Below are 56775 nucleotides of genomic sequence, written 5' to 3'. Positions count from 1 at the left end.
AACGGCACAGGTGCGGAACATTGCCGAAGTTACTACGGCGGTTGCAACAGGCGATCTATCAAAGAAAATCACTGTTGATGTTAAGGGCGAAATTCTGGAACTTAAAAACACCATCAACACGATGGTAGATCAACTTAGTTCCTTTGCAAGTGAAGTAACAAGAGTTGCGCGTGAGGTGGGAACTGAAGGTAAATTGGGCGTACAAGCGGAAGTCAAAGACGTTGCTGGTACTTGGAAAGATTTAACCGATAGTGTAAACTTCATGGCGGGAAGCTTGACGGCACAGGTGCGGAACATTGCCGAAGTGACAACTGCGATCGCCAATGGTGACTTATCTAAGAAAATTACTGTTGCTGTCAAAGGCGAAATTCTGGAACTCAAGAATACCATCAATATAATGGTGGATCAACTCAATTCCTTTGCAAGTGAAGTCACAAGAGTTGCCCGTGAGGTGGGAAGTGAGGGTAAATTAGGCGTGCAAGCAGATGTGCGCGGTGTGGCTGGCACTTGGAAAGATTTAACTGATAGCGTAAACTTCATGGCGGGAAGCTTAACGGCACAGGTGCGAAACATTGCCGCCGTCACCACAGCTGTAGCTAATGGCGACTTATCTAAGAAAATCTCCGTTGATGTCAAAGGTGAAATTTTAGAGTTGAAAAACACCGTTAACACGATGGTAGATCAACTCAATTCCTTTGCAAGTGAAGTAACGCGGGTGGCGCGTGAGGTGGGAACTGAAGGTAAGCTGGGCGTACAAGCGGAAGTTAAAGGTGTAGCCGGCACTTGGAAAGATTTAACCGACAGCGTAAACTTCATGGCGGGAAGTTTGACGGCGCAAGTGCGGAATATTGCCGAAGTTACCACAGCCGTCGCTAACGGCGACTTATCTAAAAAAATCACCGTCGATGTCAAAGGCGAAATTCAGGAACTCAAAAACACCATTAATACAATGGTGGATCAGCTAAATTCCTTTGCATCAGAAGTTACCAGGGTTGCCCGTGAAGTGGGAACGGAAGGTAAATTAGGCGTGCAAGCTTACGTCAGAGGAGTTGCTGGAACTTGGAAAGATTTAACAGACAACGTGAACTCAATGGCGGAGAACCTCACCGGACAAGTTCGCAACATCGCCGAAGTTACCAAGGCGGTAGCTAATGGCGACTTATCTAAGAAAATTACCGTCGATGCCAGAGGCGAAATTTTGGACTTGAAAAACACCACCAACACGATGGTAGATCAACTCAGTTCCTTTGCCAGTGAAGTAACGCGGGTGGCGCGGGAAGTGGGAACTGAAGGGAAGTTGGGCGGACAAGCGCAAGTCCAAGGTGTTGCGGGGACTTGGAAAGATTTAACTGATAACGTGAACTCGATGGCGGGGAACTTAACGGCACAAGTGCGCGGTATTGCCAGAGTTGTAACCGCAGTTGCTAACGGTGACTTGAAACGGAAACTGATGCTAGATGCCAAGGGAGAAATTGAAACTTTGGCAGAGACAATCAATGAGATGATTGATACTCTAGCGACATTTGCCAATCAAGTAACTACAGTGGCGCGGGAAGTGGGAATTGAAGGGAAGTTAGGCGGACAAGCTAGAGTACCTGGTGCGGCTGGGACTTGGAAAGATTTGACCGATAATGTGAACGAACTTGCTGCTACACTGACAACTCAGTTGCGAGCGATCGCAGAAGTTGCTACAGCTGTAACTAAGGGTGATTTAACTCGTTCAATTGCCGTCGAAGCACTAGGAGAAGTAGCGATACTCAAAGACAACATCAACCAGATGATTGCCAACCTGCGAGAAACAACGCAGAAAAACACCGAACAAGACTGGTTGAAAACAAACTTAGCCAAGTTTACCCGAATGCTCCAAGGGCAGCGAGACTTGGAAACCGTATCTAAACTAATTCTCTCAGAACTCGCACCCTTGGTAGGAGCGCAACACGGCGTATTCTTCCTCATGGAGTATGGGGAACATACACCGTATTTGAAACTAATTAGTAGCTACGCTTACCGCGAACGCAGACATCTAGCTAACCGCTTCCACTTGGGTGAAGGTTTGGTGGGACAATGCGCTTTAGAAAAAGAGCGAATTCTGCTGACGGAAGTACCCAGCGATTATGTCAGAATTTCCTCTGGTTTAGGAGAAGCCACGCCTCTGAATGCTGTGGTATTACCTGTACTTTTTGAAGGACAGGTGACAGCAGTCATAGAATTAGCATCCTTCCGCCGCTTTAGCGAAATTCATCTGACATTCTTCGACCAGCTTACCGAAAGTATCGCGATCGTCCTCAACACGATCGCAGCATCGATGCGAACTGAAGAATTACTCAAGCAATCGCAATCTTTAGCTGAAGAACTCCAAACCCAGCAAAGCGAACTCCGCGAAACCAACAAGCGTTTAGAACAACAAGCCCAATCACTCAAAACCTCTGAGGATTTACTCAAAGGACAGCAAGAGGAACTGCAACAAACCAACGCCGAATTAGAAGAAAAGGCAGAGTTGTTGGCGATGCAGAAGAAAGAAGTCGAGCGCAAAAATCAAGAAATTGAACAAGCGAGACTATCTTTAGAAGATAAAGCCGAACAACTGGCCCTTTCCTCAAAATACAAATCAGAATTTCTCGCCAATATGTCCCATGAACTGCGGACACCGTTGAATAGCTTGTTAATTTTGGCGAAATTATTAACAGATAATATCGATCGCAACCTCACCGCCAAGCAAGTCGAATACAGCCAGACAATTTATTCAGCGGGTACTGACTTGTTGGCGTTAATCAATGACATTCTGGATCTCGCTAAAATTGAATCTGGAACCATGTCCATTGACATGACCCAAATGCCATTGACAGACTTGGGCGCGCAGATTGAGCGCACCTTTCGCCAAATCGCTCACAGTAAAGGACTTGGTTTCGCAATTGAATTTACTTCCGAATTGCCGAACAGCATTTATACAGATGTCAAACGCATACAACAAGTGTTGAAAAATCTCCTCTCCAACGCTTTTAAATTTACAGAGCAAGGGGAAGTACGCTTACGGATTGCAGTGGCCAAGCTAGGGTGGAGCAACGACCACGAAACCTTAAATAGTGCCGAGATTGTGATTGCTTTCTCAGTCAGCGATACAGGCATTGGCATTGCTCCCGAAAAACAGAAAGTGATTTTTGAAGCATTCCAGCAAGCCGATGGCTCTACCAGTCGCAGATATGGCGGTACCGGATTGGGCTTATCAATTAGCCGCGAAATCGCCCGTCTCTTCGGCGGTGAAATAAAACTAATCAGTCAACCTGGTGAAGGTAGCACCTTTACATTCTACTTACCACAATCGAGTCCTGAGTCTAGATCGACACTCCCCACTTCTCACTCCCCACTCCTCACTCCTCACTCAGCACTCAGCACTCAGCACTCAGCACTTATAAATGACGATCGCACTACCATTGAAAGAGGCGATCGCGTGTTACTAATTGTCGAAGATGACGTTAATTTTGCGCGTATCCTGCTAGATATGGCGCAAGAACAAGGATTCAAGGTGATAGCTGCCCAAACCGGTAGTACGGGTTTGATGTTAGCGCAGCAATTCCTACCTTCAGCCATTTTGCTAGATATCCGGTTGCCAGAAATGGATGGTTGGACGGTATTGGATCGTCTCAAACATGACCCCAATACCCGTCACATTCCTGTACACATCATGAGTGTTGAGGAAGGGCAACAGCGCGGTTTACAACTAGGTGCGATCGCATATCTGCAAAAGCCCTTAACCAGCGAAACAATATCCGAGGCGTTGACCAAAATTAAAGGTTTTGTTGAGCGCCAGGTGAAAAATTTATTGGTAGTCGAAGATGATGATACTCAACGGCTGAGTATTGTTGAGTTGATTGGTAACAACGATGTTTTGACCACTGCTGTGGCTAACGGTGCAGCAGCTCTAGAAGCTATTCGCACCCAGCATTTTGATTGCCTGGTTCTCGATTTAGGGCTACCCGACATGACCGGATTTGAACTGATCGAGCAGATAAAGCTTCTACCTAACGGCAAAACTTTACCAGTTATTGTCTACACAGGTAGAGAAATTAGCAAAGCTCAAGAAACAGAACTCAGACGAATTGCCGAGACAATCATCATTAAAGATGTGCGATCGCCCGAACGTCTTCTTGATGAAACAGCATTATTTTTACACCGAGTCCAAGCAAATTTACCTGCACCCAAACGCCAAATACTCGAACAACTGCATTCACAAGACTACTTACTCACTGGCAAAAAAGCGCTAATTGTAGACGACGATATGCGGAATATCTTCGCCCTGACCAGTATGCTGGAGCGTTATCAAATAGAGGTTATATATGCTGAAAATGGCAGAGAGGGAATTACCTTGTTAGAAAATACACCAGATATTGATGTCGTTTTGATGGACGTAATGATGCCAGAAATGGATGGTTACGAAACAACACGCGTAATCCGTCAAAACGATCGATTTAAGTCTTTGCCGATTATTGCACTGACTGCTAAAGCCATGCTAGGCGATCGCGAGAAATGTATTGAAGCCGGCGCATCAGACTACATCACCAAACCTGTAGATACTGAGCAATTGCTGTCGCTGTTGCGTGTTTGGCTATATCGTTAATGACACTATAGCCTTCACCAATTCTTCTGGATCTACAGGCTTAGAAATATGCTGTTGAAATCCCACAGCGATCGCTTGTTGACGATCCATCTCACCAGCATAAGCAGTCAAAGCGATCGCCGGAATTGTCCCTCCTTGTTCTGGTTTCAAACTCCTCACTTGTCGCATCAGCATATAGCCATCCATTTCTGGCATCCCGATATCGCTGACGATCAAATTTGGCTGGGATTGAGTTAATACTGTTAAAGCTTCAATGGCTGAGGCGACAACGGTAACAGTTGCACCATACTGCTCCAGCATGAAGGGCAAAAATTCTCGCATATCTGCATCATTATCCACCACCAGAATCTCTAAGCCAGACAAGGGCGAAGCTTGAGCCGCCTCAAGTGAGGAGTTCTCTTTTGCATCCTTGATTTCTTTGCTTTCATGCTGTAAGTATGGAAGTTTCACAGTGAAAGTTGCTCCTTGTCCTTCACCGAGACTTTCTGCTTGCACAGTTCCGCCGTGAAGTTCTACGAGATGGCGAACGATCGCTAATCCTAAACCTAAACCGCCAAATTTTCGAGTTGTCGCACCATCTGCTTGACGGAAATAATCAAAGACATAAGGTAAAAACTCAGGTGCAATTCCCTTTCCTGTATCAGTTATACGGATTTGTATCTGTGAGCCAACTTGCCCTAATTTAATTTTTATTTGTCCGCCAATGGGAGTAAACTTAATGGCATTAGAAAGAATATTCCAAATAACTTGTTGTAATCGATTGGCATCGCCTAAAACTTCCCCAACATCAGATTCGAGAATTGTCTGAATCTGGATAGACTTAGCCTGTGCTGATAAACGCACTGTCTCAATCGCAGCTTCAATCACTGATACCAAATTAATCTGGTAAAAGTTGAGGTGAAGTTTACCCTGAAGGATGCGGGAAACATCGAGTAAATCTTCAATCAATTGGGTTTGCAACCTGGCATTGCGCTCAATGGTTTCTAAGGCGCGATCGCTGGTTGGTTGATCAAGCTTACGGCTTTGCATCAGTTTTGCCCAACCTAGAATCGGGTTGAGTGGTGTTCTTAATTCATGAGACAACACAGCTAAAAATTCATCTTTGATCCGGTTTGCTGATTCAGCAGCGCTTCGTGCTGTTCGTTCGGCTTCATAGAGATGGGCGCGAGCGATCGCTTGGGCGCATTGTTGAGCAATGGCTAAGATAAACGCTCGATCTTCTCCACTAAGTTGTTGGAGCTTGGCAAATCCCAAAGTTATACCGCCAACTGCCCAACCTTCCACCATCAATGGAATAGAAATCCAGGCTTCAAAGTTGTATTTGGCGTAAGTTTCAGCCAAATGTGGGTAACGATTTACCCGATTTTGTATTGGTTCAGCCCAAATAGGTTGCCCAGTCCGTACAGCTTCTGCTAGAGGAGAGGGTGAATCGATGGCAAAATGACGCCAAGTATCTATTAAATCTTGGTTATAGCCAACCGCATGTACAATTTCTAGTTCAGTTTTCGCTTCATTTAACAAAGCGACGAGGGCACAACTGGCTCCCAAAGCAGCTGTACTCTGCTCTACAATGACTTCAGATACTTGGACTGGTGTCAGTAATTCTGAAAGGGCAGCTGTGATCGATTGGAGACGAGCAATGCGCTCTAACGCTCTTTCTGCGGTTCTTTGTGCTTGCTGCGCTTCTTGATAAAGGCGGGCATTATCGATCGCGATCGCCGCTCGATGGGCAATATCCTCCGCTAGTGATAAGTCAGCCGTGCCGTAACGACGATCTGATTCTGCAGTAAAAAAGGAAATTGCACCAAAAATTCTTTCACGTGCCATCAAGGGCAAGATCATACAGGATTTTAAACCAAGTTCGCGCACAATTCTTAGATGTTCTGCGTCTGGGATGCTTTCTACTAAAGCTGCATCTGGAATTTCAGTTACCATTTCAGCAAGTCCTGTACGCAGCACTTTCGGCACACCTTCAGGTTCATCCAATTTTCTCGGATAATACTGATGAAGTTCCCAACCGAGTTTTACTTTCTCTGGATCTCGGTGAGCAACTGCTACCCGATTAATTGATTGGTTGTCTTGCAGCAAATCAACGCTGCACCAATCGGCGAAATCAGGCACAACCAACTTGGCCACACTTGCTAGCGTGCTTTCGTAATCAAGGGAAGAGGCGAGGGTTGCACTGACTTGAGCCAAAAACCTGGCTCGTTGTCGCTCAACTTCTGCTTCCTCTCGGGCGGTTTGCTCTTGAATCAGTTGGATACGTGCTGAACGATAAATTTGCAAGGGTTCTGAGATATCTTGCTCTCCCAAAACAAAGGATTGAATTTGTGCAGTTGTCTCTAATTGCTGCAAACACTGTTCTAGATCGAATTGTAAACCTAAAGCGCTCTGATACCTCTGTTCTGGAACCTTCGACAGCAATTTTATGATCATGTCACAAAGCATTTGCGGGATATCAGGGTTCAGCTTTATTGGAGATAGCGGAGATTTTTCAAGATGACAATGCACCCACTCTAAAGAGTCTTTGGCTTGAAACGGTAGCTGACCTGTGAGCATCTCATAAAAGGTGACTCCCAGAGAATACAAATCGCTGCGATAGTCAATTCCTCGATTCATTCGCCCAGTTTGTTCGGGTGACAGATAAGGTAAACTGCATTCAATGCGACTAGAACTGCTAACTATTTCCTGCTGGTATGGAATAAAAGCAGCAATTCCAAAATCGGCAATTTTGACCTGATTAGTTTCGAGGTTAACTAAGAGATTTTGCGGATTAATATCCTTGTGGACAATGTGATGAGTGTGGATTTGGGCAAGTTTGCTAGTGATTTCAATCGCCATCTTCAAAAACGGCACAGGCTGTTGAAATTGGTTTAGAAACTGGTCGAGCGATCGCCCCTCAAAATCCTCCATAATTAAATAAGGGATTCCCCGATCCATCTCTAAGGCGTAGACTTGGAGTGCGGCGGCGGTATTTAACTTTTGAGCGATCGCATACTCATGTTTGAATTGTTCGATATTATTGGGCGTACACTGTTCTGGACGTAGCCCTTTGATAATTACCGGACACCGATCTTTAACTCTAATTCCACGGTATATGACTGCTTTTACCCCTGCTTTTAACAAAGTGACAATTTTAAATCCGGGTAATGCAATCGTCATGCCAAATACTCCAGCCGTGCTTCTTCAGGGATAATCCGAGCTTAATTGTATTTTAGATACATTTCTTTGGGCAGATGAAATTTAGATGATATCAGGTTCGGATAATCATTTTTGCTGACTTAAAAACCAAAAGTAAGCTAAAATTCAAGCAGAGTAAGCATTTCCCGCTCAAAAACTCCCCATGTTTGATAACCTGCAAACCCAAATTTACCAACTAGAACAATTTGCCAACAGCCTCGTTTCTAACCAACTGACACACCTTAGCGTGGTGAGTATTGGTATCATCTTTGCAGCTGGTTTGCTCACCAGTCTCACACCCTGTATGCTTTCCATGCTGCCAATTACCATTGGCTACATCGGTGGTTATGAAGCCAAAAGCCGCCTCCAAGCAGCTGCTCAATCAACTTGGTTTGCTTTAGGTTTAGCAACTACACTAGCAGGGCTAGGTATGTTAGCAGGTTTTGTCGGAAAAGTCTACGGTCAAGTGGGAATTGGTTTGCCGATTATCGTCAGCATTATCGCTATTCTCATGGGGCTGAACTTATTAGAAGCACTGCCTCTGCAATTTCCATCCTTGGGTGAAACCAATTGGATTTCGCCGGATTTGCCAGCCGGGTTGCGTTCTTATTTGCTCGGACTGACTTTCGGCTTAGTGGCATCCCCTTGTAGCACGCCTGTTTTAGCCAGCTTACTGGGTTGGATTGCCAATACACAAGACTTAATTTTAGGTGCTGTTTTGTTACTTTCTTATACAGCAGGTTATGTAGCGCCATTGATTTTGGCAGGTACTTTTACAGCTTCAATTAAAAAATTACTGGAATTGCGTCGCTGGTCTGGTTGGATTAATCCAGTTAGTGGGGCGCTGTTGGTAGGATTCGGTGTATTTTCCTTGATTTCTCGGATTCCCCTCGGCAGTTTTTAATAACAGTACTTTGTTAGATTTTAGACATAATGACTTTAGAAGATTCGGCGTCCAAAGAATTAAAATGGTGGGCGATACCTGGGCAGTTCTTACGCCAAGAGCTTTTGCCTGTATTGACTAACTTACGACTAGCGATCGCACTACTGCTATTGATTGCAATCTTTAGTTCCACAGGTACTGTAATCGAGCAAGGTCAGTCACCCGCATTTTACCAAGCCAATTACCCAGAACATCCAGCTTTATTTGGTTTCTTAACTTGGAAAGTAATTCAAGTAGTTGGGTTAGACCACGTATATCGTACCTGGTGGTTTCTAGCATTACTCATCTTGTTTGGCACTAGCTTAACTGCTTGTTCATTTACCCGTCAGTTACCAGCCTTAAAAGCTGCCCAGCGCTGGAAATATTACGAAGAACCACGGCAATTTCAAAAGTTAGCTTTGAGTACAGAACTAGATAATGGTTCTCTAAATTCCCTCAGCGAAATATTACAGAAACACCGCTATAAAATTTTTCCAGATCCAGAAAAAGAAAATCTCCTCTACGCCCGTAAAGGAATAGTCGGACGCATCGGCCCAATTATCGTTCATATTGGCATCGTCGCTATTCTGCTAGGGGGAATTTGGGGGGCGATGACTGGGTTTCTCGCTCAGGAAATGGTTGCTAGTGGCGATACATTTCAAGTGACAAATATTGTCGATGCTGGCCCAATAGCCGCAAAAATCCCGAAAGATTGGTCTGTGCGCGTCAATCGTTTTTGGATTGACTACACACCATCTGGCGGCATCAATCAATTTTATTCAGATATGTCTGTCTTGAATAATCAGGGAAAGGAAATTGACCACAAGAAGATTTTTGTCAACGAGCCTCTGCGCTATCATGGCATAACTTTCTATCAAACTGATTGGGGAATTGCAGGTGTTCGCGTCCAATTTAACAACAGTCCGATTTTTCAGCTACCGATGGCGCAATTGAACACCAACGGTAACGGACGCATTTGGGGAACCTGGGTACCAACGAAACCGGATTTGAGTCAGGGTGTCTCCCTGTTAGCGAAAGACTTGCAAGGGATGGTATTAATTTATGATGCCACTGGCAAACTTGTTGATACAGTCCGCTCTGGGATGTTCACCGAAGTTAATGGCGTGAAGTTGAAAATTTTGGATGTCATTGGTAGTACTGGCTTACAAATTAAAGCCGATCCAGGCATACCAATTGTTTATACAGGGTTTGGTTTACTAATGCTGGGTGTGGTGATGAGTTACTTTTCTCATTCACAAATCTGGGCATTGCAAAAAGGCGATCGCTTGTATGTGGGTGGCAAAACTAATCGTGCCCAAGTTGCTTTTGAACAAGAAGTTTTAGAGATTTTAGATCGGCTGAGTTCACAGCCAAAAGGTGAGGAGAAAGAGACGGCGATTGAAGTTTAAACGCAGAGGGGCGCAAAGGAAATCGCAGAGGTACGCAGAGGATTACTTTGCGTACCTTTGCGTTAACCTCTGCGTCCCTTTGCGTTTCAAAGTTATTTACAATTAATTACGTCCACACGCCTACAAACATTGAAATTACTAGAGGTATTTATTAAACATTGGAAAAAAAGATTTCTATGTCTGCCAAACTTCAATCTCAGGGACGGGTTTGCCTTCTACCTTTAATCGCTATCTTGTTAAGTATTACTTCTTGCACTGCCGAGCAGAAAAATATAAAGCGTGTTTCCCTTATTGGTACTGGGGCAAGTTTTCCCGCACCTTTGTACGAGCGTTGGCTTTCAGATTACAACCAGCAAAATCCAAATGTAGAAATTAACTATCAAGCTATAGGAAGCAGTGCCGGAGTGCAACAGCTCATCGACGGTACTGTAGACTTTGCAGCTAGTGATGTAGGAATTACAAGCGAACAAGCAGCTAAGATAAAACGGGGAGTAATCGCTTTGCCAATAACTGCTGGTTCTATTGTCTTAGCTTATAATCTCAAACCAGTTGCACAACAGTTGCCTCAAGTAAATGTGCCAACTGCTCTAAGGCTACCACGCCAAGTTTACGTAGATATCTTTCTCGGAAAAATTACGAATTGGAATCATCCTAGAATAGCCGCAGCTAATCCAGGAGTAAGTTTGCCCGATTTACCAATTCAGGTTGTACACCGAACTGATGGTAGTGGAACTACAAGCGTGTTAACGCAACACCTAAGCACTATAAGTCCAGAATGGAAAAGCAAAATTGGGGCTGGTAAATCTGTAGCATGGCGAGTGGGAATTGGTGGAAAGGGTAACGAAGGTGTTACAGCCTTGATTCAGCAGATACCAGGAGCTATTGGCTATGTAGAATACATTTATGCCAAACAAAACAAACTTCCTGTAGCTGCTTTAGAAAATAAATCTGGTAATTATATTACACCGACACCAAAATCAGTAGCACAAACTTTAGAAGCAGTAAAATTACCTGCTGATAACTTGATTGCTTTTATCACCGATCCTACAGATGCCCAGTCTTATCCGATCGTCACTTACAGCTGGCTTTTAACTTATCACCAATATCCCAACCGAGTCAAAGCTCAAGCGCTGAAAAATTTTATCAATTGGGCTGTGATTGAGGGGCAAAAATCCAGTTTGGAACTTGGATATATTCCTTTGTCTAAAAAAGTTGTGCTTCAAGTGCAATCTGCCGTTAAGAAAATTGCTGAATGAAGCTGATTAATATCCATCTGCATCCATCAATGATAATGTTACTTTTGATGATGCACTTCAACCACTGTATGTACATTCCCGCGAGGCGTGAAGTCTGCTTTCACCGTGACTTCCAACGGATCGCAAGCAGCCACAAAATCATCTAAAATTTGATTGGCAGATTCTTCGTGGGAAATGTAGCGATCGCGGTAACTATTAATATAAAGTTTGAGCGCCTTCAATTCCACTACCCGTTCATCGGGCACATAGCTAACATAAATTGTCGCAAAGTCAGGATAACCGGAAAACGGACATTTACAAGTAAATTCCGGCAAAGTAATGTTAATGTCATATCGCCTCCCCACACGCGGATTCGGAAAGGTAATTAGTTTACCTTCTGCAATGTCGCGTTCGCCATACTTCATTTCTTGGCTGGTTTGGGATGTACTTTCAGATAATTTATCAGTTGTCATTTGTCAGTTGTTAGTTTTTAGTTGTAATTTGTCATTTGTCATTTACTCTCCCTGCCCCTGCCCCTCTGCCTATTAATACTCTTCCTTCTCCCAGTCTGGACAATTCTCATCTTCACAACCGTGGGGATGCATCGCACAAACTAACAAATTACCACCATAAACTTGGCCGTGGTAGTGACTACAACCGATACAGGCAGGATTTTTTTCAGATGTAGGTTCAACTGAATAAGGAAAACCCGGATCGACATCTGCTACAATGTCTTCCAGTTCCCAGTAAGCTTCCAACATCGGTTCAGCCAAATCCTGTAGATACTGATCGACTTCAGTAATAATATTATTGTGTACTTGCTCGCTGACTTCTTCCGTTAGCTCCAAAAATGCGTCTACCACTTCACTCATTCCCAGAAAGAAGCGCTCTACTTCATCAGCTACTGTTTCGACGATTTCTACTAAATCTTTTTGCCACTGTTCCATAAACTTGACACCTTTGCAGGCTATAAACAGGACGCTTTGTATTATCTGGCTTAAAGCACTAAAATACACACTAAGCAATGTATCTTATCAAGTTTTATCCGAAGTGTCATGTCAAAATGCCACTTATTAATCATATTCCGCTCAAACAATACTTTTTATTGATCGCGTTGCAATCGTTTTAACTCGTCTTGCAGGTTTAGCACTTCTTGGCGCAATTTATCTACATTTTCATCATTTGACGCCTCTTTGACCGTTGGCTCTTCATCTTCCTCTAAAATTTCAATGCGGCGAGGTTGAGAAGGGGGCGTTTCTGGTGAGGCTACACCAGATGGTTGGGCTTGTTGGGCTTGCTTCATCATATCTTCAACGAAGCGGCGGGCTTCTTCTGTATTCATTTCGCCCTTTGCCACCATTTCATCTGCCAGTTTTTGGACTTGCGATCGCACTTCGGCTAATTTTCCCCCTGCTTTCTCACCTGCGTAAGAAGCTAATCCAACACCGAGGTAAAAAGCTTTTTGAACAATATCTCCAAAACCAGGCATTATTGCTAACCGCTCCTAAAAATAGGGCGACCCGGAGACTACGCCTACCACAAGCCTCCCGTGTTGCTGCTACCTTCCGGTTCTGACAAGATTTGGGTGTTGCGATCGCATAGATCCAGGTCTTCTATAAGCATAACATTAAAATTCACTAAGTGTGTGTTATTCCATTACAATTCGCCATTCATAAAGCTGATAGTTGACGCAGCCGTGTTTCACCAAGGGATCATCAGCCACAATCACTTCTGCTTCCTCCTTTGAGGCTGCTTCAAACAGCAACATCCCGCCTCTTTGCTCTGCCCAATAGCCTGTTCGCGCTTTGTGTCCTTTAGCAATCAAATTCTGAATGTAGGCTTTGTGGGCAGGTACATATTGGTCAAAGCTAGGTTTATCGACTTTGCCTTCTTCAATTTTTACAAACCACGGCATTAGCTTCTTAACTCCAGTTACAACAGACAGTCTGCTTTAGTTATGACTATTTTTGGGTAGCATTTGAGTAGCAATTTACACGAACTACAGCGATTCACAAATTAATATAGATAGAGATATGAGCCGTTTTTTTATTGCCCTCTTACCACCGCAAGATATTCAAGACTACGCCAACGAGATTAAGCAGTACTTTGCCGACCGATATGCTAGTAGCGGGGCGCTAAAGTCTCCGCCTCATATTACCCTGCAACCGCCCTTTGAATGGGCAGATGCTAACTTGCCACTGTTAGAAGCATCTTTGCAGGAGTTTGCCAGTGGACAACAGCCAGTGGCAATTACACTTAAAGGATTTGATGCCTTTGCGCCTCGTGTAATATACATTAATGTTGTCATAAGTCAAGAGCTTTTAACTTTGCAAGCTGATTTAATGGCTCATACAGAAAGCAACTTGGGAATTGTTGATCGGGTTTCTAAAACCCGCCCTTTTGCACCCCATTTAACGATTGCATTTCGGGATTTAACGAAGCAGAACTTTAAAGCTGCTTGGTCAGAATTTGAAAATCGTCAGTTGCATTTTGAGTTTACTGCTGACAAATCAACCTTGCTGCTTCACGACGGGAAGCGCTGGAATATTAAACGAGAGTTTGCTTTTTTGTCTAGTAGTAATTGAGGGATGTTTTTGTGATGGACGCTGACGCTGTTTGATATTGTAGCTAATTTGTTTTTGGATTAATTGGTGATTTATATATTCTCTAGTCATGAGTGTTATAGAGAAAAGATTAGCATTATTATCTACTAGAGAGCGTTCTTGCAAAGATTCCAAAGCATCTAGTAATTGTGGTGTTGGTATAGTATGTGATATTTGCGATCGCAGTTCTGAAAGTGAGGCAGGCTGAGAATTAACTGCTAACCACTCAATAATCATCTTTTCTGTAACCGACACGCGTTTAAAATGCTCTTTTAAAAGCTGGTTAATCTCTCCAAAAACTAATGTTTTTTGGTTTAAAAATTCTGAAATATTACCATCAAATAATTTATCAATTTTATTAAAAGCTATATTTAATACCAATGGATTACCGCCATAGCTCTCAACGAGTTGATGCAAATCACCAGTTGAATCCCAAAAAGCACCTTTAGTTTGAAAGATTTCTTCTACTTCTGTGATTTGTAGGCCTTTTAGTTGCAATGCCCTAACAGGTAAGTTTTCTCCTAGCAGTCGTCTAATTACTCTCGGCGTTTCCTGACTTGTAAGCACTAAGCAACTTTGATGAAGTGTTTGTGCCACTCGTCTGATAAGTTCGCTATAACCTTCATAATTTTGTCGATAGTATTCAATATCATATTTATTTAAAACATCTTGTAAAAATGTCTCTATATTATCTAATACTAATAAACAACGAGCATTTTTTAGATAATGAAGAAACTGGGAAATTCTATCGTCTAAAGTTTTTGATAAATTAGTTTCCTGCCCTTTGGATAAAAGTTGAATTAGATCGGCTAGCATATCTTTGACTGGTGGAGCATTGCGGAGACTGCGCCAAATTACAAACTCAAACTTATCTTGAATTTGCTCTGCTAGCTTTACTGATAAGCTAGTTTTGCCCATCCCATCCATACCTAACAAAGTCACTAGTCGGCAGTGTTCTTCGATAATCCAGTGTTTTAGTGTTGTTAGTTCTGTTGTGCGTCCTAAAAATACAGAGATATCAGGTGCTTCGCCCCAATCAGTTAAATTTTGGATTGAATGCTGATTACTGATTACTTCATCAGTCCGAGGTAGTTGATAATCACTTGATTCAAGTAATAAATTAAAAACCCTGAAACAGATGTTTAGAGTTTGCTTGTCAACTCCTACTTGGCAATGAAATACCTTCATCAGTGTATCTGGATCTAAGCCAGTGCGATCGCTTAAATCTTCCAAAGTGTAACGTTTATCTAAATTTTCCCAACTTTGTGCCTGACATTTCGCCGTTTGAAGTTTCTGAAATCCTTCAGGTGTAAGAATAACACCCCGTTTGCGCCTGCGTTGTAGTGGATTCATTAATGTCCTTTAAGTTTTGTACATACACTCATAAAGTAATAGTCAGTAGTTAGCGCCTATAATATGCCACCAAAATATCTACTTCACTTAAGAGGGTGCTACAAAGATGAGACGTGCTTTCCCTGAAATCAGGTTTGTTAAATATTATGAATATTAGAAATATGAATATAGAGACATACCAGTGTTACGTTTATACAAAGGTTCTGGATAACGCAGATTTAATTTCACCAGATATCTATTGTGACTGACGATGCATTTTTTGCAGAACTGCCAGAGATAAATCAGAAGTTTTGCTGAGGTTGTTGCTAAGTGAAATCCTTACTGAGCAAAGCTTTGGAAAATTGCCGATCAAAAAGTTTTAATTTTATTTCTTAAGTTCCTTAACTTCGGTTGTTAGCGCAGAGTTACACGTGCAAAATACAAAAAGTTTTCCAATTCGCCCTGAACACGTAGTATCATTAATAGTTGAGAATAAGCGATCGCATCTCTTTCTTTTTCACTCTCTGTATTCGCCTACGTCGAACGTCTCAAAGAGTTGCAGCTTTTCGTCACACATCGCTTAACTTTCGGAACGCCTTGCAAACAAGAAATGTTAGATTTATTTATTTCTACTTACCTAATTTTTGTAAAACAAGATACATTAAATGGTAGTTTAGTTGTAAAGGAACCAAAAAGCATGGCCGTTAGTAGCCCTGAAGTCATCCGTCATATATTGATCGGATTGGGATATTTAGCTCCTGAGATCGATCCTAAGCCCGATCTCACTAAATTTGCTCCCTGGAAGCGGAATAACAACTCTTTGACAGACAATCCTACTGAAGAAGCAATTAAAAAGTTTCAGAAACAGTACTCACAAAAACTTACGGTTAATGGTAATGCTGATGCAGAGACTCGAACTGTAATGGAAGATACAGTCAAAGGGCTTCAGAATAGATTGAAGTTTCATGGTTTTGCAACCAATGCTGAAATTCCAAAAGACTTGCCTTTTTATGGGCCAGCTACTTATACAGCAGTCAAAAAATTTCAGAAATCTCAAGGTTTAACTGAAAATGGTATTGCTACTTTTGAACAGCGTCAAATTCTACAGCAATCTAGTCTAACAGATAAGCCCCAGCCCCAGTCACAAGTCAAGCTGAGAGATTTGTGTTTCCAATTCCAAAAGAATCCTCAAAATCCTTCTTACATCGCAGCGTTAAATAACTTACAACAAAATTTACCCAAGGACGTTTTACACAAAGTTACTAACAAATGGAGGGGGACAAACGATCAAAATCCTGAGATTGTCAAGCTGACGAATCTGTTTACTTATTATGATGACAATAATGCAAACCATCGTGATGCACTAAATCACTTACAAAGTCAGCTTACCCCAGCCATCTCTCAAGCATTTTTAAATCTTTGGAATAAGAAGTAACAAATGGGACTTATATAAACCAATACCTTAGCCAAAATAAGAGTGTGAAGAGGTAAGCCTGACGTAGTAGAGTTATTGTCTCTCACAAGGACAACTCAAAAGTTACAATCAGCGATTTCCGTCAACATAATCCTGACTCCGGCATTATTGACCTTAAAGCATATTATCGTGGCTTTCGTTATGTTCGTGAAATGTTAAAAATGCTTCCCGAACAGCCTGAGCCTATTTTATTAGCCCAAATTTTTGTCAAGCTTACTTCTCTCGGTTGTATTCACAATATTTCTACAGCCGTTGAACCCTCGTAAATTGGCGAAGGTATTGATTTATAAGGATAGTTTCTTGACTTAATCACATCTTCCATACATGCATATATTACTGCCTTTAAAGCCGTACTATTTCAAATACTAAGTAGCATTTTTTAATATATTAAGACTCCATTTATAAAGAGATCGCACCAACAATTGGTCTAAATTAGGAGGATTACTAACTTCTTTGAGTACATCCATCATCAAATCTTTCACAACTTCTGAGGTTTCTGGATATTTTACTGGAAATAAACCATCCTCAGCCCACATAGAACGAATTTGAGGCAAAATGATAGATGACCCCTTGTGAATAACATGATTTCGTTTATCACGAATCCGGTCTAATAATTTCCACCATTTGTTATCCTGACTTAATTTTCGAGATTTACACCATCCTTGCATTAAACCTGCAAGCCCTGGTTCGTAGGTGTTGCCTAAATATTCTTTACCTGGTGGTAGTGTCAGAAAACCTTTTGATAGCCAATTCTGTGATTGGAATTGAATATATAGTAATCGCTCTAAAATTTGGGCGAACTGAATGAATGCAGCAGTGTAATTTTGGCGATAAAGGGCTAATTCTATAAGCAGAGTAGACTCCCAAGCTTGAATCAGATCGTTCTGTCTCATCTGATGTAATTGTTCTTGCCAAGTTTGAATTGTTTCACTACTTGCTATCTTGCTGACATCATTAAAGCGTAGCCAGTCTTCAAGAAATTGAAAAAATTTCTTATCAGATTCACAATTGGTATACTTAGCTAAGATACCAGCTAATTTATATAAAACTTTATGTCGATTTTGATGCACCTTTAACCAAAATTGTGCTTCGCTAAAATCACCTCTTTCCCAGGCAGAAATTATCCGTAATCGTTCTAATGACCAAAAGTACTCTCCCATCGGAATTAATTTGAATGTTTGGGAATGAGTAGCTGTTCTAGAACCATCAGCCAAAGTGGGAAAGAATTCTTCTGGTTCATCAGGGCTAGCATTAAATACTTGACATTGACGCACTAATGCCGCCGCGCAAATTTCTACACCAGATGCTATTGCAGGCGTACAACCTTTATTCTGTATCCATAAAACAAATTCTTCATCTTGATTGGGAGAAAAAGAATTTATGGCTTCCTTTAAAACTAAAAGTTCTAATTCTTGGCGAATAGCATCACTATCATTAGCATTAATTTTAGGCGTATGAATGTCAATCCTGACATCGGGGAAAATACTTTTGATTTTCCCTGCCATTAATTCGGCTAACCATAGTGTATCTAAGCGGCGGTGAAACCAAGAAACTGTTTCTGGTTGGTCAGTTCCCCAAAGAATAATATGCTTTAATCCTTGTTGAATGCCAGCTTCAATAATTTTTTGATCTAACAGCAGTTCAACTTGCTCGAAGTCACCGCCTAGCCATTCTTTAGCATAATCATAATAGCGTTGACCTAAATCTCGCGCACTCCAAGGATAAGTTTTATCATTTTCCTGGTAAGTGCCGCGTTCTATTCCTAGTTCTTGATAAAGTTGGTTTACATGGGCAGGATAGCCGATATTACCATCTGCACCAAAAGAACGAATAACTCCATCTTGACAACGCCAGCCGATTTGACGAGTACCAACGGTAATAATTAAAGTATCTACGCGATTGGTTTCAGTTGCTTTGTTTGTCATAGGGGGAAAATTTGGATGGAATTACGTAATGTTTCTAAATATTTTTTGCGAGGGTCAGCATTAGCGCCAAATATCGTCACAACTTGATAATCATCTAAATCTGCAATCCATACAGGAGAAGGAATCACCTCACGTTTAATATTCGTATTTGGATATGGATAATCCTTATTAACGCCACCACACAAGTTTTTAGCATTAGTGTAATTTTCTTTTTCTAATTTGTGAAAATATTGATGTAAGATGTCTAGTGCATATTGCTTATTATCAGTATTTTCTCCACTAACAACTACAATTTTGGCATTAATATCTAAAGCTTCAAACCAAGTAAAAGAGTTGACTGTTCCACAATTTTTTAGGAACTGATAATTACAATTAGCACCTAATGCTTGTAGCGCTTGATAAAAATGTTTTAATCTTTCTCTAAATAATTGTTGAAATTCTTTAGGAGTTTTTGGTAATTTCCAAAATGAATCCTTACTATCAGGTATGAGAGTAGAACCACGCACATAGGGATAGTTTTGACGAGAGTAACAAGGTCTTCTTGCACCTTGACCAATACCACCTAAATGAAACATTAACCAAGTAAGATTTTGAGTCAATTTCTTTAAATTATCCTGTTTATCTTTTGGTGTAGAGGAAGAATAATTTAATGTTAAAATTCCTTCTTGTTCACCTTGAGTTGTTGCTAACTCTAAAACTCTGACCATTAACCACCCATATTCTTTATTTGGGGTAATTGCGCCAAATATTTTAGCCTCCCAATTTTGAACTTGTGTAGGTTCTAAAACTCCTAAAGCAAAAGCTCGGAACCAATAGCGTAGCATAGATTTAAAAGCTACAGGGCGTACTTCTGCATTAGTAACTGTATCTGGTTTTAAATTTCCATGATTATCTTGTTTGTAAGGTTGATTAATGTTTTTAAATTTTTGTCTACCGTGAATTAATTGACCTTGCAATATAAATTTAATTCGGAAAAACTCAGTTTGAGGAGTAACTTTACCTGCAAGATTTAATTGACCATAACCAGTGTTAACCTGAGAACCAATACCAGCTTGTAATCCGGTGATTAACCATTGTTTAACTTTTTCTAAAAGTTCACGATATTGACAACCACTCGCTAAACGTAAACCAATCACAAAGGTTGGTTTTTCTAAACTTAAAAATGGGTTAGGATTAGGACTATATTTTAGTGAATTGTTTTCCCACTGCCAAATATTATTGGCCATGTCTACGGCTAAGACATTTTGACTAGGTAAAGGGTAAGCATCTAAAAATACAACTTTACCTGAAAGGTCATTTTTATTTTTCGCGTCTAAAGAACCAAACCAAGGTGCAATTTGTTTTTCTGCATCTTTCCATTCAATATTTTGTTGTCTAATTATTTCCCGAATAGCTTGGGTTCTAGCTACACCACGCAAAGTGCTAGATGGAATGTAGGGAATGCCTAAAGCATCAAAAGCAGGTAACAAGATACTTTCTGGGCCACGATGTCCACCGACTCGAATTCGCCAAGGACACTGGACTTTAAATGTATTTTGAGCGATTAATTCTGTGCGTTTGTTGAGGGCTTCTAGTCGCTTTGAGTAGTTTGCCCCCTGTTCCGCTATCTGTAATAATTGTACTTTAGTGAGGTCTTTGTATTTAGATTCAGGATCGAGCGATCGCATCCAGCGCAGATATTCTACAAAACTGGCCTCTGGATGTGGTTGAGGTGGATTTTCTGGGTTCAACCAAGGGGAAGGTTGACTACCACCATTACGACTTCCTCCACTACCACCAACAGGAACAGTAATAATTCTTCTGGGTCTACTGATATCTGCTTTTGCAGTTGCAGGTGGTTGGGGTTTTCTAGGCTGATTAGGTTGAGGTCTATCAAATACCATTGGTCTTAGTCTCCCTGAATATCCGAATAAATAGCAGTAGCCCAAAAACTAAATTCTTGTGCTAAAGCCAGTCCTAAACCTGTTAAACCTAAATATTCATCGGTATTAAGATTCTTTAAAGTTGTTAAACCTTGTTCATGAGCTAAATTTGCTATTCCTGATACTTGTTGTAAACATTCAAAAAACTTTTTCACTACCTGTTTTTTACCAATCATGTTGTCTGCTAAGGCTTTTTCTTCAGCTTTCAAACGCAGCATTCCCCAAGTAGAAAGATAGGTATAAAGTTCAACTGCTTGACTTTTTTGCTGTTTCAAACGAGTCCCATCATTAGTTTGAGAACGCAAATTATTTAAAGCTTCATAAATCGGTGTGGCGATTGTTCTAGGATCAAATGTCATATTGGTTAATTCCTGAAATACTATTTTTTATATCCACTGCTGGACAAATCCTCGTCCTAAACTTTCTTGTCCGCCAATTTGTAAGATGCTATTAGCAGCTAATAAATTTCTAAAATCGGTGTAGGATTTTTGTGATGCTCCATTGGCTTGAGATGTAATTCCCCAAGGCAAGTACATTAAAGTATCTGGGGGAATTGCTTCTTCATAACGAAATCCTCCATCTACTGATTTATGTTCATCCAATTTAATTTTTACTTGTCGCCATAAACTCATTTGAATTAAGGTGGTACAATGTTGATCTGGTAGGATTAGCACGCGGTTAATAGCGCTAGTTTCTAATGTTTGAGGTACAAAATCCTTCCAGTTTGCCCACTGTTTTAAGTGTTCAGCTTTAATAATTGCATCTTTGAGGTAAACCGCAGATTGTCCATTAGTAAAATTACAGCTATATTCCGCAGGTATAGTTAAATTACAATCTTTTAAACGTTGCCAACGTTGTAATAACATGTGGCAACTAATCCAAACTACACTATGGCTCAAAGAAGGTACAGGTAGCCAAAGTATAGAAGCATCACCAATCCAAATATTACCTTGCTCTAATTGTTTACCATCTTTTAAATCATTGCCAAATAGTTTATCCTGTATGTCTTTATCTGTGACAGTTGACCGGATTTTACCCCGAATCGTACTTGAGGGAATGTAAGGTAAGTTAGTATGAGATTCACGGGCAATTCCCAGTAAATTACCTTCTTGAGTTGTGCCGCCTGTATGTAATGGAGAAAGCAAATATAAGTAGATATAGTCAATCATTGTTTTACCTATTTTTATTTGTATGTAAGCCAAAGTAACTCAGAATAGCCAAGTTTTCTCCAAGTATGTACTTTACTATTAGAATCATCTTGAAATAAAGCTTGGGGCTGATTCAAGTAATACAAGCTCCCTGGTGGGGCGGCGAATACTTGCGGCGCAGGAATACTTTTACTAGACTGCTCTTTATCTCGAAATCGACAACTTATCGGCACTGGCTTCTCTGTGGCTAAACTAACTAAATTTCCTGGTGTTTGATTAGTGTTCACCGTATACGCTAATTTCCATTCCCAAGGGAAAGCACGACACAAAGATGAATTATGTAAGTTATCTGTTTGTTTGCGTTCAAATACGCCAGGAGTAACCAAGTAAGCTATAGACTTATCACCTTGCTGAAAATTCTGCTGAGAAATCTTTTGCAGATTAGCCCATTGTTCCCCTAATTCATTGCACTGCTGAACTATGCTGCGATGTCCCTCTCCACCGAGCCGTACAGTGCTAGGAGTCTCAATTTCTGTATCTATGCCAATAGCTAAACTCCAGCCAGCATGAAGACGGATACCATTCTCGACAAAGTAACCATCCGCGTCTTTAACTTGCCTGCTTCCTTGTTCAATGGCGTTGTGAGAACGAGTTTCTACTGTCCAAGGTTTGTCTTCATGACTATCCTTAACGACTAACCAATCTTCTTCGTCTATTATTCCGGTTTTGAGATATTTGCTGATAACCTCGTAGGGCAGATACTGACGAAATTTTTTCTCTGTGGCAACAATCTCTACGTCGTCATCTGGAGGTGTTGATGCAGGTTTCACTAAAGGACAAGGTTGACTCCTGTCCCACAGGGCATTTCTTAAGTGAGATTTAGACTCCCATGCTAAAGGCATCAAAGGCATTGATTTAAAAAATCCCAGAGGACGAGGCAAGTAAAGCTTAACCCCTGTGTCAGTTTGGCGGCATAGAAAAGGCCCGACAAGACGAAAGTTTTTCTTTTCTGATAACAATCCGCGTAGTGCGCCGACAATACTGTGTCCATTAGGCGGAAATATACTGCCAGCCCATGCTCTCTCCCCTGGTGTGAAGGGTTTAGCATCTCGCAAAAGTAGTATATCTAGAGGAGTTAAGGTATACCAAAACATTAACAACCACCTCCTAGCTTGATTTCGCGGTTACGCTTGACGAAAGCTGCTAGCTTTAACCAGTTTTGGACTTCTGAATCTTTATTTTTCTGATGGGTGGTGTCCCACAAAGTTTTGAGAAACCCTGATAGAGCCTCCTGAAAATCTTTTTTGGCAAGTTCGTCTCCAAGAAATTGGTCACGGCGATCGCAAAACATTCTTGTCCAAGGTACTATTGCTTCTATGATTGGGGCGGGATGCTGACTCCAAAGTGTGGCTGCTTGTTCAAAAATAGCCGCCTCTGTTTGCAAAGCTGGGTTTGAGGTCAGGTTTTGCCACTCATGGAAAACATCAAATTTCGCTGTTGATTTCAAAATATTACCGTTCCCGTACAACACTCGCACTTGCACTGCGTCTTTGGCAACGCTTGCAGCAGATTTATGTTCTTTAGCTTCTTCTTCAGCTGACCAGAGGTTTTCCAGAGCGATCGCTAGTGGTACTGAATGATGGACAATGACTATACCAAAGCTAATAGTTGCTTTCTTGCCCATTGTGAATAAGGGTCGCTTGAACTCCGGTGGGCAAGTGGCTTCAACTTTATACTGCCAATAGTCGCCATCATTTTTAAATTCATCTTTGGGGTCTTGTTTACCCTGGAAACATTGACGAATATCCCACAACCAGTTATCCCATTCCCAAAGATTGGTGTAAGCCAAGACATCATCACCACCAGCATAAATTAAGCGTCCGGCGTAGCGTCGTTGAGTCAGGTAGGGAACCAGTTGATTGGAGAAGTCTAATAAAGCTCGGCTCAGGGCGCTGTGTGTACTCGGCCCCATGCGTTTTGGTAAATCTAAAAAGTTCTGGAAACTTTTTGAAGAAATAGATAATTCTGATGGAATGTAATCGCTATATTTTTGTAGGTTTTTGCCTTTTAGCCAATCACTCATACTATCACCGTCACCTGCTGCCAACACATACCAATCGGCGGGGTTGTTGTGAGGATAAAATTTGTCAATTATCTTTTGAATTTCACTGCGATATTTTATCTTGATTTCAAGAACTTTTCGCTGGATTTCTTGTTTATCGTCATCATCTGCATTTTTAAACTGGTCTTGCAGCTGTTGTAATTCTGTAGTTTTAGAGTCTTCTACTAACCAACCAGCATTAAGTAAACGAGGATGGTATTTGGGTGCATTGTCGTCATCTATCCAAGGGATTCCCCATTTGCTTCTCATCTCTTTAATAACAGACTCAGCCCAAGGGAATTTCTCTATAATTTTTTTACAAGCTTTGTTAAAATGCAATTCATGCTGATATTCTGCATCATAGACTTTAAGATATCCGGCAACACCGCCAGTTAAATCTGGGTAAGATGCTGCTATAGCATCCTCATTTCTTATATTTAACAACTCACTCAAAACTTTTGGTAAGCCTCGTTTGACTGTTTCCGTCGCATTCAATTGTTCTCTACCATCAAATAAACCGGCGTGTTGTTCCCAAAGTTTTTTAGTTTCCCCTTCTGTTATCCAGTCCTTTCCATCTTTACCGGGATTAACTACTGGGCCAATACCAGAAATTGTGGAACGAGGGCCAAAGGCTGTAAGGATTTCCCAATTGCGGGGATTTTTCACCGATGCTAAAGCATATCGGGTTTGGTCAAAAATATTTCCCCACCAAGAACCAACATTAGCGCTAAACCTTCTACTCTGTTTTTCCCAACGTTGTTGATATGCCTCGCGGAGAAATTCTAGTTCCGCCTGTTGAAAAAGTTTTTGTTTTCCACCCAAATTATAAGCTTCATTTTGGGCATTCAGCCAAATTTTAAATTCTACTTCTCTATCTTGAGGAATGGCAGCATTTTTCAGGTTTTCTCCTTCTTTCCCAATTGGTAAAGCAGTCCAATAAAACTGCCATTGGGATTGTAACCAACCCTGCCAAGTGCTACTTTCTAGTTGCAATTTTGGCATCCATTGGCGATTGGTTTGTAAATCTGCAAAAACTAACTTACTAATATCTCGCCATTCGTTTAGCAGCGTTTGTTTCGCTGTTTGCATGGCAGCTTGCACTTTATCTTTTGGTAGAATTAACACCAATACATTAGGAAATCCTGCGGTTAAGAGGGAATCTGCTTCTGGTTGATTTATCCATTGTTTAAACACTGGATATTTTTCTAATAACCAATGGTCAATTAAAGGCTGTTGGTAAAGACTGGGATAAAGTAGGCTATCAGGCCCGTATTGCTGCGCCAGTTTCCAGCAAACTTTAGCAGATAAATAGTGCAATAACCAAGAACCTGCCCAAAAGTCGCGCATTTTGCGGCTGGCTTTAATCAGTTCTTGCACTGGCGTAAAGCTAAAAACTGCCAAATAAGGATGGGATAATTCTTTGCCTGATGGCCATCTTTCTATATCTGCCATCGTCAAGTCGTACCCTGCTAAAGCACCAGCCAGCGATGCTGTAATACTTGCATGACTCCATATTGAACTATCTGGTAAGCGGGTTTCGGCTGGCATTAGCATTAAGGATGCATCGTCAAATTCTTGACAAGTAGCTTCTGGTAAACAACGCCACAACCACCAAAACAGCCCTTTTATATCTTTTTTTCCTTCAATATCTGTTTTCAAACATTCTGGTATAGCTTCTAACAGCTTTTGTTCTTTACTATTTAAGTAATCTTTGCGCTTTACCAACAGTTCTGAATGTGACTTAATTTTCCATTGCTGTTTTTCGCCAGAGAGCAAATGAGAGATTTCTAACCCTTTTTGAGAATTCTTTCCAGGTGCATAATTTATACTTTGGGCAACGCTGCCAATTGCACCTCTATCACTGGCCGAGGCGATGAAATCAGCTAAATGTATATGTTTTAAGATTTTACGCCCGGACTCTTCAGGATTATAGTTATTCTGCACCCAAGGTTGCATCACTTCTAATTGTTGCCAAAAGCTATTTTCACCGCGCCCAGTGTTATTATGTAACGCTTTTAGCACCGGATCATGGAGTAATCCCCATATTTTTGCTTGCCAGTATGGTTCTGACATCGGTGAATTCCTTTCTATGGTGTCCGGTTTGATTGTATAAATTTATATTAGGAATGTCCAATAATAGTCAATATTTACACAAAGATAGCTCAATGCCTCAATTTGCCTTCTGGCAAAGCTTTGAGATAATTGTTTCGATTTTATATAAATATTTTTTATTTTTTGACAAATGTAATCATTTGTGTAGTTTTCATTTTATTGAAATAGAATTCAGGAGTCAGGAGCCAGAATGGGCTAAACGCCCCGCTACCGCTAACAGCATGAATTCTGTGTGACTGGCGGATAGTGTAGCGGTAGCGAGTCCATGAGCGTCTGAATAAACGGGTTTAAAACCGCCACCAAATTGAAAATTGGGTGGTCAACAAGAAAGTGGGAAATTCAGACCCGTCACTAATTGATTCTGACTTCTGAATTCTTCTTCAATGATATTCCTCTGGAGTGAAAACTCCCCTTCAAAGCTTATTTAGCTTAAAATCCATCCGTTTCCATTTCATTCAATTAACATCCCCAGCGAGTGGGAATACCTTCGTATGACTTGCAAGTAGTCCCGGCTGACTACGAGTTTCCATTCAATTAATATCCCCAGCGAGTGGGAATTTAAAGACTATTCAGCTATTGGGCGGAAGCGTCATTAGTTTCCATTCAATTAATCTCCCCAGCGAGTGGGAATCTTCCTACAACTCCTATGGTGAACCTAACCCCCTTGGGTTTCCATTCAATTAATAACCCCAGCGAGTGGGAAATACTAAAAAGAAATATATCTCCGCAGAGAGTGTTTTTTAATATACAAAAAAGCTAATTTTACTTTTATTGTTGAGTTTCCATTCAATTAATATCCCCTGCGAGTGGGAATCCTTGAACGCGGCTATTTGTTTTCATCAAATAGCGACGTTTCCATTCAATTAATATCCCCGGCGAGTGGGAATTAGCTTTAAGTAATTTGGAACTAAGGCAGGTGATAGTTTCCATTCAATTAATATCCCCGGCGAGTGGGAATTATTTTATTCAAATCAATACTTATCAGAAACGATTGCAGTTTCCATTCAATTAATATCCCCAGCGAGTGGGAATGCGATCGCTACGAAAGTGAAGTTGACTTTGGTTTCCATTCAATTAATATCCCCATTTTTTTACCCTACCAGACAATATCTCAACCGCACAATAGTGTATTCTGACCCCGAAGAAATGGCTGAAAAGGGCAAAAATCAGGATACGTTATTTCACAAATTGCCTTTAGTAGAAACAGCCATTAGTCAGGGACAAGCCATAGAAATTTCTCGTGGTATTGACCTTTATGGCAACAATCGTATTGGGCCAATACACATTTTTCCCTTACAGCTAATCTACCAAGATATTGCTTGGTATCTCTTGTATGAATACTGTGAAAATGGGCATTTAGCAATCGGACGTTTAAACCGTTTCAGAAACCACTGTAAAACTCTTACTATACCTCCTCGTGGCTTAGAATTACAGAGAATTAGCCTCAATAAGGCTTACCAACTACTAGAAAATGGTTGGGGGTTGAACTTAGGCGATCTGGAATCTCAAAAATTAGAACTCCAAGGAAGTTTAGAGTTAACCAAAGTTGAAGTTCGTTTTTTTCCTCCGATGACAGGATTTATTTTGGAAGGAGAACGTCGCCATCCCAAACAAAAAGTTACCCCTGGAATTATTGACAAGACTACTGGTAAACCTAGCTATGTAATTTATACAATTGATTTGCCAAATCGCTCTTTAGACGAGTTTAGTTTATGGATTTATCGTCACATGGATAAAGCTCAAATGCTTTCACCTTCTGTATTAGTAAATAAGCACCGTCAAGCAGCGATCGCTTTAGCTACACGTTATTCTGAATTCTGAGTTCTGAGTTCTGAATTTTGATTCAATACTCAATTCCCGGTTGTGCTTTCACACCTTGATCGCGGAAAGGGTGCTTAACTAGAGTCATTTCAGTTACTAAGTCAGCACGCTCAATTAAAGCAGGTGGTGCGCCTCTACCTGTGAGAATAACGTGCTTGTTAGCGGGTTTTTGGGCCAAACCCGCTAAAACGTCTTCTACTGGTAAGTAAGCCATTTTGAGGGCGATATTGATTTCGTCTAACAATACCAGTTGAAAGTCTGGATTGCGGATGTATTCTAATGATTTTTCCCAGGCGGCGCTAGCTTTGTCAAGATCGCGATCGCGGTCTTGAGTTTCCCAGGTAAAGCCTTCACCCATTGCATGAAATTCTATCTGGTCTTCCCAATAGCTGAAAACCCTTTTTTCGGAAGGTTCCCAGCTACCTTTGATAAATTGGACGATCGCTACTTTATACCCATGACCGAGCGATCGCAATACCATCCCCAAAGCCGCAGTAGTTTTACCTTTACCGTTACCAGTATTTACAATAATTAACCCTTTTTCTGGTACAGCTTCTGCTATGCGTTTGTCTTGCACTTCTTTGCGTCGCTGCATCTTTTTGCGGTACTGTTCATCAGTCAGAGATGAAGACATTACCTCATCAATCAAGCGCCCAATTTGTTGGTCTGGGTTCAATTCTTGCGGTGTATCGTTTTTCATCAAGCTTGTCTAGAAATAACTGTTAAAAGTGTTGAAAATGAACCAAAATCGCCTTACTTATCTAATTTCACTTAAATTACTTGATTGAAAATATCCAGTAAGTTTTCATGTGAAATATTAATAGTGTGTTTGCTTTATTAATGATTTGCAGACAAGTGGAATATATATGATACACAAGTTGAACTTATAATTTGAGTTTACTATTACTTTTTTAAATAATTTAATATGTTCCTTAAAGCACTTTCCCAGTAAAATATTATCATTATCTTCTTTGCTACAGTCATGAGTTAGACTAACAACCAAGGGCATTGATTTAAGTGTCAGGAAGATGATGTCTAATATCAGGAGTTATGCATTTATGGATGTTGTTGTTTCCATTTTTCCCATAAAGCCTGCGTATCTTTTGGTTGCCCGTCATAGTTGAGCAATTGGTCTGAAATTATCACCCATGATTGGGCACTACGTGTCCAAATATTACCCACTGGGCGTAACCAACTGGTATCATCTAAGGTTCCAGCTTTGACATTGATAGTATTTGGGTTGTAAGTCCGTTCATGGAACAATCGCGTTCCGCAGTCGCCACAGAACAGGTTGTTTACTTCACGTCCACTATCAGTTTTCCGAGTCCAAGCTTTCGGTTTTCCCTGAACAATTACAACAGCATCTCGTAATACTGTAAGAGACATACCAAAGGCACTAGACGATTGTTTCTGACACTCCTTGCAGTGGCATAAGTATAGGGTTAAAGGTTGAGCATGAATTTCATAACGAATCTGTCCACATTGACAACCTCCAGTATATGGAAGATTCACAGCTTTTATCTCCTGACAATTTGTATGACTTTATTGTAACTAAAACTATTTAATCTTAAAGCGGGTTTTAGTAGACACAAACAAAAGACACGAGGAAATTTTCATTATCTACACTTTTCTAAATCTTCCTCATCCTTCATCTTCATCCAATTCATCATCCTCACTCCAATACTGTTGAGGTGCATTTCCGTAAACCTCTAAAATCTTCGGCTTCTTGATTTTGTTATCAGGTGGATTAATAGCTTCTAACTGCACATCAAATTTCCAGTTGTCACCAAAATCATAAAGATAGGTCATTTTAGCACCTGGTTTTAGAGACAAATCACCAATCTGCACTTGGTCGGCAAATGGGGGTGTTTCCATGTAGGCATGACCGATTTTTATTATGCGACCAAAATGGTCTTTATAACTAAACTCGTACAGGTGATCGTAATCAAAGTCAAAAGCATCGAGAATTATCTCTGCTAACCAGCTTAATGGTTTTTTTGCTGGTATGGCAATGCGTCGCCAAGCCTTAACAAGGGATACTTTGAAAATATAAATACCATCAATGAAGCCTTGCTTGGGAACAAGTAAATTATGCTCCCATTCGGGAAAAAATGGTTGAAAATGTGACTGCAATTTTCCAAAATTTATATTTACGTCATCCTGTAATTCTCCTCGTATACCTAATGGAAAGAGGAATTGCAACAGAGCATCACCAAAGGGTAAGCGTTGTAAACTAGTAATGCGCCACCCCTTGCCTTCTTGTGGTTTCCCATGTTTGATAGATAACAATCCAAATAATTCTAAAAGGGCAATATTATGCAGTCCAGGGTAATAACTAATATTGTTTTGATCTTCATATTTAGGAAATTTGAAACCTTTATCGGGAACGCGAGGCCAAAGTTGAATACATCTAAATAAATTCCCGAATGAATCTTGATGTTCGCCCAAAACTTCGTTATTTCCCCAAATCAACCAAGCTTCTAATAAGTTAAAATAGCGTTCGGTTGGATTGAGGCTTGACCATGATTGCAAAGTTGCTGCTTCTAAAACTAAAAACTGCTTCTTCCCTTGGGATTTAATTTGGGCTATTCCAGAACTGCGTAATAACAGATATAGTCCATTAATGTATGGGTATGATTTCTGTACGGGGCGTTTGAGTTTGGTTTCAATTGGGTGACTTAACCGAGAATTAACTTCTGATAGTACTTTTAACGGTAAAAGATTATTAACACTACTAACTTCTACTCCATTTGGTTGTAATAAATCTATCAGAGTTTGAAAGTCATGCAGAATCGTACCGGGTTGATTTTCATCAATACTGAGTTCTTGTAAGAGTTTTTGTTGTGACTCTGTTAGGAAAGGCAGTTCAGGATTGAGTGTGCGTTCTAGTCGCGCAAATAAATCTTCCATAAATAAAAATTCTAAATTCTAAATTCACAATTTCACCTTCTGTTTAACCTGTTTTATTTATACTATTACTACAGAGTTTCTCCTGATAAACATTGAACTGCAAAGTGTCACAACAGGATTATCAACACCGTAAGTTTAATGAAATATGAATGATAATATTTTCGCCTTCTACTTGACAATCCCAGGAATTTGATATGAATAGTAACACTCGCTTACAGATGATTTTAGCTGATACACGTATTAATACAGTATTAAGAGCGATCGCTCAACTAAATCTACCTAATTGGTGGTTAGCCGGGGGTGCAGTCCGAAACACCGCTTGGTCTTCAATTTTTGGCAATGACTGTGGGTTAGGTATTAAAGATTTTGATATTGCATTCTTTGATATAGAGGGAAACCGTTCCCAAGAACTAGCAGCAAAGGCGACTCTCACAGAACAATTTCCTGATGACGAGTTTGATGTCAAAAATCAAGCCAGTTTTGCTCGCTGGCGTCTTGGTAGCAGACCTTATACTAGTACAGAGGATGGCATCACAGATTGGCTGCACACCGCTACGGCTGTGGGAGTTCGACTAAATACCCAAGGACAATGGCAATTTTTCACACCTTACGGGTTAGACGACCTATTTGATGGCATTATTCGACCTACGCCAACGCATACTTATAATTTAGATGCCCATAATAAGGCATCTGGATTTTTACAGAAATGTCCTTATCTGCGGTTGGCGTAAAAGTTACAATCAGATTTTAGCCATTAGTTTCCGTTACAAGGAAATAATCGCTTTTTAATTTACAACCCTTGGATACTGAAGCGCAATGTTAATAATTTTCTACGTACTGGGAATAATTAAACTAGAATCCCTTTCACGATAGAACAGGGATGATGCTAATTTTATAACTTTATAGTCAAAAATCAATGCCAAATCGTACTGGATACCAAATCAACTCGACTCTCCACGAAGGAATCCAAACAATTATTTATCAAGTACAAACGCCAAAGACGCAACAGCGAGTTATCCTCAAGCTGCTTAAAAATGAATATCCTACTCTCGAAGCCTTTACTCGCCTTAAAAATGAGTATCAAATTCAGCAAGGTTTAGACCATCCTAATATAGTTAAAGCTATTAGTATAGAAACTTTTGAAAACCGTGTAGGACTGTTGTTAGAAGACTTTGGTGGTCAGTCTTTAGCTCAACTGCTACAAACAAAAAAACTTGACTTAATTAACCATTTAAATATTGCTATTCAACTGACTAAAGCTTTAGATTATTTGCATAATAACCAGATTATTCATAAAGATATCAAACCCAATAACATCATAATTAACTCCCAGACAGGTATTGTTAAACTCGCTGACTTTGGTATAGCCTCCCGTCTCAATAAAGAAAATCCCCAATTTAATAACCCTAACTGCGTTGAAGGCACACTTGCCTATATGTCTCCCGAACAAACTGGGAGAATGAATCGCATTCTTGATTATCGCACCGACTTTTATTCCCTTGGCGTGACTTTATATGAAATGCTCACTGATAAAATACCATTTTTTAGCCAAGATCCTCTAGAAGTAGTTTATAGCCACATTGCTGTTCAAGCAATAAACCCGCAATCATTAAATTCACAAATTCCTACTGCTGTCTCTGAAATTGTGATGAAGCTGATAGCGAAAAATGCAGAAGATAGATATCAAAGTGCGACAGGATTATTAGCAGATTTAAAATTATGTCTCAAGCAGTTAGAAACGAAGGGAATCATTACTGATTTTGTTCCAGGTCGTTTAGATATATTGAGTCAGTTATTAATTCCTCAAAAATTATATGGTCGTGAAGAACAAGTTAATGAACTTTTAGCTGCATTTGAGCGAGTTACATCTGGAACTAGTGAAATGATGCTAGTTTCTGGTTATTCTGGGATTGGGAAATCAGTTCTAGTCAATGAAGTTAATAAACCAATTACTCGCAGACAAGGATACTTTATTTCTGGTAAATTTGACCAGTTAAAACGAAATATACCTTATGCTTCTTTAATCCAAGCATTTGCTTACTTAATGCGGTGTTTGCTGACCGAGAATAATGAAAAAATAGAAATATGGCGTCATAAAATATTATCAGCTTTAGGAACAAATGGAAAAGTTATTACTGACGTAATTCCAGAAGTAGAATTAATCATCGGTACACAGCCGGAAGTTGCCCAAATTGGTGCAACAGAATCACAAAACCGTTTCAATCATGTTTTTAAAGAATTTATCCAAGTTTTTACTCAAAAAGAACACCCATTAGTTATATTTTTAGACGATTTACAATGGGCAGATTCTGCCACTTTAAATCTAATTCAACTGCTAATAACTGATACCGATAGCAAATACTTTTTATTTATTGGTGCATATAGGGATAATGAAGTTAGTTCAGCACATCCTTTAATCCAAAAGATAGAAGAAATTAAAAATAGTGGCACAGTTGTTAATAATCTTGTACTGCAACCTTTAAATTTAGATAATGTAACTCAGCTAGTTAGCGAAACTCTTCAAGAAATAGAGGTGAAGCCCGGGGTCTTTAAAAAGGAAATTATTCAGCTAGCTGAGTTAATTTGTAACAAAACAGGTGGCAACCCATTTTTTATAACACAACTAATTCAGGCACTTCATCAAGAAAAACTATTAACATTTGATTTTAATAATGCTAAATGGCAATGGAGTCTAAAGGATATTCAGGCAATTGGAATTACCGATAAAAATGTAGTTGAGTTAGTTGCCAGTAGAGTTGAAAAATTACCAAAGTTCACCCAAGATGTTTTAAAATTAGCAGCGTGCGTAGGTGACAGATTTAGCTTGGATGTTTTATCGATAGTCAATGAAAAATCACCTTCTTTGACAGCCAATGATTTACACTCAGCTTTGCAAGCGGGATTAATTTTGCCTTTAAGTGAAGCTTACCGCATTCCTTTAGTTTTTAATCAAGAAGAAGCAGTTAATTTAAATTTCGACACTTCACGGGTGGGTTACAAGTTCTTGCATGACAGAGTACAACAAGCAGCATATTCCTTAATTCCAGAAGAACTAAAGAAATCTACTCACCTGAGAATTGGGCAATTGCTTCTCCAAAATATACCTAAAGAGGAAATAGAAGCTAATATTTTTGATATTGTCAATCAGTTGAATGTAGGTATTGTTAACCTGATAGAGCAATCTGAAAAAACTGAATTGGCACGATTAAATTTAATTGCTGGACAAAAAGCTAAAGCTTCTACAGCTTACGAAGCGGCTCTTAAGTACTTCACAAATGGGATAGAACTTTTAAATATAGACGCTTGGCAAACTGAATATACCTTAAGCATCGGTTTATATGAAGGAGCCGCAGAGGTAGCCTATCTGGGCGGTGATTTTGAGCAAATGCAAAAATGGGCTGAGGTGGTGCAGCAAGAAGCCAAAATTCTTTTAGATAAAGTGAAAGTCTATGAAGTACAGATTATCGCTTCTATAATTCAAAGCAAGCAACTAGAAGCCATCAAAATAGCAGTATTAATTCTGCAATTGTTAGGAATAAGTTTTCCAGACGAACCGACATCAACTGATATTCAGCAGGGGATGGATGAAATTGCTACTTCTTTGAAGGGAAAAGCCATTGCAGATTTAATTAACTTACCATTAATGACTGATCCTAACAAGATTGCAGCTATGAGAATTTTAATGGGAGTTCTCCCTGCGGCTTTTCAAACTGCTCCGGCAATGATGCCAATTATCGTTTGTAAAATGGTCAAATTGTCCTTAAAGTATGGAAATACGGCTGTATCTGCCTATGGTTATAGTCTTTATGGATTACTTCTTTGTGGAATTCAAGGAGAAATTGATTCTGGCTATGAATTTGGGAAATTAGCTTCACGCCTGGTGTCACAATTTAATGCTGAAGAACTTAAGGCTAAGATTTTGACGGTTGTTAGTGCCCATGTTATGCATTGGAAAGAGCATGTTGGAGAGACATTAACATCATCAGTGTCAGGATATTCTAGTGGTCTGGAAACTGGAGATTTAGAATATGCTGGTTATTGTGGTTACATTTATCCCTATCATTCATTTTGGCTGGGTAAAGAACTTTGGGTTCTAGAAAAAGAACTGATAGCTTATTGTGATTCGTTGAAAAAAATCAATCAACAAGTAGCTTTAACTTGGAACTCAGTGTATTTGCAAACAGTTCTGAACTTGAAAGGAAGTTTTGAAAATGTGGATTGTTTAATTGGAGAAGCCTACGACGAGCAAAGTATGCTGCCAATTCATCAGCAAGTAAACGACCTTTACACAATTAACCATTTATTTGTTAATAAACTAATGCTCTCTTACATATTTGGGAAGTATTTTAAAGCTGTAGAAAATGCTGCGATCGCAGAAAAATCTTTAAGTGGTGTTACAGGGTTGTTTGTTGTTCCAGTGTTTTATTTTTACGATTCTTTAGCCCACTTAGCTATTTATCATACTGCTAAAGAGTCTGAGAAGCAAGCTATTCTAGAAAAAGTCCAAGCTAATCAGCAAAAGATGGAACTCTGGGCTACTCATGCTCCCACCAATCACTTACACAGATTTTATCTCGTGGAAGCAGAACGGTATCAGGTTTTGGGTCAAAAGCTAGAAGCAATGGACTATTATGAAAACTCTATTGCCAAATCTCAAGCAAACGGTTTTCTCCAAGAAGAAGCTTTAGCCTATGAGTTAGCTGGAAAATTCTATCAGTCTCTAGGTAAAGAATTAATTCATCAAACTTATATAACTAAAGCATATTATGCCTATATTCGTTGGGGTGCGATCGCTAAAGTTAAACACTTAGAATTAAAGTATGTTTTTCTAGTAGGACAAACTACTACCATAGAAAACACTAGTTCAAAACTTGATACAACTCATATTACCATTAATACTACTACCAATAGCAGCTTGAGCGATTTTCTAGATTTTAATGCATTCATCAAGTTTTCACAAGCGATTACTAATGAAATTGTTTTAGAAAATTTATTGGGTAAGCTGATCCAAATTTTACTAGAAAATGCTGCCGCCCAAAAAGCAGTACTACTCCTACTTAAAGATAACCACCTGTATATTGAAGCTTCTGGAAATGCTACTGACGATGTGGTGACGCTTTTACGTTCTATTCCTATTGAAACCTATCAAGATTTACCGCTGTCTGTGATTAATTATGTTCTCCGAACCCAGCAATATCTTGTATTAAATGATGCAATAATTACAGAGCCTTTTAATTTTGATATCTATATCCAAAAATCTCAAACAAAATCAATCTTTTGTTTGCCCATTATGTATCAATCACAGCTTACTGGTATTATTTATTTAGAAAACCAGTTATCATCAGGAGCTTTTGTTCTAGAAAGGGTAGAGGTATTAAAAGTCTTAGTTTCTCAAATGGCTATTGCAATAGAAAATGCCAGTTTGTACACAAGGGCGCAAGAGAAATCTCAAAAATTATAACAATCTATAAAAGATTTACAAGAGGCACAACTACAACTTATCCAAAGTGAGAAAATGTCTTCTCTGGGTAATTTAGTTGCAGGTGTAGCACACGAAATAAATAACCCCATTGGTTTTATTACAGGTAGTATTACCCAAGCAAAAGATATTGTTAAAGATTTAATAGACTATCTGCAACTGTATCGAGAAAAATTCCCCAATCCTGGCCCTGAAATTGAAGAAAAAGCTGAAGAGATAGATATAGATTTCCTGCTAAAGGATTTACCAAAAATGATTGATGGTATGACAGTAGGGACACAGGGCATTCGTAATATTAGTACCTCTCTCCGTACTTTTTCTCGTGCTGATACTACCTCTAAAGTATTAGCTAATATCCATGAAGGTATTGATAGTACTTTAATGATTTTACAACATCGTCTGAAAGCTGATCATAATCGTCCAGCAATTAAGATTATTAAGCAGTATGCAGATATCCCATCAGTAAAATGCTATTTGGGACAATTGAATCAGGTGTTTATGAATATTATTGCAAATGCAATCGATGCTTTAGAAGAAGCAAATATCGGTCGTGATTTTTTAGAAATTCAAGAAAAGTATCCTAATATTATTACTATTGAGACTTATCTACAAGTAGATAATGACAAGGTGGTAATTGAGATTAAAGATAATGCCAAAGGAATGCCTGAAGCAGTTAAAGAATGCATTTTTGAAAATTTATTTACTACCAAATGTGTAGGAAAAGGTACGGGATTAGGATTATCTATTAGTCGGCAAATTATAGTTGAAAATCATGGTGGAAATTTGATTTGTGAATCAGTCTTGGGACAAGGAACACAATTTATAATTTCTATTCCCATTTTAGGAGAATAAGGAATTTTTGATAGTTGTAACCGCAAATTCTCACCTTCTCCAAGAAGTTGAGCAGCTTATCACGAATCTTCCAGGATTGCTAGAGTAATTTTATCTAATTTCTGAAAATTGGTAAACTTATACCAATTCAATTAATGATTGCAACACATCCTTGGGTAAAGACGCGATGAATCGCTACAAATGATCTATTTGTCGCATTCTTTTTTCAAATTGGTATTAAATTCATTTTGCTGTTAATCAAACTATGTAAGTAGTAACTTTATTACTTAATCAAATCAACACAAACTTAGTCGGAATTAACACTTGTAGCTTATTAATTAACTGTTATAACTAATTGTATACATCACATCTTGTACATACTAGCTTTATCATTTACTAGAAAAGAGCTTTTCTAGCAAATATAAAACATAATCGCTAGCAAAATCTACAAGTATATTGGTAGTTTTCACAAGCTAAAAGTTATTAGCCAAAACTTTAGTTTGTAGGAAAGTACAAAATGCGAAAATTGTAAACAATTAAGGAAGTCATCTTGTGGAAAAAAGAAGAGAAAATAGGGGAATAGTTTCAAAGGCTATTTCGTTCCTGTTAAATCGTATAACTTTGATTGTGCTTGCAGTCACTATTGTGCTGTTTGTTGGAGGTAGGTTTGAACTAGCAAGTGCAGCTCAACCTAACGCGGAACTAGAAATTCAAAAATTAACATCTTGTTACTCTTTGGGAACTGATGCTATTGGTAGAGGAAATCTACTTGAGGGAAAGAAGATTTATCGAGATTGTTTTACTCAAGATTCAGTCCTCACTGCTATTTTTCCTGATGGGGCAAGTGAAACACGTTATGGCACAGATTCTTGGGCAGATTTTGTCTATTCAGTATTTCAAGGAAATGGTTATACAGCTACTCAACATTTGATGGGTACAATAAACATTTCAGTTCAAAATAATCAAGCAACGATGACTTCTTACCTCCATGCGACTCACAAACGCTCGGAAACCAGTATTGATGTCGCTAATGGCACTTATGAAGATCAAGTCGTTAACAGAAATGGACGCTGGAAAATTCGTAATCGTACCCTTAAACTCATTGATTTCTTGAATCTCAGTTCGCCAACTACTGCTTCTTCAAGTACTAATGCTCGAAGTACTAATTCCTCAGCTACCTTTGTAAGACCAAATATACCTCGTTTAAAAGAATAATTCTTTAGATTGGAATAACACTAATACGCGTTGGATAAGTATTATTTACCTCCCTGATGACCTGAAAAAAGGGGTGAATTCAAATATTCACCCCTTTTTTTTGCCACTTGTTCAAAACATAGTACAAGATAAAATACAGTTCTGAATTCAAGAATTTTAAACTTTAGCAAACCTTTGTAGTCAGCCTTTATTCTGTTTAATGTATGAATATAGAAATTCGCGATCGCTCCGAGGATTTACAATTAAGCATGGACTATTACCGTGATTTCCATTACTGACAATAACAACAGTAATACCCATTCGTGGACAAACTCCTAAACAACTGGTGCTAACAACCCGAAATTCACCCCATAATCCCTCAAATTTTAAACGAGATTTCAACCAATTCTCTAAATCTTCGGAAGCGGTTGAGCCTGACTGCTCGTTTGCACATTGTGAACACACAAGCACCAAACCAGATTCCCATCGGGGAGAAACGGTTGGAATAGAAGTTTCTAATCGATAATTTATTAAGGGCGATGGTTGCTGAGAATTAGATGCAGACCTTTTGAGGATATATTTGAGCAATCTCCTAATACGCTGGATCAGTTTTTTCATGGACAACCCCACCTATTTCTCTGACAGGATAGTGTAAATTTCCTGTTTAGTCTGTTCTACTAGAACGCCCAATAAATGCTAGTCTATGCCAAGTCGTTTGTAGACGATGTAGAATTTTCACCAATAGATGCCAAAGGGACATGATATTACTATCTTTAATTGCAACTCAGTATTACAATCTAGGGGTTCCCACTCGCTGGGGAAATCTATATGGAATTAAAACATGACTAAGCTGATTGAATACGAAGAAGCCAGCGACGAAGTACGTGCAGTGTATGATGACATCCGCCTTACACGTCAGAATGACTACATTAATAATTTCTGGAAAGCTATAGCCAACCATCCCCCCACCCTGCAACGAACGTGGCAAGCAGTAAAGGAAGTGATGGTTAGCCCTGGTGAGATCGATCCACTGATGCGCGAACTGATTTATATTGCCGTGAGTGCAACAAATGGCTGTGAGTACTGCATCGCCTCACACACAGCGTCGGCGCGTGCCAAGGGTATGAATGATACTATGTTTGGGGAACTAATGGCGATCGCAGGCACAGCCAATATGACCAATCGCCTCGCCAACGGCTATCAAATTCCCGTGGACGAGAAATTCAAGACATAGGAGTTTAGCTTAATCTATCTTATTTAAAAATAAGGTCTAGCAGAATTATTTACTATGCCCAAGGTTCAGATTAATGGGATTGATTTATTCTACGACATTAAGGGAAAGGGTGAGCCTTTGCTATTAATAGCTGGCTTTCTTTGCGATCATGCCTATTGGTCGCTGATTATGCCATCACTGGTTTCGCAGTATCAAGTCATTCGCTTGGATAACCGAGGTATGGGGAGAAGTTCTGCTCCCGAAAATCCCTATAGTTTGAAACAGATGGCTAGTGACGTTGCAGGATTGCTCGATCGCATCGGAATTAATCAGGTACATCTAGCAGGCCATTCAATGGGTAGTCAGATAGCCCAAGAACTAGTGTTAGCGCACCCTGAAAAGGTAAAAAGTCTGATGCTACTTTCATCTTTGGCAAAAGGTGATGCATTATTCAACAGCATCATCGAGACTTGGGGCGAACTTCCTAGTCATGTAGACCTAAAACTTTATGAAAAAGTCGTATTGCCCTGGATATTTACAGATGCTTTCTACTCAATTCCTGAAATGATCGAAGGTCTGATTGAATTTGCTATCAGATATCCTTTCCCACCTGCAACTTATTCACTTTATCATCACAGCCAAGCCATCCTTAGCAGCGACACAATAGACCGCCTCCAAGAAATTCATTGTCCTACCTTAGTTCTGGTTGGTAAACAAGATATTCTTACGCCGTTAAAGTTTTCCCAACAACTTGCTCAAGGTATTCCCAATACTGAACTTGTAGTCATCGAACGTGGTGGTCATGGCTTCTTGATTGAGTCGCCGGATGCTGTAGTTTCAGCTATGCTCAATTTTCTGGGGAAGTTGAAGCCAGCTTATACCAATTTTTGATTATTAAAAGACTTTACCAAATCCACCGCCGCCAGGAGTTTCTATCACAAAAACATCTCCAGTTTTCATCTCTACTGTTGCTGTGCTATCTAAACTTTCTTCAATTCCATTCTGTCGTTGTATCCAGTTGCGTCCTACTTTTCCTGCTTCCCCACCATTTAATCCAAAGGGAGGAACAAGCCGATGACCAGAGAGAATATTAGCTGTCATGGGTTCTAAAAATCGAATGCGGCGCACAACTCCATTACCACCCGAATATTTTCCTTTACCACCGCTATCGGGACGAAGACTAAAGCTTTCTAAAAGTACAGGATAACGGGTTTCTAAAACTTCTGGATCGGTCAAGCGGGAGTTAGTCATGTGGGAATGTACACCATTAGTGCCAGCAAAATTAATTCCTGCACCAGAACCGCCGCAAATAGTTTCATAATATTGATATTGCTCATTACCAAAAGTAAAATTATTCATCGTTCCTTGAGAAGCAGCTATAACACCCAAAGCACCATATAAAGCATCGACAATAGTTTGAGAAGTTTCTACATTACCCGCAACTACTGCGGCTGGATAGGTTGGGTTGAGCATACAGCCAACCGGGATAATAATTTCTAGAGGATTAAGACAGCCGGCATTGAGAGGAATATTATCATCAACTAAAGTACGGAAGACATATAAGACTGCTGCTTGAGTTACAGCTTTAGGAGCATTAAAATTACTATTTAGTTGTAGAGAAGTCCCTGTAAAATCAATAGTAGCACTGCGGTTTTCTGGATGAATGGTTACTTTAACTTGAATTTGTGCGTCATTATCCATTTTATAAGTAAATGAGCCATCCTTGAGAACTGCGATCGCACGTCTAACAGACTCCTCAGCATTAGCTTGTACAAACTTCATATAAGCTTGAACAGTATCGAGCTTGTATTGGAAAACCATTTTACGAAGTTCTTGTACTCCCCGTTCATTGGCTGCAATTTGTGCTTTAAAATCAGCAATATTTTGGTCAGGGTTGCGAGCAGGATAAGTATGATTTGAAAGGTGCTGTCTGACTGCGAGTTCTCGAAAATTGCCCTCTTCAACCAAGAGGAAATTATCAAAAACAATTCCTTCCTCTTCTACTGTGGTACTGTGGGGAGGCATAGAACCGGGAGTAATTCCACCAATATCTGCTTGGTGTCCACGAGAAGCAACAAAAAATAGGGGTATGGGGCATTGGTCATTGGGCATGGGGCATGGATTATTTTCACTACTTTCCAAAAAAACAGGGGTAATTGCAGTGACATCAGGGAGATGTGTACCGCCGTTATAAGGATTATTTGATAGATAGACATTTCCTGGTTTTAGGGTGTCGCCTTTCTCGTTAATTAAACTGCGGACACTTTCACTCATTGAGCCTAAATGTACGGGAATATGGGGGGCATTTGCTACTAATAATCCCGATGAGTCAAAAATAGCGCAGGAGAAATCAAGCCTTTCTTTGATATTCACTGATGTAGCCGTGTTTTGTAACACAATTCCCATTTGTTCGGCGATAAATTGATATAGATTTTTGAATATTTCTAAGCGGACAGGATCGGGTTGAGTTGTTGTGTACATTTTTAATTCCTTAAAAAATTGTCTAGTAATCGCTTAAGCGCTTTTTTAAATACTTCAATGTTTACTACTAGCTATCACTGTCTACTTCGGCGGAAGCGAAATGTGCAAAATTCCGCCTATTGTAGAGAATCCGGCACGGGTGTAAATTCGTACTTCTTCTTGATGTGCCGCCATGAGAAACGCTACCGTAACACCAGCGTTAAAAGCTTCTTGCACCAACCGGGTTGTTAAGGCTCCTGCTATGCCGCGTCGGCGAAAAGGAACACGCACACCGATACCAGCGATTTCTGTTATCTGATTTCCCGGCACGGAACACACTCCAGCCCCCACAGGTTCGCCTGTTGCGGCAACATGAGCAAGTATAGCGATTCCGCCTGCTGCTAAACTATTGCCAAGACGTTTACCATCTTCGGGGCTTGGTGCAGACTCTCCGTAAGCCTCGTTTTGCACCGTAACTGTAGCAAGTATCTGGGCGTCTGAAACTGGCACGATTAATTCAATATCCGGGGGAGCAGGAAGCAATTGTTCTGAACCAGGAGTACAAATCATAAGTGGCAAGCGTCCCTCAACGGTGAAACCAGCAGCTACTAGTGCCTCCTCTACAGCAGGCGCAAGGGAAGCAACGTACTCCAAACGCGGTTTTCGGTTGCGACTTTCATAGGCAGCGATTAGTGCCTTGACGTCAGTGAGTGAGGGTGTGGCTGCGTCATTGGGGATGGCATAGTTAAGAAAAGGATTGGCGCTATGGCGGTTAAAGCTAGCCAAGAAAGGCCCTATTTGCTCCGTATCACGTTGCTGGCTTACCGCGAAGCGCAAATATGACTGGATGCGAGAGTCCATGAATGGATAGCCTTTTAATTGTAAAACCGTGTTGAGGTTAGTGTAGTGAGGGTGAGTATTTTCCAGCACAATAGCTAGTTTATAGACGTTCTAAAATTAGATGGTTCTGTTCAGTTAATTTCGCTTGCCAATTAGGTTCTACTACAATTGTGCTAATTTTTTCCACAACGATCGCAGGGCCATTAATACTATCTTCTGGTTGTAAATCTTCCCGTCGATAAACAGGAGTATCGTGCCATCTATCAGCAGTAAATATCTTTATTGTCTCAACAGATACGGGCACTTCATCTAAAGGGCGAGTACGAATAATTAAAGGTTCTTCGGGATTATCCATTTTCTGAATTACTTCCACTGAAGCGGATTCAACAATTAAACTTTTCTCTAATTGAATAAAACCATAACGAGATTGATGTTCAGTCTCAAACTTTTGTCGCATCACTAACACATCATCGGCGAAATTAACGGTCAAGGTAGAGTTAGTACCCTCATATTTTAAGTTGATTTTTCGGATTACTTCTACTTGACTTAGTACTTCATCTATTTCGCTTTTAGCTTGAGTTTCTAAATATTCCATTAACTGCTGTAGTTGAGAGATTAGTGCTTGAGTTAAAGGTTGCTCAACTCCTCCTTCTCTAATCGCCCGGACATCAGCTAATCCCATCCCATAAGCAGATAAAACTCCAGCATAAGGATGTAGAAATATTTTTTTCATTCCCAAGGTATCGGCAATTAAACAAGCAACTTGCCCACCTGCACCGCCAAAACAACAAAGCACATATTGGGTAACATCATAACCGCGTTGCAGACTAATTTTTTTAATTGCGTTCGCCATATTTTCCACTGCGATCGCCATAAATCCAGCTGCTACTTCTTCGGAAGTACAATGATTTAATGTAGCGGCTTGAATGTCTTGAGTTAATTGGGTAAATTTTTGAATAACAATATCTTTATCTAAAGGTAAATTGCCATCAATTCCAAAAACCGAGGGAAAATATTGCGGGTGAATTTTACCTAACATCACATTGGCATCAGTAACCGCTAATGGCCCGCCACGTCGATAACAAGCAGGCCCAGGATTTGATCCAGCAGATTTAGGGCCAACACGATAACTAGAACCATCAAAAAAGAGAACTGAACCACCACCAGCAGCAATGGTATTAATTGCTAATACAGGAACTCGCATCCGCGCCCCAGCAATTTCCGAATCTAGTTGTCGTTCATACTCTCCTTGAAAGTGGGCAACATCTGTACTTGTCCCTCCCATGTCAAAGGTAATAATTAACTCGAAACCTGCCCTTTTACTAGTTTGAACTGCGCCAACAATACCGCCAGCCGGGCCACTTAAAATACTATCTTTTCCTTGAAATTTTTGGGCTGCGACTAAACCGCCATCAGATTTCATAAACATTAATTTGACTCCTGGTAACTGACTCGCTACTTGGTTGACGTAGCGACCTAAAATAGGAGTTAAATAAGCATCGACTACTGTTGTATCTCCCCGACTAACCAACTTCATTAAGGGACTAACTTGATGAGATATGGATATTTGAGGAAAGCCAATCTCTTGGGCAAGCTGGGCTATTTTTTGTTCGTGATCGGGATAGCGATCGCTGTGCATAAAAACAATAGCACAACTCTGAATTCCTATATGGTAGACTGCTTGTAAGTCACTTTTTGCTTGTTGAATATTTATGGGTATTAATTCATTTCCGTTAGCATCGTAGCGTTCATCTATCTCAATCACTTGCTCATAAAGCATCGTTGGTAAAATTATCTGGCGCACAAAGATGTTAGGACGATTTTGATAGCCAATTTGCAGTGCATCTTTAAACCCTTTGGTGATCAGAAGAACAACCCTGTCTCCTTTTCTTTCTAACAGCGCATTTGTTGCTACTGTTGTCCCCATTTTTACCACTTCTATCGCCTCAGGAAAAATAGGTTCGTTGCTAGTAATACCCACAATATCTCGAATACCTTGGATGGCTGCATCTTCATATTGTTCGGGATTTTCTGAAAGTAGTTTGTAGACTATAATCCATTGCTGATTGGGCAGAGTCACAATTAAAAAACGTTCAGGATGTTTTGAAACTCCATCGATAATTGCTTGATTATTAGTAACAGCAACAATATCTGTGAATGTACCACCACGGTCAGCAAAAACCTTCAACATTACTCTGTTTCCTCGACACTATAGAGGTAGCATAACAATAGAATTTGGAGTGTTTATACTTCCTCAATTTTAAGTTTTGCTTTTTCAGCTAGTGAGGCGGGTTAGCGTAGGCGTAGCCCGCCGTAGACATCGCTACATCCAACCCAGGCATCGAGTCTGAGAAATTGTAGCTATTGCAACCAGTAAGTTTAAGTATTCTTAAATTCATAATAATGCTATTATAAAACCAATATCAAATCGGTTCTGATGGGGATCAGCCATCAGACGCAAGGGGGAAAGTTCGGTGTAAATCCGGCGCTGTCCCGCAGCTGTAATGAGACGAATATAAGGTATCTCAAAGTCAGAATACCCGCCGACTCACTCTAGACACAAAACACTTATCTGCGAGGTACAGATGATACATATAATTAAAAAATTTTATAGGTACAGATACTGTTTTAAGACAGTACCCTCTGCAAGTTTTACTAGTTCGCTTCGCTGTTAGTAACGACACTCAATTTTGGGTTGTGCTATAGGAATTTGGGTATCCATAAAAAATACCACAGAGTCTTTTTTGCTATCCAAATAGTATCCATCATGATTTAGGTATGGCAATGCATTGCAGCAAGCTAGTTAAAGCCTAAATCTTCAAAATTCAACAGCACAAATAAATACCTGTCTTTACTGAGAACGAGGAGTTTCATGTCCACTTCCCGTATAGTTACTTATTGTGAATTTTTCTCAAAAATCTTCGTTTTTAGCACAATCTATGCGATGGTTTGTGGAGGAAATGTAGCGATGCCTACGGCGGGCTACACCTACGCTAATCAAGTTCCACAAATATCTGAGTTTCCCAGGTATAAAGGTTCTGCAAGAGACTTACAACCAGTTGTACAAACAACACCTGAAAATACTCCAGCATCCACAGAAGAACCAGATATTGAATTAACAGTCATCGAGAAGCTACTCAATGAACCTGTTTACTCACCTTTTCGCCGCGAGGGGACAGTAAAAGATTCCACCCGTCCGGTTTATGTGATTACAGGTGAAGAGATGGAAGCGCAGGGTGCTAAAACTGTCAGAGAAGCGCTAAAATTTCTGACTAGTATCTTGCCTGATGGTACAGTTGGTACAGAAGTGAATGCCTTAAGTGGTCAATTTATCCGAGGTTCTAACTCTGCACAAGTCTTGATTTTGCTTGATGGTAGACCAATTAACGAACTTGGTTCTGGTGGTTTTGACCTTTCAGAATTTACTACCAATATCGTTGAAAGAATCGAAGTATTACCTGGTGGTGGTTCTACCCTTTATGGTTCTGATGCAATTGGAGGGGTGATTAATATTATTACTCGTCGTCCTACAGAAAAAGTGACAACGCAAGCAGGAGTTACTTTTGGCGCACATGGGTTAAATCAGCAGACTATCAACAGTAGTGGGAAAATAGGGGATATTGGTTGGGTTGTAGGTTACAACCGTACCGAAGCCGAAAATAATTATGCTTTTTCTATCCCAGAGGCGAACTTCAAGGGGACTAGGGAAAATAATGATGTTCTCTACAATAACTTTAATGTCAAGCTGGAGGCGGATTTAGGAAAGCGCAACACCCTAACCCTTTCAACCCTCTATTTAGGTAAAGACCAAGGAGTACCAGGAGGAGTCCCCGTTCCTGAACCATTATTTGGTCAAGGCTATTTTAACTCGTTGACAGATAGCGATCGCAATCTTCGTCCAGAGAAAGGCGATAGTTATGATATCGGAATTGACCAGAAATTAGGCGATTTTGGTTTATTGCGCTTGACCTATTTCAACAACACAATATCAGATTTAATCGCCTATAATTTTGCTGTTCCAGTAGCTACTTATAAAAATATTGGTAAAGTTCGTACTACGGGAATTGAAGCAGTTTTCAATTTGCAGCTAGCGAAGAATATCTACGCCTTTGTTGGTTATACAGCAAATGACCCCCGGATTTTGAAAAGTACAAATTCTGTCGAAGTTGATAAAGAATTACGATTCGCAGGTGCAGATAGTTTGAATGCAGGACTCTTTAAAATCAGCAGTAGAAAAAGCAGGTTTAGATGTGGAAGTGAGAACATCTGGCTGTTTGGAAGTTTGCCAACTAGGGCCGGTTGTATTTTATTCCGATGATAGGACTTGGTACACTCGCATTAACTCAAATCTAGCTGAAACTATTGTCAATGAACACTTGGTAAAAGGTAACAAAATTATTGAACATTGCTATCCACCAGGGTCTGTGTAATTCACCCTTTTAAAAATTTCACGCAAAGATATAAAGCAGTTTTCTTGGTATTCCTCTCTGGGCGAAAAACACTTTCCTTTCCTAACAAAGACGCTACACGTAGCTTGCTTACCCATAGGGGTACAAGTCGGTAAACCCGCGCAGGAAGTGTCCTCCTCCATGTCTATGCTTGATAAAAATCATATTTATCTCAAATCCCATGAAATTGGTAAAACTGACTCACTCAAAACCCATTATTTTTTTATGTCAATTCTTCTTAATTGCCACTTTAATTATTGCTTGCCATAGTACAGCAATTGACACATCTACAAATACCAATAATAACGGCTGTATTCAAAAATATGACCCTAATACTGATTACTTCCCTAATAAAATCAAGATTACTCATGCAACAGGCTTCGCAGTAGAGTATCATAAACACTACAAAATCGTCACGATAAAAAATCCTTGGCAGAATGCCAACACAAAGTTTCAATATGTTTTAGTCCAATGTGGAACTTCCACACCAAAAGGATTTAATCAAGCACAGGTAATCACAGTACCGATAAATTCCATAGTTTCTTTATCTACTACTCATTTACCCCACCTAGCCAAGTTAGGTGTAGTTGATAAACTGATTGGTATTAGTAATAGTAAACAAGTCAATACTCCTGATGTAGTCGAGAGAATCAAAGTCGGAAAGGTAATACAATTAGGTGATAATTCAAATGTGGATATAGAAAAATTATTAGAATTAAATCCCGACTTAGTGACAACTTTTGGTACTGGAAACTCCCAAACTGATAGTTATGCAAAACTCACAGAGGCGGGTTTGAAAGTGGGGATAAATTCTGAATATATGGAAGACACGCCACTGGGAAGAAGCGAATGGTTAAAATTTACTGCTCTGTTTTTTAATAAAGACGAACAAGCAGAAAAAATATTTAGTGAAATTGCCAATAGATATGAACAAGTAGCTCAAAAAGCTAAATCTGTAAAAAATCGTCCAACTGTATTCGTGGGATTCAATTTTAAAGGTACTTGGTTTATGCCTGGTGGGAATAGTTATGTAGCCAAATATCTTGCTGATGCTGGAGGTAACTATCTCTGGAGTGATGATAAATCTTCTGGTGGTTTACCTTTATCTTTTGAAGTTGTTTTGGAACGTGCAGCCAATGCTGACTACTGGTTGAATGTTAGCCAATCTTGGCAGTATTTAAAAGATTTAATAGCAGAAGATAATCGCTATACTGATTTTAAGGCTGTGAAAACAGGCAATCTTTACAATAATAATGCCCGTGTTAATAAAAGTGGAGGTAATGATTACTGGGAAGGTGGAATCAGTAATCCAGATATGGTTTTATCTGACTTAATTAAAATACTACATCTAGAGATATTACCTAACCATAAACTATTTTATTACCACAAAATTAATTAATAATGTTAAACAAAAAATATAAATTTAAAATTTTCCTACTAACCCCAAATGCTCCGGTTTTCAAAACCATTATTTTTCTAATTATACTTATAACTTTAATCTTGGCTTTTTTATTAGACTTGGCTTTAGGTTCAGTTGATATTCCCCTGAATGAAGTAATAAAAATTTTGCTAGGACTTGAACCAGAAAAAGTTACCTGGACTCATATTATTCTCAAATTTCGCCTACCTAAAGCTTTAACTGCAACTTTAGCGGGTGCAGCTTTAGGTGTGAGTGGCTTGCAAATGCAAACCCTATTTAAAAATCCCTTAGCTGGGCCTTTTGTATTGGGTATTAGTTCTGGCGCAAGTTTAGGTGTAGCGTTAGTTGTGCTGACAGCAAGTGCTACGACACCAACATTATTAGTAGATTTGGGAATAATTAGTGATTTTGGTTTAGTCATAGCAGCAAGTCTCGGCGCAGCATCAGTGTTAGGGATGATGTTAGTTGTTTCTCGCCGAGTGCAAGATACGATGACACTACTAATTTTAGGTTTATTGTTTGGTTATGCTACTAGTGCAATAGTAAGTATTTTGTTGCAGTTTAGCTCAAAAGAACGCATTCAAAGTTATATCATGTGGACTTTTGGTAGTTTTGCTGGGGTGACTTGGAGACAGTTAATTGTTTTAATTCCTGTGATATTTTTGAGTTTATTGGGAGCAGTGTTGCAATCGAAATCTTTGAATGCACTTTTACTTGGTGAATCTTATGCACGTAGTCTAGGTTTAACGGTGCAGAAAACTAGATTTTCAATTATTACGAGTGCATCTATATTAGCTGGAGCAATTACTGCTTTTTGTGGCCCAATCGCATTTTTAGGTGTAGCAATTCCTCATCTCTGTCGTAGTCTGTTCAATACTTCCGACCATCGGATATTAATTCCTAGTGTAACAATGATGGGTGCAATCTTAGCATTGTTTGCAGATTTGTTTTCCCAAGTTGCGGTAAATCAGGTGGTTTTACCTTTAAATGCTGTCACCGCTTTAATTGGAACTCCTGTTGTGACTTGGGTAATTCTGCGACGCAATTCCTAAAAATCTTTTCCCTCATGAATGATGCAATTTTAACAACTCACAATTTAACTATTGGTTATAAAACATCCCGAAAAACTTTTCGGTGTGTTGCATCAGATATTTCGGTATCTCTGCAAGCTGGGGAACTGGTTTGTTTACTTGGCCCCAATGGTGCGGGTAAATCTACATTACTGCGATCGCTCGCCGGAATGCAACCCCCAATCGATGGTGAAGTGCGACTCTTGGGAGAAAATATTTACAAGTTAGCACCACAAGAATTAGCCAAACGTCTAAGTTTGGTACTCACCGAGAAAGTTGATGTCGGAATGCTATCAGCCTACACCTTGGTGACTCTGGGACGATATCCTTACACTGATTGGTGGGGAAATTTGACACCCGAAGATGAAGCAATAGTCAATTGGGCAATCAAATCTGTAGGAGCAGTACACTTAGCACAACGCCAAGTTAACGAATTAAGTGATGGTGAACATCAAAAAATTATAATTGCTCGTGCTTTAGCTCAATCGCCTATTGTTATGTTACTTGATGAGCCAACAGCATTTCTCGATTTACCACGACGCGTGGAAATTATGCAATTGTTGCGTCAGTTAGCACGAGGAACCAATCAGGCGATTCTCCTTTCTACCCATGATTTAGATTTAGCTTTGCGTCTCGCGGATAAAGTTTGGCTATTATCAACTAATGGTATTTTACACGTTGGCGCACCAGAAGATTTAGTGTTGAGTGGTGCATTTGCTGATACTTTTAAGAGTGAAGGTGTGGAGTTCGATGTTGCTTCTGGAGAATTTCATCTCTATACATTCCATAAGGGAGAAATTAATATGATAGGTGAGGGAATTGCTGTAACATGGACTATTCGTGCTTTAAAACGTGCAGGCTTCCAAGTTAATCAAACTCAAAATAGCTTACCAATCTCAGTAGAAGTGATATCCAACTATAAACAATTTATGTGGAAAATCACAAACAGCCAGACTGTATATACTTATCATTCATTGTATGAAATGATTAATTTTTTGAATTGTTTATAAAAGCATTGCATCCAAGGGAAATAGCAAGAGTAGTAAATGCAAAAATTAGTTGATGTTCTGGTGGCAATCTTTGCAGTCGATTAGTATAAGCTATATCACCATTACTAATTTTGAGCAGTGACTTTTTCCCCTTTCGACTAAAGTTAGTCATTTCACTTCGGTTAAAAATTTAACTACGTAAGATGATGTTAACAATTAGATAGCTTGCTGGTTTAACGGAATTACAATTACAAATTCTGTCCCCTGGCCAGGAGCAGAAATACATTGTAATTTTCCCCGATGTTTTTGAGTGATAATCTGGTAACTAATAGATAAACCTAATCCAGTACCTTTACCAATTGGTTTAGTAGTAAAGAATGGTTCAAATAAACGTTTTTGTACATCTTCTGGAATACCCAAACCATTGTCGCCAATGCGAATAACTACTTGCTTTTGGTTAGTGAGTTGAGTGTGAATGCGAATTTGTCCTTTGTCGGTTGCAAATGACGAATGACTAATGACTAATGACTCTTCTAAAGCATCGATCGCATTTGCCAGAAGATTCATAAATACTTGATTCAGCTGTCCGGCATAACATTCTACTAATGGCAGGTTGCCGTACTCTTTAATCACTTCAATTGCTAGATTATTAGAAGATTTAGGTTTGAGGCGATGTTCCAGAATCATTAACGTATTATCTAGACCTTCATGGATATTCACAGCTTTCATCTCTGCGTCATCTAACCGAGAAAAGTTTCGCAGAGATAAGACAATTTCTGTGATTCGTTCTGCACCAACTGTCATAGAAGTTAGCAAGTTTGGCAAGTCGGTAATCAAAAAATTTAAGTCGATCGCTTCTGTTTCTTGTTGAATTTCCTTTACTGGATTAGGATAGTTTTTCTGGTATAATTGCAGCAATCTTAATAAATCTTGGATATATTGATTGGCATAGCCGACATTGCCATAAATAAAATTGATTGGGTTATTGATTTCGTGCGCTACACCTGCTACCAACTGTCCCAAACTGGACATTTTTTCACTATGCACCAATTGAGATACTAACTGCTTTGCTTCTTGGCGCAATTGTGCTTCTGAGTATCGCAATATCTGCTCTGCTTGTTTGCGCTGGGTAATATCGTGGAGAATGACGACATATTCCTGAAAATCCCGATGGGGTCGGTCTGAGATGGAAACTTCCAGAGTTCTGTTTTTCCCATTACCGATTAGAATTTGTTCGCTACGCTTTGTCCACTGCTCTGGATAGTAGACTAATGCGGGTAGCCATTTGTTGAGGTGATTTCCCAGTAACTCAGATGGGTTGACACCAAAGAACGATTCCGTGGCTGGGTTAGCTTGCCGGATAATGCCTTGATTATCTACGACTAAAATACCATCCTGGGCGACAGTAAACAGGTGTTCGGCAGATTCTCGCGCTTCTGCAATCGCAACCACTTGCGGTAAACTTGTCCAACAAGCGATCGCTACTCCCACAAATGCCACGCTCATTAGCAGCACCACAAATATATTCTCACCGCCCGCAGTTGCTACTTTATTAAGTTTGACGCCAAATAACCAGCCAACTGCCACAGCGCTGCACAGTAAAAAAATTAGGATGCTCACCTGAAGAATGACTGAATCTTTAATGATTACTACAGGGCGCGTGCGATATCGCCGCATCCACCAATCAGGATGGAAAGCAGGGAAGTTCACACGGCGAATTACCGCATCTATTGCTATGACACCAATGGGAAATAATAGCCCAATTAGCAAGTTGAGCCAACCCCAGGCAAATCCGCCCACCAACAGCACTACAACTTCTAACAGCAGAATACCCAGAGATATGCGAGGAAACAAAACTTCCGGGCGATCGCGCCGCAGCCAAAGCCCCAGATGCAGTAACATAAAGGAGACGAACCAACCGATGTTACCAACAGCTACGATTCGCGCCACATCTCCCCAAATCAGATAGATTAAGCACAATACCAGTGTTAATGTCAATGCTGGGACAAACACACCCCGACGGGAGACGACAGAAAATACTGGTGAAATGTGGTTATCTAAGGCCAGTTGATACAAAATTCGCGGGCAATTAGAAACCACCGTTGCCGAACCTAGTAGACAAGCAGCTACTAGCAAAAAAGAAACACTTACACCAGTGAATCTTCCCCAAAAGGGCAGGGAAGCTGCCGCAAGATTCAGAAAAGCATTGTCTTTAAGGTTGGGATTTGTTGCTAACCGCATCACTACCCAAGAACCTCCCCAAAAGATGGGTGGCATCATCCAGGCTGCAACATCTAGAAACCGTAGCGTTTGAGTGGGGTTGCGGCTATCGGCGACAAAGGAAGAAGCTGTTTCACAACTGTAGGTTGCATAAGTGACGAAAAAGAACCACTTTGCCCAATCTACAAAGCTCAAAGATGACCAACTGCTAGGAAAAAACCCAGGACTAAAGGGAGAAAACGTTAACCAGCCAAGACCTTGGACACAGAAGGTCATTAGCAGTCCAAAGGCTGGAATGACAAAAAACAAATGTAAAATACTCAGGGCACGGGTTCCACTAAACGCCACGATAAAGGGCAACAGTGTAAAGCTAATATCCAGAAATATGTCTGGACAGGTAATACCCAGCGTCTCTAAATTTACTTTAATTAAATCTCTGAGTACGATTGTATTCACTGACAGGTAAGAAACCCAATTGAGGAGATATCCAATTGCTGCATAGCGAGCTAGTCCTGGGTAGTGTTGCAGTAGCTTGGTAGCATAGTTAGGTGTTCCTCCAGCTACATTGATGAAATGCATACCTAAGCGTTTTACCTGATAGTTGAGCAGCATTCCGAAAATCACCGCAGGTATCCAGACAAAAATAGCTTGGGAACCGAGAGCAGCATGAATCGCTGGAACCAATGCTGTCCAAGAAATATGAGCTGTCAAACCAAAACCCCAACTTTCAACAGCACTTAGGCTTCTAGTCAAGCGAGGGTAAGAAGATTGGCCCAATGTGGAGTGAGCAGGATGGGACATGATTGGCAGTATAAGGTGGGATACTGTAATTAAGCTTATTACCTAGAGTTCCCATCTCGTAAATGTTCTGAACAAAAACTTTCTGTACGGAATCATACTTAGATGTTGAGTATATCACCAGAGAAAATTAGCTTCACAACAGAAGCATTTATTAAGAGGATGTTTTAAAAGTGTTTGGCTGTGATTTTAGGCACTTATTGATCCCCCCTAACCCACACCAGTCGCTCCACTTGGGGAGATCCCCATGAGCCAGTGGCGTGGATTTAGGAGAATCTAGAACGTTTTGATACCGACAATAGGACTTTTAAAACATCCTCTAACACCATAATTTAGCTTAAAGGTGCGATGTCTACGACGGGCTACGCCTACGCCCTTTTGACTCGACAATTAGTGTTTAGAGGTGAAATAGTGAGCTTTTTCAGAACTTGAATGATGAAGATTAAAGTCGCAACTTTGAGGATTAAAGCCGGTAAACTACAGCGCCTCTATTACTTGCTCGAAATTGCGGCGATACACCTGTTGGGCGTATTCTTGCCACTCTTTGTCTGACGAGTAGGGTGAGCGTTTTAATGTTGCGTGTTGGACGTATGCTATCAATGGGCGACGAAGACACTCATATTTCTCGAAGGCTTTGGCTATAGCTTGCGGATCATCCCAGTTATTCTCCTCGGCAATTTTAGTGATGAGTGTTGTAACTACTAGCGCATCTTCAAATCCTTGATTAGCTCCTTGACCCATGAAGGGAGGCATTCCATGTGCGGCATCGCCAACTAATACGATTCGCCCTACACTCCAGGCTGGTGGAATTTTGGCAGCATCAGCTTCAGTATTCAGGTCTGTTGGGTTAGAAACTTGTAGAGAATCCGAAATGGTAGCATGGTGAATATAGTATGGACGCTGCTGTATCTTGGCAGGAGGAGATATACGTACTAATTGCTTAAGTGCATCAGGAAAGCCTGCCTTCTCCAACTCCTGGAGAGCTAAGTCAATTAAAGAACTTTCAGACTTTCCTTGCAACGAGTCTAAAGGCAAAGCAAGATGTATTATGTACCCTAGTTCACCAGTTGGTCTATGAAATAAAATTATCCTAATGTTATTTGTACAAACAGAATTTCCAGATATTTCATCATTAGTGATTGTTACAACTGTTGAGTCTTGAAAGAAATCTTCTTCTAATTTCGTCCACAGTTCCTTTGCTATCTCAGCTATTTCCCAACAAAATATAGCTGCAAAGCCAGAGTATTCAGGTTGGGCAAAATCATGGTATTGAGTATCTGTGTAAAGCAGCCTCCGAACTGTAGAATTAATCCCGTCTGCTGCAACAATTAGTTTAGCTCTAATCGATTTTGTTACTAATTGTTGGGGGGCAACATCTGAGTTTTGGGACTGCGTGTCATTATGTTTTTGGTCATCTGTCCAAAACGCATAGGGGTTGGCTTCTATTCCTGTGTCACTTACACAATCTATCCGAACACAACCTTTTTCCGGCTCATTCACAACATTAATACAACGGTGATTAGCTTTAACTCGGTCTTGGGGAAGTAGCTGTCTGAGGGTTGTCTGCAAATTGTACCAAGAAATTGACACTCGACCCTCGCCATAATCTTTAAACCAGTCATCGAAACTAAGCGAGGTTGACCGAATTATCTGCCCCTGTAAATTTTTAGAAACCCATTTGGGTGAAGTCTTTGGAGGTTGTTGCTCTTGAGTAGTTTCGACAGTTTTCTGGACATTAGACTGCTTGGGATTCAATAAACCAAGCCCAGTTTTTTTGACTTCTTCGTAAGCGTTAGGATCTAAATGTTTGAGAGCTTGTAATCCATTGGGTACAAGATCCAATATTTGTCCAACTTCACGAAAGGCGCGAGTTTGATCAACGACAAGAATATTTTCAATACCACGTTTACGTAAGCCAATAGCAATTGCTAACCCAATTGGGCCAGCGCCAACCACTACAACATCGTAGATTTGCCCAGGAGCAGAAGAGGAGACAACAGATGCAGCTAAGGTATCAGCTTTGGTTGATGTGTTTGTATCTGCATGAGAACTTGATTTAGTTTTTGGCATATTTATACATAGGAATCTGGGATCGAAGCTGGGCAATATGGAAAGCTATAGCCATCAAGTTACATAGGGACACACAACAATATTAAAATCAAATGCAACAAGTTAGATATTTTGCCGCGATCGCACCTATTATCTGAAGCAAATTATGAAAATTATCGAACCGCCTTCGCGTAGCGTCTCGCAGAGAAGCCGCCAAGAGCGCCAAGAGAAGAAACAGAAAAGTTTATAAATTATTACAGTTGGTGTTCAAAGGTGGAATGATCGCCCTTTTTGCTCGACAGTTAATGTTCAAAGGTGGAGCGATCGCCTTTTTTGCTCGACAGTTGGTGTTCAAAGGTGGAACGATCGCCCTTTTTACTCGACAGTTGATGTTCAAAGGTGGAGCGATCGCCTTTTTTGCTCGACAGTTGGTGTTCAAAGGTCGAGCAATGTCTTCTCTACAAGACGCTACGCAAACGACTGGCTAAGTATACACTTGTCTCAGTTTTCAAACGAGCTAAATTGGCGACTAGCCTAATTCATCTTTCTTTAGCACTTCAATGCAACCCTTGATACAAGGTAAATTAGTAATTAGCTCAATGCTACTGCTGCGAGTGCTTTGGTGAAAACTCTGCCTATGACCAACGAAAAACTGCTGAAAATAATTGAAAAAGCTGCTAGATACAAAGCGACAATATTAGACCTTTCTGGCAGAGGCTTGACAAGCCTACCAGCAGAGATTGGTCAACTTTCTAATCTCAGCACGCTTTACCTCAGCTACAATCAACTGACAACACTGCCAGCAGAGATTGGTCAACTTTCTAACCTCAGCACGCTTTACCTTAGCTACAATCAACTGAGAACACTGCCAGCAAAGATTGGTCAACTTTTTAACCTCAGCAGGCTTCACCTTAGCTACAATCAGCTGACGAGGCTGCCAGCAGAGATTAGTCAACTCTTCAACCTCAAATGGTTTCACCTCAGCTACAATCAATTGCTAACGCTGCCAGCAGAGTTTGGTCAACTCTCCAATCTCAATAGGCTTTACCTCAACT

Annotated in this window: 40 protein-coding genes, 1 other RNA gene, 2 pseudogenes, 2 CRISPR repeat arrays and 1 riboswitch; of the genes and pseudogenes, 21 read left to right on the top strand and 22 right to left on the bottom strand. The window is 40.0% G+C overall.

The annotated features are described in order from the left end of the window. Nucleotides 1-4615: HAMP domain-containing protein (locus ACFE93_RS14200; RefSeq protein WP_375473897.1), on the top strand; the 4615-nt coding region annotated here is incomplete at its 5' end. Here the strand turns inward: ACFE93_RS14200 and ACFE93_RS14195 are convergent. Next, nucleotides 4604-7777: an ATP-binding protein gene (locus ACFE93_RS14195; protein WP_375473896.1), complete on the bottom strand. Its 3174-nt coding sequence runs from the start codon at nucleotides 7775-7777 to the stop codon at nucleotides 4604-4606. The genes ACFE93_RS14200 and ACFE93_RS14195 overlap by 12 nt on opposite strands. A 181-nt stretch (nucleotides 7778-7958) precedes the next feature. On the opposite strand from ACFE93_RS14195, the gene ACFE93_RS14190 reads away from it, so the two are divergent. From ACFE93_RS14190 to pstS, 3 genes are all read left to right on the top strand, one after another. Next, a complete protein-coding gene (locus tag ACFE93_RS14190; RefSeq protein WP_375473895.1) occupies nucleotides 7959-8699 on the top strand; it encodes a cytochrome c biogenesis protein CcdA in 741 nt (246 codons plus the stop codon). A 29-nt stretch (nucleotides 8700-8728) separates the two neighbouring features. Next, a complete protein-coding gene (locus ACFE93_RS14185; RefSeq protein WP_375473894.1) occupies nucleotides 8729-10126 on the top strand; it encodes a cytochrome c biogenesis protein in 1398 nt (465 codons plus the stop codon). Between the two features lie 176 nt (nucleotides 10127-10302). After that, a complete protein-coding gene (pstS, locus tag ACFE93_RS14180) occupies nucleotides 10303-11382 on the top strand; it encodes a phosphate ABC transporter substrate-binding protein PstS (RefSeq protein ID WP_375473893.1) in 1080 nt (359 codons plus the stop codon). Between the two features lie 38 nt (nucleotides 11383-11420). Here the strand turns inward: pstS and queF are convergent, their stop codons facing one another. From queF to ACFE93_RS14155, 5 genes are all read right to left on the bottom strand, one after another. Then, a complete protein-coding gene (gene queF, locus ACFE93_RS14175; RefSeq protein WP_375473892.1) occupies nucleotides 11421-11834 on the bottom strand; it encodes a preQ(1) synthase in 414 nt (137 codons plus the stop codon). 72 nt (nucleotides 11835-11906) lie between these two features. Next, nucleotides 11907-12308: a hypothetical protein gene (locus ACFE93_RS14170; protein ID WP_375473891.1), complete on the bottom strand. Its 402-nt coding sequence runs from the start codon at nucleotides 12306-12308 to the stop codon at nucleotides 11907-11909. Between the two features lie 155 nt (nucleotides 12309-12463). Beyond that, nucleotides 12464-12850 (bottom strand): phasin family protein, encoded by a 387-nt coding sequence (locus tag ACFE93_RS14165; protein WP_375473890.1) that lies wholly within the window; start codon nucleotides 12848-12850, stop codon nucleotides 12464-12466. Nucleotides 12851-12875: 25 nt separating this feature from the next. Continuing rightward, nucleotides 12876-12972, bottom strand: an RNA gene (gene ffs / locus ACFE93_RS14160) — signal recognition particle sRNA small type. A 37-nt stretch (nucleotides 12973-13009) separates the two neighbouring features. Next, nucleotides 13010-13276 carry a YciI family protein gene (locus ACFE93_RS14155; RefSeq protein WP_375473889.1) on the bottom strand — a complete coding sequence of 89 codons (267 nt, stop codon included), beginning with the start codon at nucleotides 13274-13276 and terminating at the stop codon, nucleotides 13010-13012. Between the two features lie 118 nt (nucleotides 13277-13394). Between ACFE93_RS14155 and ACFE93_RS14150 the strand changes: the two genes are divergently transcribed. Further along, complete coding sequence (locus ACFE93_RS14150) at nucleotides 13395-13946, top strand: 2'-5' RNA ligase family protein (RefSeq protein ID WP_375473888.1); 552 nt, start codon at nucleotides 13395-13397, stop codon at nucleotides 13944-13946. On the opposite strand, the gene ACFE93_RS14145 is transcribed toward ACFE93_RS14150, so the two are convergent. Further along, nucleotides 13872-15317: an NB-ARC domain-containing protein gene (locus ACFE93_RS14145; protein WP_375473887.1), complete on the bottom strand. Its 1446-nt coding sequence runs from the start codon at nucleotides 15315-15317 to the stop codon at nucleotides 13872-13874. The two genes, ACFE93_RS14150 and ACFE93_RS14145, sit on opposite strands and share 75 nt — an antisense overlap. A gap of 676 nt (nucleotides 15318-15993) precedes the next feature. Between ACFE93_RS14145 and ACFE93_RS14140 the strand changes: the two genes are divergently transcribed. Then, nucleotides 15994-16731: a peptidoglycan-binding protein gene (locus ACFE93_RS14140; protein ID WP_375473886.1), complete on the top strand. Its 738-nt coding sequence runs from the start codon at nucleotides 15994-15996 to the stop codon at nucleotides 16729-16731. A gap of 113 nt (nucleotides 16732-16844) precedes the next feature. Beyond that, a pseudogene (locus ACFE93_RS14135) lies at nucleotides 16845-17036 on the top strand (IS4 family transposase); the annotation flags it as partial. 99 nt (nucleotides 17037-17135) lie between these two features. Here the strand turns inward: ACFE93_RS14135 and ACFE93_RS14130 are convergent. Genes ACFE93_RS14130 through cas10 form a run of 6 tightly spaced genes read right to left on the bottom strand, consistent with a single transcriptional unit; the run spans nucleotide 17136 to nucleotide 25939 of the window. After that, nucleotides 17136-18695 carry a hypothetical protein gene (locus ACFE93_RS14130; protein ID WP_375473885.1) on the bottom strand — a complete coding sequence of 520 codons (1560 nt, stop codon included), beginning with the start codon at nucleotides 18693-18695 and terminating at the stop codon, nucleotides 17136-17138. Beyond that, nucleotides 18692-20578 carry a type III-B CRISPR module RAMP protein Cmr6 gene (gene cmr6 / locus ACFE93_RS14125; RefSeq protein ID WP_375473884.1) on the bottom strand — a complete coding sequence of 629 codons (1887 nt, stop codon included), beginning with the start codon at nucleotides 20576-20578 and terminating at the stop codon, nucleotides 18692-18694. Before cmr6 ends, ACFE93_RS14130 begins: the two co-directional genes overlap by 4 nt. 5 nt (nucleotides 20579-20583) lie before the next feature. Next, entirely contained in the window at nucleotides 20584-20976 is a 393-nt protein-coding gene (locus ACFE93_RS14120; protein ID WP_375473883.1) for a hypothetical protein, read from the bottom strand. 27 nt (nucleotides 20977-21003) lie between these two features. After that, nucleotides 21004-21786: a type III-B CRISPR module RAMP protein Cmr4 gene (gene cmr4, locus ACFE93_RS14115; protein ID WP_375473882.1), complete on the bottom strand. Its 783-nt coding sequence runs from the start codon at nucleotides 21784-21786 to the stop codon at nucleotides 21004-21006. 14 nt (nucleotides 21787-21800) lie between these two features. Continuing rightward, a complete protein-coding gene (locus ACFE93_RS14110; RefSeq protein ID WP_375473881.1) occupies nucleotides 21801-22919 on the bottom strand; it encodes a type III-B CRISPR module-associated Cmr3 family protein in 1119 nt (372 codons plus the stop codon). Further along, the gene (gene cas10 / locus ACFE93_RS14105; RefSeq protein ID WP_375473880.1) at nucleotides 22919-25939 is read right to left on the bottom strand and encodes a type III-B CRISPR-associated protein Cas10/Cmr2; all 3021 of its coding nucleotides are present in this window, start codon (nucleotides 25937-25939) and stop codon (nucleotides 22919-22921) included. The genes ACFE93_RS14110 and cas10 overlap by 1 nt, the downstream gene beginning before the upstream one ends. 486 nt (nucleotides 25940-26425) lie before the next feature. Next, nucleotides 26426-26682: a CRISPR direct-repeat array (repeat unit 36 nt; unit sequence GTTTCCATTCAATTAATCTCCCCAGCGAGTGGGAAT). Nucleotides 26683-26756: 74 nt separating this feature from the next. After that, nucleotides 26757-27063: a CRISPR direct-repeat array (repeat unit 23 nt; unit sequence GTTTCCATTCAATTAATATCCCC). Nucleotides 27064-27124: 61 nt separating this feature from the next. Here cas10 and ACFE93_RS14100 point away from each other — a divergent pair. Then, nucleotides 27125-27799, top strand: coding sequence for a WYL domain-containing protein (locus ACFE93_RS14100; protein WP_375473879.1), 675 nt, complete (start codon nucleotides 27125-27127; stop codon nucleotides 27797-27799). A gap of 22 nt (nucleotides 27800-27821) precedes the next feature. Here the strand turns inward: ACFE93_RS14100 and cobO are convergent, their stop codons facing one another. From cobO to ACFE93_RS14085, 3 genes are all read right to left on the bottom strand, one after another. Further along, nucleotides 27822-28499, bottom strand: a complete 678-nt coding sequence (gene cobO / locus ACFE93_RS14095) for a cob(I)yrinic acid a,c-diamide adenosyltransferase (RefSeq protein WP_334818484.1) — start codon at nucleotides 28497-28499, stop codon at nucleotides 27822-27824. A gap of 356 nt (nucleotides 28500-28855) precedes the next feature. Continuing rightward, nucleotides 28856-29311, bottom strand: a complete 456-nt coding sequence (locus ACFE93_RS14090) for a GFA family protein (RefSeq protein WP_375473878.1) — start codon at nucleotides 29309-29311, stop codon at nucleotides 28856-28858. Between the two features lie 129 nt (nucleotides 29312-29440). Beyond that, entirely contained in the window at nucleotides 29441-30709 is a 1269-nt protein-coding gene (locus ACFE93_RS14085) for a plasmid pRiA4b ORF-3 family protein (protein WP_375473877.1), read from the bottom strand. Between the two features lie 194 nt (nucleotides 30710-30903). On the opposite strand from ACFE93_RS14085, the gene ACFE93_RS14080 reads away from it, so the two are divergent. The 4 genes from ACFE93_RS14080 to ACFE93_RS14065 all read left to right on the top strand — a co-directional run bounded on the left by ACFE93_RS14080 (nucleotide 30904) and on the right by ACFE93_RS14065 (nucleotide 38234). Continuing rightward, nucleotides 30904-31440, top strand: coding sequence for a nucleotidyltransferase family protein (locus tag ACFE93_RS14080; RefSeq protein ID WP_375473876.1), 537 nt, complete (start codon nucleotides 30904-30906; stop codon nucleotides 31438-31440). Between the two features lie 185 nt (nucleotides 31441-31625). Beyond that, nucleotides 31626-36170 carry an AAA family ATPase gene (locus tag ACFE93_RS14075; RefSeq protein WP_375473875.1) on the top strand — a complete coding sequence of 1515 codons (4545 nt, stop codon included), beginning with the start codon at nucleotides 31626-31628 and terminating at the stop codon, nucleotides 36168-36170. 54 nt (nucleotides 36171-36224) lie between these two features. Further along, nucleotides 36225-37040, top strand: a complete 816-nt coding sequence (locus ACFE93_RS14070; RefSeq protein WP_375473874.1) for a sensor histidine kinase — start codon at nucleotides 36225-36227, stop codon at nucleotides 37038-37040. A 606-nt stretch (nucleotides 37041-37646) separates the two neighbouring features. Then, nucleotides 37647-38234 carry a nuclear transport factor 2 family protein gene (locus tag ACFE93_RS14065; protein WP_375473873.1) on the top strand — a complete coding sequence of 196 codons (588 nt, stop codon included), beginning with the start codon at nucleotides 37647-37649 and terminating at the stop codon, nucleotides 38232-38234. 180 nt (nucleotides 38235-38414) lie between these two features. Here the strand turns inward: ACFE93_RS14065 and ACFE93_RS14060 are convergent, their stop codons facing one another. Then, complete coding sequence (locus tag ACFE93_RS14060) at nucleotides 38415-38831, bottom strand: hypothetical protein (protein WP_375473872.1); 417 nt, start codon at nucleotides 38829-38831, stop codon at nucleotides 38415-38417. Between the two features lie 223 nt (nucleotides 38832-39054). Between ACFE93_RS14060 and ACFE93_RS14055 the strand changes: the two genes are divergently transcribed. Further along, nucleotides 39055-39447, top strand: a complete 393-nt coding sequence (locus ACFE93_RS14055; RefSeq protein ID WP_375473871.1) for a carboxymuconolactone decarboxylase family protein — start codon at nucleotides 39055-39057, stop codon at nucleotides 39445-39447. Nucleotides 39448-39501: 54 nt separating this feature from the next. Next, nucleotides 39502-40317, top strand: a complete 816-nt coding sequence (locus tag ACFE93_RS14050; RefSeq protein WP_375473870.1) for an alpha/beta fold hydrolase — start codon at nucleotides 39502-39504, stop codon at nucleotides 40315-40317. 3 nt (nucleotides 40318-40320) lie between these two features. On the opposite strand, the gene ACFE93_RS14045 is transcribed toward ACFE93_RS14050, so the two are convergent. The 3 genes from ACFE93_RS14045 to ACFE93_RS14035 form a co-directional block, all read right to left on the bottom strand. After that, complete coding sequence (locus ACFE93_RS14045) at nucleotides 40321-41907, bottom strand: hydantoinase B/oxoprolinase family protein (protein WP_375473869.1); 1587 nt, start codon at nucleotides 41905-41907, stop codon at nucleotides 40321-40323. Nucleotides 41908-41988: 81 nt separating this feature from the next. After that, on the bottom strand, nucleotides 41989-42816 hold the full coding sequence (locus ACFE93_RS14040) for a GNAT family N-acetyltransferase (protein ID WP_375473868.1): 828 nt from the start codon (nucleotides 42814-42816) through the stop codon (nucleotides 41989-41991). Between the two features lie 10 nt (nucleotides 42817-42826). After that, complete coding sequence (locus ACFE93_RS14035; RefSeq protein WP_375473867.1) at nucleotides 42827-44917, bottom strand: hydantoinase/oxoprolinase family protein; 2091 nt, start codon at nucleotides 44915-44917, stop codon at nucleotides 42827-42829. Nucleotides 44918-45138: 221 nt separating this feature from the next. Next, nucleotides 45139-45289: riboswitch (cobalamin riboswitch) on the top strand. Nucleotides 45290-45694: 405 nt separating this feature from the next. On the opposite strand from ACFE93_RS14035, the gene ACFE93_RS14030 reads away from it, so the two are divergent. The 5 genes and pseudogenes from ACFE93_RS14030 (at nucleotide 45695) to ACFE93_RS14010 (ending at nucleotide 50674) form a co-directional block, all read left to right on the top strand. Beyond that, the gene (locus ACFE93_RS14030) at nucleotides 45695-47044 is read left to right on the top strand and encodes a TonB-dependent receptor domain-containing protein (RefSeq protein ID WP_375473898.1); all 1350 of its coding nucleotides are present in this window, start codon (nucleotides 45695-45697) and stop codon (nucleotides 47042-47044) included. Next, nucleotides 46938-47156: pseudogene (locus tag ACFE93_RS14025) on the top strand (ferredoxin); the annotation flags it as partial. The gene ACFE93_RS14030 and the pseudogene ACFE93_RS14025, both read left to right, overlap by 107 nt. A gap of 199 nt (nucleotides 47157-47355) precedes the next feature. Beyond that, nucleotides 47356-48573 carry an ABC transporter substrate-binding protein gene (locus tag ACFE93_RS14020; protein ID WP_375473866.1) on the top strand — a complete coding sequence of 406 codons (1218 nt, stop codon included), beginning with the start codon at nucleotides 47356-47358 and terminating at the stop codon, nucleotides 48571-48573. A gap of 2 nt (nucleotides 48574-48575) precedes the next feature. Beyond that, nucleotides 48576-49646, top strand: coding sequence for an iron chelate uptake ABC transporter family permease subunit (locus ACFE93_RS14015; protein ID WP_375473865.1), 1071 nt, complete (start codon nucleotides 48576-48578; stop codon nucleotides 49644-49646). Between the two features lie 14 nt (nucleotides 49647-49660). Beyond that, nucleotides 49661-50674, top strand: coding sequence for an ABC transporter ATP-binding protein (locus ACFE93_RS14010; RefSeq protein WP_375473864.1), 1014 nt, complete (start codon nucleotides 49661-49663; stop codon nucleotides 50672-50674). Nucleotides 50675-50869: 195 nt separating this feature from the next. Here the strand turns inward: ACFE93_RS14010 and ACFE93_RS14005 are convergent, their stop codons facing one another. Together ACFE93_RS14005 and ACFE93_RS14000 are read right to left on the bottom strand one after the other, a co-directional pair. Then, on the bottom strand, nucleotides 50870-53674 hold the full coding sequence (locus ACFE93_RS14005; RefSeq protein ID WP_375473863.1) for an ATP-binding protein: 2805 nt from the start codon (nucleotides 53672-53674) through the stop codon (nucleotides 50870-50872). 474 nt (nucleotides 53675-54148) lie between these two features. After that, complete coding sequence (locus ACFE93_RS14000) at nucleotides 54149-55741, bottom strand: FAD-dependent monooxygenase (RefSeq protein ID WP_375473862.1); 1593 nt, start codon at nucleotides 55739-55741, stop codon at nucleotides 54149-54151. 257 nt (nucleotides 55742-55998) lie between these two features. On the opposite strand from ACFE93_RS14000, the gene ACFE93_RS13995 reads away from it, so the two are divergent. Both ACFE93_RS13995 and ACFE93_RS13990 read left to right on the top strand, forming a co-directional pair. Then, nucleotides 55999-56208 carry a hypothetical protein gene (locus ACFE93_RS13995; protein WP_375473861.1) on the top strand — a complete coding sequence of 70 codons (210 nt, stop codon included), beginning with the start codon at nucleotides 55999-56001 and terminating at the stop codon, nucleotides 56206-56208. A 149-nt stretch (nucleotides 56209-56357) separates the two neighbouring features. Then, a partial coding sequence (locus ACFE93_RS13990; protein ID WP_375473860.1) for a leucine-rich repeat domain-containing protein occupies nucleotides 56358-56775 on the top strand: 418 nt, incomplete at its 3' end.

The organism is uncultured Nostoc sp. (genome assembly GCF_964247315.1).
Lineage (GTDB): Bacteria > Cyanobacteriota > Cyanobacteriia > Cyanobacteriales > Nostocaceae > Nostoc.
The sequence above is the reverse complement of the archived record's forward strand: the minus strand, read 5'-3'. Positions and strand labels throughout refer to the sequence as shown.

What these genes read in the sequence shown, in the direction of transcription:
- cas10 (WP_375473880.1), bottom strand. Translation starts at nt 25,939, where the DNA reads ATGTCAGAACCATACTGGCAAGCAAAAATATGGGGATTACTCCATGAT.
- ACFE93_RS14140 (WP_375473886.1), top strand. Translation starts at nt 15,994, where the DNA reads ATGGCCGTTAGTAGCCCTGAAGTCATCCGTCATATATTGATCGGATTG.
- ACFE93_RS14010 (WP_375473864.1), top strand. Translation starts at nt 49,661, where the DNA reads ATGAATGATGCAATTTTAACAACTCACAATTTAACTATTGGTTATAAA.
- ACFE93_RS14060 (WP_375473872.1), bottom strand. Translation starts at nt 38,831, where the DNA reads ATGAAAAAACTGATCCAGCGTATTAGGAGATTGCTCAAATATATCCTC.
- ACFE93_RS14130 (WP_375473885.1), bottom strand. Translation starts at nt 18,695, where the DNA reads ATGACAAACAAAGCAACTGAAACCAATCGCGTAGATACTTTAATTATT.
- ACFE93_RS14085 (WP_375473877.1), bottom strand. Translation starts at nt 30,709, where the DNA reads ATGGAAGATTTATTTGCGCGACTAGAACGCACACTCAATCCTGAACTG.
- ACFE93_RS14070 (WP_375473874.1), top strand. Translation starts at nt 36,225, where the DNA reads ATGTCTTCTCTGGGTAATTTAGTTGCAGGTGTAGCACACGAAATAAAT.
- ACFE93_RS14000 (WP_375473862.1), bottom strand. Translation starts at nt 55,741, where the DNA reads ATGCCAAAAACTAAATCAAGTTCTCATGCAGATACAAACACATCAACC.
- ACFE93_RS14110 (WP_375473881.1), bottom strand. Translation starts at nt 22,919, where the DNA reads ATGTTTTGGTATACCTTAACTCCTCTAGATATACTACTTTTGCGAGAT.
- ACFE93_RS14045 (WP_375473869.1), bottom strand. Translation starts at nt 41,907, where the DNA reads ATGTACACAACAACTCAACCCGATCCTGTCCGCTTAGAAATATTCAAA.
- ACFE93_RS14145 (WP_375473887.1), bottom strand. Translation starts at nt 15,317, where the DNA reads ATGAATCCACTACAACGCAGGCGCAAACGGGGTGTTATTCTTACACCT.
- ACFE93_RS14190 (WP_375473895.1), top strand. Translation starts at nt 7,959, where the DNA reads ATGTTTGATAACCTGCAAACCCAAATTTACCAACTAGAACAATTTGCC.
- ACFE93_RS14185 (WP_375473894.1), top strand. Translation starts at nt 8,729, where the DNA reads ATGACTTTAGAAGATTCGGCGTCCAAAGAATTAAAATGGTGGGCGATA.
- ACFE93_RS14020 (WP_375473866.1), top strand. Translation starts at nt 47,356, where the DNA reads ATGAAATTGGTAAAACTGACTCACTCAAAACCCATTATTTTTTTATGT.
- ACFE93_RS14050 (WP_375473870.1), top strand. Translation starts at nt 39,502, where the DNA reads ATGCCCAAGGTTCAGATTAATGGGATTGATTTATTCTACGACATTAAG.
- ACFE93_RS14195 (WP_375473896.1), bottom strand. Translation starts at nt 7,777, where the DNA reads ATGACGATTGCATTACCCGGATTTAAAATTGTCACTTTGTTAAAAGCA.
- ACFE93_RS14170 (WP_375473891.1), bottom strand. Translation starts at nt 12,308, where the DNA reads ATGGAACAGTGGCAAAAAGATTTAGTAGAAATCGTCGAAACAGTAGCT.
- ACFE93_RS14015 (WP_375473865.1), top strand. Translation starts at nt 48,576, where the DNA reads ATGTTAAACAAAAAATATAAATTTAAAATTTTCCTACTAACCCCAAAT.
- ACFE93_RS14100 (WP_375473879.1), top strand. Translation starts at nt 27,125, where the DNA reads ATGGCTGAAAAGGGCAAAAATCAGGATACGTTATTTCACAAATTGCCT.
- ACFE93_RS14035 (WP_375473867.1), bottom strand. Translation starts at nt 44,917, where the DNA reads ATGTTGAAGGTTTTTGCTGACCGTGGTGGTACATTCACAGATATTGTT.
- ACFE93_RS14030 (WP_375473898.1), top strand. Translation starts at nt 45,695, where the DNA reads ATGCCTACGGCGGGCTACACCTACGCTAATCAAGTTCCACAAATATCT.
- ACFE93_RS14075 (WP_375473875.1), top strand. Translation starts at nt 31,626, where the DNA reads ATGCCAAATCGTACTGGATACCAAATCAACTCGACTCTCCACGAAGGA.
- ACFE93_RS14155 (WP_375473889.1), bottom strand. Translation starts at nt 13,276, where the DNA reads ATGCCGTGGTTTGTAAAAATTGAAGAAGGCAAAGTCGATAAACCTAGC.
- cobO (WP_334818484.1), bottom strand. Translation starts at nt 28,499, where the DNA reads ATGAAAAACGATACACCGCAAGAATTGAACCCAGACCAACAAATTGGG.
- ACFE93_RS14150 (WP_375473888.1), top strand. Translation starts at nt 13,395, where the DNA reads ATGAGCCGTTTTTTTATTGCCCTCTTACCACCGCAAGATATTCAAGAC.
- cmr6 (WP_375473884.1), bottom strand. Translation starts at nt 20,578, where the DNA reads ATGGTATTTGATAGACCTCAACCTAATCAGCCTAGAAAACCCCAACCA.
- ACFE93_RS14165 (WP_375473890.1), bottom strand. Translation starts at nt 12,850, where the DNA reads ATGCCTGGTTTTGGAGATATTGTTCAAAAAGCTTTTTACCTCGGTGTT.
- queF (WP_375473892.1), bottom strand. Translation starts at nt 11,834, where the DNA reads ATGACAACTGATAAATTATCTGAAAGTACATCCCAAACCAGCCAAGAA.
- ACFE93_RS14005 (WP_375473863.1), bottom strand. Translation starts at nt 53,674, where the DNA reads ATGTCCCATCCTGCTCACTCCACATTGGGCCAATCTTCTTACCCTCGC.
- ACFE93_RS14120 (WP_375473883.1), bottom strand. Translation starts at nt 20,976, where the DNA reads ATGACATTTGATCCTAGAACAATCGCCACACCGATTTATGAAGCTTTA.
- pstS (WP_375473893.1), top strand. Translation starts at nt 10,303, where the DNA reads ATGTCTGCCAAACTTCAATCTCAGGGACGGGTTTGCCTTCTACCTTTA.
- ACFE93_RS14055 (WP_375473871.1), top strand. Translation starts at nt 39,055, where the DNA reads ATGACTAAGCTGATTGAATACGAAGAAGCCAGCGACGAAGTACGTGCA.
- cmr4 (WP_375473882.1), bottom strand. Translation starts at nt 21,786, where the DNA reads ATGATTGACTATATCTACTTATATTTGCTTTCTCCATTACATACAGGC.
- ACFE93_RS14080 (WP_375473876.1), top strand. Translation starts at nt 30,904, where the DNA reads ATGAATAGTAACACTCGCTTACAGATGATTTTAGCTGATACACGTATT.
- ACFE93_RS13995 (WP_375473861.1), top strand. Translation starts at nt 55,999, where the DNA reads ATGATCGCCCTTTTTGCTCGACAGTTAATGTTCAAAGGTGGAGCGATC.